Origin of the sequence: Sphingobacterium sp. UBA2480, from assembly GCF_002341965.1 — a bacterium.
In the GTDB taxonomy this organism is placed as follows: Bacteria; Bacteroidota; Bacteroidia; order Sphingobacteriales; family Sphingobacteriaceae; genus Sphingobacterium; species Sphingobacterium multivorum.
This window is the reverse complement of record NZ_DDPA01000002.1, coordinates 322,707-380,377: the sequence shown is the minus strand read 5'-3', so window position 1 is coordinate 380,377 and position 57,671 is coordinate 322,707. Positions and strand designations below refer to the sequence as shown.

The 57,671-nt window shown below is 39.6% G+C and carries 34 protein-coding genes and 5 tRNA genes (2 of these 39 cut by a window edge); 24 read left to right on the top strand and 15 right to left on the bottom strand.

All coding sequences use genetic code 11. From position 1 onward, the window contains the following. The 9 genes from B3600_RS05900 to B3600_RS05860 all read right to left on the bottom strand — a co-directional run. Positions 1-550, bottom strand: partial view of a S41 family peptidase gene (locus tag B3600_RS05900; RefSeq protein WP_286752377.1) — the 5' end (the start) only. 1,058 nt of this gene lie to the left of the window's left edge; 550 of the gene's 1,608 nt are visible here — the first part of the coding sequence; the start codon lies at positions 548-550; its stop codon lies off the left edge, out of view. Positions 551-620: 70 nt separating this feature from the next. Next, positions 621-1,166 (bottom strand): transcription termination/antitermination protein NusG, encoded by a 546-nt coding sequence (gene nusG, locus B3600_RS05895; protein ID WP_046672242.1) that lies wholly within the window; start codon positions 1,164-1,166, stop codon positions 621-623. A gap of 20 nt (positions 1,167-1,186) precedes the next feature. Continuing rightward, positions 1,187-1,381: a preprotein translocase subunit SecE gene (gene secE, locus B3600_RS05890; protein WP_028072657.1), complete on the bottom strand. Its 195-nt coding sequence runs from the start codon at positions 1,379-1,381 to the stop codon at positions 1,187-1,189. 23 nt (positions 1,382-1,404) lie between these two features. Further along, positions 1,405-1,475: transfer RNA gene (locus B3600_RS05885), tRNA-Trp, on the bottom strand. Between the two features lie 161 nt (positions 1,476-1,636). Continuing rightward, a complete protein-coding gene (gene tuf, locus B3600_RS05880) occupies positions 1,637-2,821 on the bottom strand; it encodes an elongation factor Tu (RefSeq protein ID WP_075991174.1) in 1,185 nt (394 codons plus the stop codon). Positions 2,822-2,893: 72 nt separating this feature from the next. Further along, positions 2,894-2,965 (bottom strand) — tRNA-Thr (locus tag B3600_RS05875). A 95-nt stretch (positions 2,966-3,060) separates the two neighbouring features. Continuing rightward, positions 3,061-3,133: transfer RNA gene (locus B3600_RS05870), tRNA-Gly, on the bottom strand. Between the two features lie 50 nt (positions 3,134-3,183). Further along, positions 3,184-3,264 (bottom strand) — tRNA-Tyr (locus B3600_RS05865). 26 nt (positions 3,265-3,290) lie between these two features. Then, a tRNA-Thr gene (locus tag B3600_RS05860) sits at positions 3,291-3,363 on the bottom strand. Between the two features lie 326 nt (positions 3,364-3,689). Here B3600_RS05860 and B3600_RS05855 point away from each other — a divergent pair. Then, a complete protein-coding gene (locus B3600_RS05855) occupies positions 3,690-4,853 on the top strand; it encodes a BamA/TamA family outer membrane protein (RefSeq protein ID WP_286752376.1) in 1,164 nt (387 codons plus the stop codon). 178 nt (positions 4,854-5,031) lie between these two features. Here B3600_RS05855 and B3600_RS05850 read toward each other — a convergent pair whose 3' ends face one another. From B3600_RS05850 to B3600_RS05835, 4 genes are all read right to left on the bottom strand, one after another. Further along, a complete protein-coding gene (locus B3600_RS05850; protein WP_286752375.1) occupies positions 5,032-5,550 on the bottom strand; it encodes a hypothetical protein in 519 nt (172 codons plus the stop codon). A gap of 110 nt (positions 5,551-5,660) precedes the next feature. Beyond that, positions 5,661-6,980, bottom strand: coding sequence for a sensor histidine kinase (locus tag B3600_RS05845; RefSeq protein WP_286752374.1), 1,320 nt, complete (start codon positions 6,978-6,980; stop codon positions 5,661-5,663). Positions 6,981-6,983: 3 nt separating this feature from the next. After that, positions 6,984-8,345 (bottom strand): sigma-54-dependent transcriptional regulator, encoded by a 1,362-nt coding sequence (locus tag B3600_RS05840; RefSeq protein WP_286752373.1) that lies wholly within the window; start codon positions 8,343-8,345, stop codon positions 6,984-6,986. A 32-nt stretch (positions 8,346-8,377) separates the two neighbouring features. Then, complete coding sequence (locus tag B3600_RS05835) at positions 8,378-9,760, bottom strand: TolC family protein (protein WP_112373732.1); 1,383 nt, start codon at positions 9,758-9,760, stop codon at positions 8,378-8,380. A gap of 591 nt (positions 9,761-10,351) precedes the next feature. On the opposite strand from B3600_RS05835, the gene B3600_RS05830 reads away from it, so the two are divergent. The 15 genes from B3600_RS05830 to B3600_RS05760 all read left to right on the top strand — a co-directional run bounded on the left by B3600_RS05830 (position 10,352) and on the right by B3600_RS05760 (position 44,515). Continuing rightward, positions 10,352-11,605, top strand: a complete 1,254-nt coding sequence (locus B3600_RS05830) for an efflux RND transporter periplasmic adaptor subunit (protein ID WP_046672247.1) — start codon at positions 10,352-10,354, stop codon at positions 11,603-11,605. Positions 11,606-11,668: 63 nt separating this feature from the next. Continuing rightward, positions 11,669-14,035, top strand: coding sequence for an ABC transporter permease (locus B3600_RS05825; protein WP_286752372.1), 2,367 nt, complete (start codon positions 11,669-11,671; stop codon positions 14,033-14,035). A 95-nt stretch (positions 14,036-14,130) separates the two neighbouring features. Further along, entirely contained in the window at positions 14,131-14,808 is a 678-nt protein-coding gene (locus B3600_RS05820; RefSeq protein ID WP_046672289.1) for an ABC transporter ATP-binding protein, read from the top strand. A gap of 44 nt (positions 14,809-14,852) precedes the next feature. Beyond that, positions 14,853-17,258 carry an ABC transporter permease gene (locus B3600_RS05815; RefSeq protein ID WP_286752371.1) on the top strand — a complete coding sequence of 802 codons (2,406 nt, stop codon included), beginning with the start codon at positions 14,853-14,855 and terminating at the stop codon, positions 17,256-17,258. 48 nt (positions 17,259-17,306) lie between these two features. After that, positions 17,307-19,682 (top strand): ABC transporter permease, encoded by a 2,376-nt coding sequence (locus tag B3600_RS05810; protein WP_286752370.1) that lies wholly within the window; start codon positions 17,307-17,309, stop codon positions 19,680-19,682. 60 nt (positions 19,683-19,742) lie between these two features. Continuing rightward, the gene (locus tag B3600_RS05805; protein ID WP_286752369.1) at positions 19,743-22,163 is read left to right on the top strand and encodes an ABC transporter permease; all 2,421 of its coding nucleotides are present in this window, start codon (positions 19,743-19,745) and stop codon (positions 22,161-22,163) included. A 69-nt stretch (positions 22,164-22,232) separates the two neighbouring features. Beyond that, on the top strand, positions 22,233-24,635 hold the full coding sequence (locus B3600_RS05800) for an ABC transporter permease (protein WP_286752368.1): 2,403 nt from the start codon (positions 22,233-22,235) through the stop codon (positions 24,633-24,635). A 46-nt stretch (positions 24,636-24,681) separates the two neighbouring features. Then, the gene (locus B3600_RS05795; RefSeq protein ID WP_286752367.1) at positions 24,682-27,090 is read left to right on the top strand and encodes an ABC transporter permease; all 2,409 of its coding nucleotides are present in this window, start codon (positions 24,682-24,684) and stop codon (positions 27,088-27,090) included. A gap of 69 nt (positions 27,091-27,159) precedes the next feature. Next, positions 27,160-29,541 carry an ABC transporter permease gene (locus B3600_RS05790; protein ID WP_286752366.1) on the top strand — a complete coding sequence of 794 codons (2,382 nt, stop codon included), beginning with the start codon at positions 27,160-27,162 and terminating at the stop codon, positions 29,539-29,541. A 33-nt stretch (positions 29,542-29,574) separates the two neighbouring features. Beyond that, positions 29,575-31,938, top strand: a complete 2,364-nt coding sequence (locus tag B3600_RS05785) for an FtsX-like permease family protein (protein WP_286752365.1) — start codon at positions 29,575-29,577, stop codon at positions 31,936-31,938. Positions 31,939-32,153: 215 nt separating this feature from the next. Continuing rightward, positions 32,154-34,544 carry an ABC transporter permease gene (locus B3600_RS05780; RefSeq protein ID WP_286752364.1) on the top strand — a complete coding sequence of 797 codons (2,391 nt, stop codon included), beginning with the start codon at positions 32,154-32,156 and terminating at the stop codon, positions 34,542-34,544. Between the two features lie 100 nt (positions 34,545-34,644). After that, the gene (locus B3600_RS05775; RefSeq protein WP_286752363.1) at positions 34,645-37,038 is read left to right on the top strand and encodes an ABC transporter permease; all 2,394 of its coding nucleotides are present in this window, start codon (positions 34,645-34,647) and stop codon (positions 37,036-37,038) included. Between the two features lie 51 nt (positions 37,039-37,089). After that, positions 37,090-39,480: an ABC transporter permease gene (locus B3600_RS05770; protein WP_286752362.1), complete on the top strand. Its 2,391-nt coding sequence runs from the start codon at positions 37,090-37,092 to the stop codon at positions 39,478-39,480. 33 nt (positions 39,481-39,513) lie between these two features. After that, positions 39,514-41,919, top strand: a complete 2,406-nt coding sequence (locus B3600_RS05765) for an ABC transporter permease (protein WP_286752361.1) — start codon at positions 39,514-39,516, stop codon at positions 41,917-41,919. Between the two features lie 190 nt (positions 41,920-42,109). Next, positions 42,110-44,515 (top strand): ABC transporter permease, encoded by a 2,406-nt coding sequence (locus B3600_RS05760; protein ID WP_286752360.1) that lies wholly within the window; start codon positions 42,110-42,112, stop codon positions 44,513-44,515. A gap of 73 nt (positions 44,516-44,588) precedes the next feature. On the opposite strand, the gene B3600_RS05755 is transcribed toward B3600_RS05760, so the two are convergent. After that, positions 44,589-45,257 carry a hypothetical protein gene (locus B3600_RS05755; RefSeq protein ID WP_286752359.1) on the bottom strand — a complete coding sequence of 223 codons (669 nt, stop codon included), beginning with the start codon at positions 45,255-45,257 and terminating at the stop codon, positions 44,589-44,591. Between the two features lie 127 nt (positions 45,258-45,384). Between B3600_RS05755 and B3600_RS05750 the strand changes: the two genes are divergently transcribed. The 6 genes from B3600_RS05750 (at position 45,385) to B3600_RS05725 (ending at position 55,100) form a co-directional block, all read left to right on the top strand. Further along, positions 45,385-45,609 (top strand): helix-turn-helix domain-containing protein, encoded by a 225-nt coding sequence (locus B3600_RS05750; protein WP_070566237.1) that lies wholly within the window; start codon positions 45,385-45,387, stop codon positions 45,607-45,609. Between the two features lie 204 nt (positions 45,610-45,813). Further along, a complete protein-coding gene (locus B3600_RS05745; RefSeq protein ID WP_286752358.1) occupies positions 45,814-48,255 on the top strand; it encodes an ABC transporter permease in 2,442 nt (813 codons plus the stop codon). Between the two features lie 27 nt (positions 48,256-48,282). Then, on the top strand, positions 48,283-50,730 hold the full coding sequence (locus tag B3600_RS05740; RefSeq protein WP_286752357.1) for an ABC transporter permease: 2,448 nt from the start codon (positions 48,283-48,285) through the stop codon (positions 50,728-50,730). 255 nt (positions 50,731-50,985) lie between these two features. Next, positions 50,986-53,388, top strand: a complete 2,403-nt coding sequence (locus B3600_RS05735; protein WP_286752356.1) for an ABC transporter permease — start codon at positions 50,986-50,988, stop codon at positions 53,386-53,388. Positions 53,389-53,491: 103 nt separating this feature from the next. Beyond that, positions 53,492-54,151 carry an ABC transporter ATP-binding protein gene (locus B3600_RS05730; protein WP_159332739.1) on the top strand — a complete coding sequence of 220 codons (660 nt, stop codon included), beginning with the start codon at positions 53,492-53,494 and terminating at the stop codon, positions 54,149-54,151. Positions 54,152-54,248: 97 nt separating this feature from the next. Continuing rightward, a complete protein-coding gene (locus B3600_RS05725) occupies positions 54,249-55,100 on the top strand; it encodes a transglutaminase-like domain-containing protein (RefSeq protein ID WP_312194325.1) in 852 nt (283 codons plus the stop codon). A gap of 8 nt (positions 55,101-55,108) precedes the next feature. On the opposite strand, the gene B3600_RS05720 is transcribed toward B3600_RS05725, so the two are convergent. Continuing rightward, positions 55,109-56,269, bottom strand: a complete 1,161-nt coding sequence (locus B3600_RS05720; RefSeq protein ID WP_286752355.1) for a hypothetical protein — start codon at positions 56,267-56,269, stop codon at positions 55,109-55,111. A 178-nt stretch (positions 56,270-56,447) separates the two neighbouring features. On the opposite strand from B3600_RS05720, the gene B3600_RS05715 reads away from it, so the two are divergent. Beyond that, the gene (locus tag B3600_RS05715; protein WP_070566227.1) at positions 56,448-57,098 is read left to right on the top strand and encodes an epoxyqueuosine reductase QueH; all 651 of its coding nucleotides are present in this window, start codon (positions 56,448-56,450) and stop codon (positions 57,096-57,098) included. Positions 57,099-57,200: 102 nt separating this feature from the next. Beyond that, positions 57,201-57,671, top strand: partial view of a YceD family protein gene (locus B3600_RS05710; protein WP_046672268.1) — the 5' portion only. 66 nt of this gene lie beyond the right edge of the window; only the first 471 of its 537 coding nucleotides appear in the window; it begins with the start codon at positions 57,201-57,203; its stop codon lies off the right edge, out of view.

Sequence of the window (57,671 nt, the reverse complement as noted above, 5' to 3'; positions counted from 1 at the left end):
TATTATACCCATCCGAGGTAAAGCTTGGGCGATATTTTGTGTACAAATTTTGTGGCTGTATCCCTTCAATAGCTAGAATTTTTGAACCGACAATCAGCGTTGAATCTGCCGTTCCATTTTTTGAAAGATACAATGTATTTTCTTGCCAATGAAATCCCAATTGTGAGAAGGGGCCCTTACTTTTTTGGTAACGTACTTTATCCTTACCTTTCGGGTCAAATTTGGAAATAAGTGGGCTTAAGGTCATATGTCCCTGCCGAACTTGAGACAGAACAGCTGCTAATGCCAGCTGAAACTGGTTGGGCAGTAAGGGTTGGCGGATCGTAGAACGGAGGCTATCAAACTTAGTCTTTAATTGATCTTCCCCTATATACAAAAAAAGGTCCGGATGCATTTTCCATAAGTTACGCTCAACATAGTTGATATCTTGCTGCATAGCTTCCACTGCCAGGGGAGTCTCGATAAATCGATTATACTTCTCGACATTTGCACAGCTCAGCAATGTCAGCACATAAAACAATGCGAATAGATAAATACCTAGCCTTTTCATTTATGGTAAGATACAAAAAAAAGCCTTCCAATTTTCATGAAAAGCTTTTCTCTATCGTTAATTACTAATCTTACTCTTTTTCTACTTGCATGTAGTTCAGTTCAAGTGGAGTCTTACGACCGAAGACTTTCACCATGACGATCAATTTCTTTTTATCTTCGTGGACTTCTTCGATCTCTCCAGTAAATCCGTTGAAAGGACCATCGTTTACTTTCACTGTTTCACCCACATAGTAAGGAACGTTAATGGTTTCACCTTGTTCTGCCATTTCATCCACTTTACCTAAGATACGATTCACTTCTGCTTGGCGTAAAGGGACAGCATTACCAGCTTTATCTCCCAAGAAACCAATGACGCTATTGATATTTTTGATGATGTGCTCCAACTCACCGTCAAGAGCTGCTTCCAATAAAACATAACCAGGGTAGTAGTTACGTTCTTTAGCAACTTTCTTTCCATCGCGCATCAAGTAGTATTTTTCCATTGGAATCAACACCTGAGGAATCAAGTGCTCAATACCTAAACGGCTAACTTCGGCATCAATATATTGCTTTACTTTCTTTTCTTTACCACTTACAGCACGAACTACGTACCACTTTAAACCTTGATCTGCCATAAATAAATACGATTGAAAAATTAAGAAGCAATACCGTACAAGAATTCTAACCCTACACTTGAAGCTTTATCCATTACAAAGACAACCAATGCAATAAGAAGAGACGCAACAAGCACAATAACAGCTGAACTTTGTAACTGAGACCATGTAGGCCAAGTCACTTTCTCAGTGATCTCTACATAAGAGTCTTTAAAAAAATCAAGTACTTTTGCCATTTTAGTTTATCTGTTTTTATAAGCACGGGCACCAGGACTCGAACCCAGACCAAAGGTTTTGGAGACCTTCGTTCTACCTTTAAACTATGCCCGTGTATTTCTTATTTTGTGATGCAAATATAGTGTTTTAAACCACTTTCTGCAAATCTTTTTTTACTTTTTTTTATTTTAATCCGATAAATCGCTTATCGAAAAAATAAGCTAATCAACCTCAGTCGATTAGCTTATTCTATGTGATTCTAAATCTTTAAAAGACTAGATAATTTCAGTTACCTGACCAGCACCTACTGTACGACCACCCTCACGGATAGCGAAACGTAGACCTTTTTCCATTGCAATAGCAGAAATTAATTTCACGCTGATTGTAACGTTATCACCTGGCATAACCATTTCAGTACCTTCTGGTAAAGAGATCTCTCCAGTTACGTCAGTTGTACGGAAATAGAATTGAGGACGGTATTTGTTGAAGAATGGAGTGTGACGACCACCTTCAGCTTTTGACAATACGTAAACCTCAGCTTTGAAATGATCGTGAGGAGTTACTGAACCTGGTTTACAGATAACCATACCACGTTTGATATCAGTTTTCTCAATACCACGTAACAATAAACCTACGTTATCACCAGCCTCACCGTAATCTAAGATTTTACGGAACATCTCAACACCTGTTACTGTAGATTTCAAGTTCTCAGCACCCATACCTAAGATCTCAACTGGATCACCAGAGTTGATTACACCTCTTTCGATACGACCTGTAGCAACTGTACCACGACCTGTGATCGAGAATACGTCTTCTACTGGCATCAAGAAAGGTAAGTCAGTCAAACGTGGAGGAATTGGAATGTAGTTATCTACAGCATCCATTAATTCCATGATTTTCTCAACCCACTCAGGCTCACCGTTCAATGCACCTAAAGCAGAACCTTTGATTACAGGGATATCATCACCAGGGAATTCGTAGAATGATAATAACTCACGAACTTCCATTTCAACTAAGTCTAACAACTCAGGGTCATCAACTAAGTCAGTTTTGTTCATGAATACTACTAACGCAGGAACACCTACTTGGCGAGCCAACAAGATGTGCTCACGAGTTTGAGGCATAGGACCATCAGTCGCAGCAACTACGATGATAGCACCGTCCATTTGAGCAGCACCAGTTACCATGTTCTTAACGTAGTCAGCGTGACCTGGACAGTCAACGTGTGCATAGTGACGGTTAGCTGTAGAATATTCTACGTGTGCAGTATTGATTGTGATACCACGCTCTTTTTCTTCAGGAGCAGAGTCAATTGAATCAAATGAACGAGCTTCTGACAAACCTTTATCAGCCAATACTTTAGTGATAGCAGCTGTAGTTGTAGTTTTACCGTGGTCAACGTGACCGATAGTACCAATGTTTAAGTGTGGTTTACTACGGTCAAATTTCTCTTTTGCCATGTTTATGCGAATTAGTAATTATAAATTATTTCTATTTGTTATATACTCTTGCTTAACTTTTACACAAGTACGAGCCAAAGATGGGATTTGAACCCACGACCTCTTCCTTACCAAGGAAGTGCTCTACCCCTGAGCTACTTCGGCTTACTAAAAAACCTTATTTACGTATTAATGCCCCCACCTTTAGATACATTATTATCAAAGAAGATAGAGACTAAATTTAATACTTGAAAAATTTGAGCGGAAGACGAGGTTCGAACTCGCGACCTATAGCTTGGAAGGCTATCGCTCTACCAACTGAGCTACTTCCGCTTAATAATTAGAAACTAGAGTAAATCTAACACCCTAATTAAAATAAAGTGTGGAGGGAGAAGGATTCGAACCTTCGAAGCCGAAGCAACGGATTTACAGTCCGTCCCATTTGACCGCTCTGGAACCCCTCCAGACCTGTAACTTTCGTTACATTTAGAGCCTCTTATCGGAATCGAACCAATGACCTACTGATTACAAGTCAGTTGCTCTACCAGCTGAGCTAAAGAGGCTTCTAATATCTTTATTTAAACTTACATTCTATCAACGTCTGACCAAGTATTTCTACCTTTTCAGCGAGTGCAAATATCGAATTTACTTTTGATTTCTGCAAGTTTATTTTTTATTTTTTTTCATTTAAAGAACTAAGCAAACTTTCGTTGTTTTGAACCGTTGTTCCCTTGTTTGCTGATGCAAAGATAGACACAAAACTCACTTTACAAAAATATTTGTCAAAAAAAAAAGACAGTTTTTGGCAATTATACTGATATGCAGCACAATAATTTTTGATTGCATATTTACCTGTTTTGGTTATTTGGCTAATATACTATCTTTGGGCATGCAAATTTTACCGCAATCACTTTCAAAACTTACCCGATACTCCGTACTATTTACGGTACTTTTAATGGGATCGGCCGAATTGAAAGCTCAAAATATTATTCAAAAATTGAGTAAAAAATTTCTTTCCGCTGAAAGAGATTCTACACGTTCCGGTAGTTTTATGGTTTTACCGGCCGTTGGTTATGCGCAGGAAACGGGCGTTGAATACGGCCTGGCGAGCGCTTATAATTTTTATCTGGACAAATCTGATCCCAAAATCCGCACCTCCACGGTCATGGTCATGGGAACCTTTACATCCAATAGTCAGTCCAATTTCAAACTGCAGACAGATCTTTGGACTAAAAACAACGACTACCATCTGATTAGTGAAATGCGTTACCGTAATTGGCCCTTTAACTATTATGGCGTCGGTATGGACACCTGGAAGGCAGATGAAGAACGCATTGATCAAAAATTATTTCGCGTCAAACTCGAAGCTGAGAAAAAAATCAGCAACAACCTCTATTCGGGCATCAACATTCAATACGACAACTTCACCATTCGTAGCGATAGTGCCGATCGTATTTTCAATCATTCCGATCTTATTGGAAAGCATGGCGGGCAACAGCTACTTGTAGGTATTTCGCAATTGTTTGACAATAGGGATAACGTTTCTTATACAACAAGGGGGTATTATGCTAAATTTCGACTGGCCTATGCTCCAAAGTTATGGACAAGTACTGATTTTACGGGGGCAAACCTCGACGTGGATCTGCGTGGCTTTATTCCCCTGCACAACCAAGTCACACTGGCCCTGCAAGGAATCTTTCGTTCCACATTTGGAAAAACCGTCCCATTTTACAACTACCGTGAGCTCGGTGGAGACATGATGATGCGCGGATATTACCTCGGACGTTACCGGGACAAGAATTACCTTGCCTCCCAAGCTGAACTGCGTTATCGCTTTCATCCACGCTTTGGTATTGTTGGTTTTTCAGGGCTAGGATCAACCTTTTCAAAGGAAAATAGCAGCCGATATGTCGCAAGTTATGGCGGTGGCTTAAGATATTTCTTTAGTCTCGAACACAATAGCAGCATACGCTTTGATTATTCCTTTGGCGAACAAAGACCTGGAGAAAAACGACAATCGGGTTTCTATCTGTCCCTAAGTGAAGCTTTTTAATAAACAAGAGCATCCATAAATATATGGATGCTCTTGTTTATTCTTGCCGAATGACAGCTACCCGTTCCTCTTCGCTCTCCTCTCCTGTATCCTTAAACTTCAGATAAAATATTTAATGCCTTTCGGAACGTGGCCCATGACTGCCTATCGACAGCCAAAAAATGGTCGAAACAGTAGCCTAAAATCGTATCAGAAAATGCTCTTTTCGTTGTTCTTTTCTAAAGTAAACCAACCCAATTCGGTATAGATCTATGGTAACCACAACACGATTATCCTGTTTCAGCTTGTTCCAGTAGGCTTCCCTTTTCGCTGACACATGGGGTTCGTTTATAATCAATAGATCTCGATCGCCAACATTTCCCAAAAAATTCAGGTCAAGATCGTCCAGGTCGATATAATAAATATGTCGGTACGCATAGCTTCCGCATTGGTCCTGCAGAAGACTCTGATAACTTTCGATCGGACGATCGGCCCAATAACTAAAATTGTCGTAAGCGAATGTGTTTAATAACCGATCGATTAATGCATACTTTTTCTGCTCTACCTTGCTTCCGTTTTGAATAGTTTGCGGTAATTCCGAAACGCTCTCCTTGGATGTCTTTTGATAGATCACTTCGTCTACCAATTTATAAACAAAAGGAGAATGGGTCCCATGGCGACTATGGGATACAAAATAATGCCGCCAATACTTAAGCATGTAGTTCATTTCGCTGCAAACATCGCTAAATTTTATGATTTTTCACATGGAACATCAGGTTTAATTCCACTGAATACATACGGTTAAATTAGCTAGGCTACATAATATCTTTAAAACTGGAGAACAAAAACACTCCCTTTTCCTTCCGTACTATTGAGGAAAATAGTACCCTTGTGCAAAAGCATGATCTGTTTACTTAGGGTCAAGCCGACTCCTGTACCCGTCTTCTTTGTTGTAAAAAATGGTGTAAAGATCTGCTCCTGAAGATCGGCAGGAATTCCTGCCCCGTTATCTTCAATCCTAATCTGCACCTTGCCGTCCACTTCAAGAGCAGATAAACTAATATAGGCTTCTTCCCTATTTTTAACCGCATCTATCGCATTCAACATTAAGTTAATAATAACCTGTTCGATCAAATTGACGTCGGCAGATAAAATAAGCCTTGTATTTTTTAGGATAATATCGACATCAATATTTTTCTGGATCAAGGTTGGTTCAAGCAGTTGATAGATATGTTCAAACAGCTGTGAAATTTGAATCGGTGCTAGCTGAGGCTGATCGACTTTATTGATCATGCGATAACTCTTCGCAAAATGCAAAAGTCCTTCGCTACGACGTTTGATGGTGGAAATGCCTGTTTTTAGATCATCAATATCTTCAGTTCCTTTGAAATGGTCCAAACGACCGTTTAAGGTTTCAGCCAGTGAGCTGATCGGAGCAATGGAATTCATAATTTCATGCGTCAGTACGCGCAATAATTTGTGCCATGCCTTTGTCTCAGTTTCATCAATTGCTTCATTGATATTTTGGTATACAACAATGCGAAACAAAGCATCCTGTGTCTCAAAGCTTGAGCTTTGAATCAATAATTTAATCTTCCCTTTACTTGACTGAACGGACTCCATCTGCTGCTGTCCGTTTTCAAGTAACATGGTTTTTTCATAAAGATCATTGTTTTTTTTCTTCAGTCCCGTGATGTTTCCAAGATGTGGCAAATGAAATAGCTGCTTGAAAGCATCATTCACCCACATGACCTTACCGCTATCCATCTCATAAAAGATAATCGCCGAATTCAGCATATTGATCACACGGTCCAGGTATTGATGCTGAATTTCCTGCTTAATACTGATCTCCTTATATGTTTCGTTGATCTGATTAAAGGCAAGGAAAAGCTTTCCTTCTACTGATTTTGTGTTTTTCACCAAAAAACGTCTGGTAAAATCACGGTATTTGACCGCTTCGGAAAATTCAATCAACTGCTTGGCCAAAAAATTATATTGTGCATATAGGTTAAAACCCAGGTAAAGCATCACACAGAAGATCAAAGCCGCCTGTACGTATTCACGTTTTAGTAGAAAATAAGCACTCACAAGAGCAGCTATCAACAGTAATATAATCTTGATCGCATTTAAGATTTTTCCGTGCCTCATCGACTAAATATCATATTTCTCCAAACGTCTATAAAGCGCAGCTCTTGTCAGTCCCAATTCCTTTGCTGCCTTACTGATATTTCCGTTGTAACGCTCAATCGCAGATTTGATTGCTTTACGTTCCAATTCTTCCAAATTTTGACTGCTAGCGCTAGTTTCAACAACGTGGTTATCTACTTGCTGTTCGATCGGTGAGAAGAAAAGGTCATTTCCGGCGATACTAAGCTGATCTGCCATAATAACAGCACGCTCGATGCTGTATTGAAGTTCCCGGACGTTGCCCGGAAAATGATATGCGCACATTTTTTTAACCGCATCCGGTTCAAAGCCTTCAATCCGTTTATTGTATTTTTTCGAATAGATATCGAGAAAATGATCAGCCAATAGCTTGATATCCTCTCCCCGTTCACGCAATGGTGGTACCTGAATTTCCACGGTATTGATCCGATAAATTAAGTCTTTTCGAAAACGGCTTTCATCTGCAAGCTGTTTCAACGGCACATTGGTTGCTGAGATTAAGCGAATATCCACCGGGATCGGTTGATAGGAACCCAACGGTGTCACCTGTCTATTCTGGAGTACGGTCAACAATTTAGCTTGTTGCTGCAAAGAGATATTTCCAATTTCGTCGAGGAACAATGTCCCTCCATTTGCCGCTTCAAATCGCCCTTGACGGTCTTCACGTGCATCCGTAAATGCCCCCTTTTTATAACCGAAAAGCTCACTTTCAAACAATGTTTCTGTCAGCGCCCCGACATCGACCTTGACATAAGTCCGATCTGAACGCAAGGATCTTCGCTGAATGGCTTGAGCAATGAGGTCTTTCCCTGTCCCATTTTCACCTAATATTAAAATATTGGCATCTGTCGGCGCTATTTTCTCCAATTTATATTGCAGTTCGTCCATAACAACAGAGTTACCAATCAAATCAGGACTGTTCGCACTACTGAGCAGAGAACTTTTACTTTTCTTTTCTTTGTTTTTTGATTCAGCAAGCGTGCTTTCGATCGTCGCCAATAAATGCTCATTTTCCCAGGGTTTCACGACAAAATCTGACGCCCCCTGTTTCAGCGATTTTACAGCGAGATCTACAGCTCCATAAGCGGTAATCATAATGACATGTATCTGTGGAAACTTTTCTTTAACCCGGGACAACCAATATAATCCCTCATTACCAGTATTAATTGTACTTTTAAAATTCATATCTAAAAGTACCAGATCATAAGGTGTCTTCTCCAGATGTGCGATTAAGTTCTCCGGATTGGGTTCAACTTGAATATGACTAACTTTAGGTTTAAGCAAGATTCTTGCCGCAGTTAATAAATCCTGGTCATCATCAACGACTAAAATAGATGCTTTTTTCATACTTACTGACTTCATTGAAGATACTAAGATAATTATAAATTCAATGAGCCTGCGTAATAATCATTGATATATTTTTGCAGCAGCCATTCATACTGCTTGACGACCAATTGAATCTGACTGTTGTCGAATTTCGTTTTTGCGGTCAAAAAAATCACTGAATTACTGTTTCCCAATTCGAAAACGACTTTGGCTATGCGAAAAGACTCCGCGTAGTTTTCATTTTGACTACGTAATTGTGTAATCATGTTACTTGCGTTCTGCAAATTAAAAACCGCATTGGACGTCGCCGACCGTAAAACATTTTGTTGGATCTCTTTCTGAAATTTAGCAGCTTGTAGATCTAATTTTGCCAGGCGGACGTTGTTATATACTTGCAAATGATTAAAAATGGGAATTGAGAGATTTAGAGAAATAGATTTTCCCACGTTATTACGCATTTGGGACCAATACGTTCCTTGAATCCCCAATTTTGAATAATTTGATCCTAAGCCAGCGCTCAGACTCAAAGACGGGTAATAGTATGATTTCGCAATCTTAATATCCCGCTCCGCCACTTTTATCCGATAATCCAAAGCTTTAATATCAGGCAATTGGTCGACAGCCATATCATATAATTGCTTCTCATCCAAACGCTGTCCTGTCTCATTTATTCCGATATTGTCCAATTCCCCTAATTGATTTTCCGCCATATTCAATAAGGCCGCCAGTTTCACCCGGCTACTGTATAGTAACTGACGATTATTTTCAATCGTGTTGACATCATTTGCCAGTTGTCCTTTCAAATCAAAATAATCCCCAGGGTTAATTGCGCCTTCCTTATGCATGCTCTCCGCACGTCTGACCTGCTCTCGGGTTACTTCAGTCTGCATTTCGGATTGCCGCAATATATCCTGGGCAGTCAAACTTTGAATATAAGCGGTAATAACATCTAGTTTTAGGTTATTAATCTGCGTATCAAAAGTCAATTTACCAGCTGTCTTTGCATCAGCACGCATCCGAATTTCGTTAAATAGACGAAACCCTCTAAATAACGGCAGGCTGGCTCCCAAAGAAAAATTCCCTGTTGAGTTGTTGGATGAAATATATTGAAGGGTCGAGTTATCCTGCGATCTACCTGAGGTCAGGCTATGTTGTAGGCTCGCATCGACATCGGGAAGTCTATTCGCTTTAGCCTGTGCCAAATTCACCTCGGCACGCTTCACATCGAGTTCATTCTGCAATAAGGTTGGATTGGCCTTTATGGCCAACTGGATACACTCAGCTAAGCTTCGCTTGGCAATTTGTTTATCGTCGACCGCTGCAATTGTTGCTGTCCCCGACACTCTTTCCGTTAGTTGCTGCTCCGTCTGTTGCGCCCCTGCCTTAGCATAACTCAATAAAAAGCATAATGTACTATATATATAAACTCTCTTCATATCCAGTTTTTATTTTCTTGCTGACCATCGCCATGCCAAACAACAAAAACACTAACTATCAAACAGATACAAAAAACATATTTTCAAAAATGTTCATTAATGAACAGTCGGTGTGCGTAGTTGGACAATAAAAATCCACAAGAGTATAAGTAGGAACATGATGGAAATCAAGTTCAGTATTTATTCGTTTATTCAATGGATATACATCGGAGTTTCTTCGGTTTTTATTCGCTTTCATCCGAATGAGGTCCGAATAAGGTCCCTATAAAGTCCGTATTAGTTCCGTGTAAATTAAGAGAATTGATATATTTAAATTGAAGATTCTTCTCCGTTGCAACTTAATAAACTATACATAAATCAATGTGTACTCCAATAGAACTAACGTACCTTACCACAACCTGTGGTTATATTTGCTCAAAGCACTTCAGTTGCCACAATAAACAGCGAAAAACTTCCAGTTGTACGTCTTCGTACAAGAAGTGTCCGCTATCGAACACCGAGCGCCAAACAAAACAAAATAAACAACTATAAATCAGTAAATTAAATTATTGGCACAGCTTTCATAGTTACATACAAAATTGATATTAAATTATGGACAGACCTTTAGAAAAGAAGAAGTGGAATAGCAAACGTATCATGACTATTGTGGGGGTTGCTGGCTTAGTTGGCTTAATCAGTGCCAGTTTCTATTTTACCTCCGGCAAAAGCAAACTGAATGTTGAAGCTGACCGCATCTCTATTGTCGAAATAAAAAATGGAAACTTTCAAGAATTTATCCCGATAAATGGCACCGTGCTTCCTATTAGTAGTATATACCTCGATGCTTCTGTTGGCGGACGCGTCGAAGAAAAATTTGTAGAAGACGGGGCTATCTTAAAAAAAGGGGATGCAATCATGCGTCTTTCCAATACCGATCAGGAGCTTACCCTGGTACAACAAGAAACGCAAGTGCTCAATCTATTGACACAGTCACAAATTGCGCAGACCAATGCACAACAAGCATCAATTAACAACCGCAACCAAATGGCTGATGTAGAACAGGCCTATCGGGAAGCGGAGCGGATCTATAATCTAAACAGAAAATTACTTGCCGAAAAAGCCATTGGTACACAAGAGTTCGAAAAATCAAAGAACGAATACAACTATCAAAAAGAACGGGTCAACTTGACCAAACAGATCCTGAAACAGGACGAAATCTCCAATGCACAAAAAACCAATCAGGACAAACAAACTTACCAACGCACGCAGAGTGCATTGGAACTGATGAAAAGAAAAATTGGTGACCTGATCGTTAGAGCACCTGTTGACGGGCAATTGACCGCCTTCGATGCTGAAATCGGACAAAATAAAAACGCCGGGGAACGGTTGGGACAAATCGACGTCTTAACAGGATTCAAAGTGCGTGCTGACATCGATGAACATTATATCAACCGTATTTTCCCAGATCTACAAGGGGAGTTTTCTATCGGTGAAAAAACCTACAAACTCCGTATCAAGAAAGTCTATACACAAGTCACCAATGGCCGATTCCAGGTTGACATGGAGTTTATCAATGATGTTCCCAAAGGGATCCGCCGTGGACAGACTTTACAAATACGTTTGGCATTAAGCGATGAAACCAAAGCGTTATTGCTGGCAAAAGGCGGTTTTTATCAACAGACCGGTGGCAACTGGATCTTCAAATTGGATAAAAATGGAAGTACAGCATATCGTGTCGATATCCAATTAGGAAGACAAAATCCGGAATATTATGAGGTTATCAAAGGTCTACAACCAGGCGATAAGGTTATCGTATCGAGCTATGAGACCTACGATAAGGTGCAAGAGCTAAATATTAAAAAGTAACATCCTAGCGGTTATCGAGCACATCATATCTCTCGATAACCGCTTTTATCATACGACTTAATTATGATTAAAAACTTTATTAAAACCGCACTTCGCAACCTTTGGAAAACCAAGGGGTACAGCTTTCTTAATATTTTTGGATTGGCGGTCGGTATCGCTGCGGCATCGTTGATTTTTTTATGGGTTGAAAGCCAGTTGGGCTACAACGATAATTTCGCCAACAAAAAGAATATCTATGTTGTCAAATCAAAACAGACTTACGATGGCGCTACTTATGTATTCGAATCGACACCTGGACCATTTGCCCAAAGCGTAGCAAAAGAAATACCCGGTATTAAGCATGCCGTTCGCATGAGCTGGAATTCGCCCATGTTATTTTCTGTAGGAGACAATAATATATTTCAGACAGGAGTATATGCCGATGGCTCCATTGCAGATGTGCTTTCCTTGGAATTTTTGGAGGGTGATCGAAAGACCGCTTTCGATCAGGTCAACAATATCGTGTTATCAGAAACAGCTGCCCATAAATTATTTGGTAACCGCCCGGCATTGGGAAAAACCGTCAAAACAAACAATACTGAGCCATTTATTGTTGCAGGGGTAATCAAGGACCTACCCAAAAATAGCAGCTATGATTTTCAATGGCTGATTCCTTTCAAAAAGTTTGAAGCTGGTCAGGATTGGTTGGAAAACTGGGGAAACAATGGCGTACAAACATTGGTTCAGGTCGAAGATAATGCCAATGTTGACCAGATCAACAAACAGATGATGGATTTTGTCAAACGCAAAACCAATGGTGAAGTCACATTCTCACAAAATTACCTCTATCCAATGGAACGTTGGATTACGTACAACCAATTTGACAATAGCGGAAATGAAATAGAAGGCGGTATTAAAAATATACGTCTATTTACCTTTATTGCTTGGGTTGTTCTATTAATTGCCTGCATCAATTTTATGAATCTCGCAACAGCAAGGTCAGAAAAAAGAGCAAAAGAAGTGGGTATGCGTAAAGTTGTTGGCGCAAGCCGCAAATCTTTAGTGACGCAATTCCTAGGGGAATCGCTCGTATTGGCAACCATCTCTTCCTTGGTAGCCTTGTTGCTGATTTACATCTTTATCGGTCCTTTCAATGCAATGATAGGCCAAGAGCTGAAGGTTAATTTATCGGCACCTTTACACCTCCTTTTTCTGTTGGTAATTACCCTTGCCTGTGGCCTATTTGCAGGTAGCTATCCCGCATTTTTCCTATCCGCATTCAAACCACTAACGACAATTAAAGGTGCGAAGCAAAAAGCCGGAAGCGGAAGTCTTGTACGCAAAGGATTGGTGATTTTACAATATACGGCATCCGTCGTTTTGATTATCTGTACCATTATTATCTACCAACAGATTCAGCACAACAAGAACAGGGATCTCGGATTTGATAAGAGTCAGGTGTTGACAACAGCGCTACAAGGCGATATGGCCAAACATCTCCCACTGATTAAAAATCAATTATTGGCAACAGGAGTTGTGCAAGAGGTCGGTGTCAGTGATATGAGTATACTCAATATCAACTCCAATACGTCCGGTTTTAGCTGGGATGGAAAAGATCCAAATGCTAGTATTTTGATTGGCATGTTACGTTCTGATGAAGGTCTTATTCCAGCTTTGGATCTAAAGCTTTCTGACGGTAGAAACTTCCATCAAAATTTTGTAGGTGATAGCACCTCGGTTATCATCAACGAAGCATTTGCAAAACTGATCAAAAAAGATGGCCTTGTGGCCGGTAGTATCATCAGTTACGGTGAGGAAAAGTTCACCATCGCCGGTGTCGTCAAGAACTTCGTTTATAACAATGTGTATGCCGATCCTGAGCCGATGCTATTTCTACCGATGAATAGAGATAATGGCATCATGACCATCAAGACAAAGGCTGGAGTAGATTTACCAGATGCCATTCAACAAATCGAGAAGGTCATCGTCAAAAATAACCCGGGCTTCCCCTTTGACTATAAATTTTTAGATGATAGTTTCAATAATAAGTTTAAAGCTGAGCTTTTTGTACAGCAACTATCCAGTGTATTTGCACTGATGTCTATCATTATATCCTGCCTAGGCCTGTTTGGTTTAGCCGCCTTTGCAACAGAGCAACGCGCAAAAGAAATCAGTATTCGTAAAGTCCTGGGGGCCTCTGTTTCGGGACTTATCCAAATGCTCAACCGTGAATTTGTTACGCTTATAGCGATCTCCTGTATCATTGCCTTTCCTATTGCATGGATGATTATGAGCAAATGGTTAACCAACTATGCACATCATGTAGAGATTTCCTGGACCATCTTTGTCATCAGTGCTGTAGCAGCAATTGTAATTGCCCTACTGACGATCAGTTCACAGGCATTTAAAGCAGCGATAGCCAATCCGACGAAGACTTTAAGAGATCAATAAACAATTAAATAAACAGAATTTAATAACAGAAATAATAACTGTCCAAGGCAATATCGCCAAGGATCCAAAACATAAAAACCATGAGCACAAAAAATATGATCAAGATCACAAACCTTCAAAAGTATTACCGCACTGAAGAAGTTGAAACCGTCGCATTAAACAACCTAAACATTCATGTCAAAGAGGGCGAGTTTGTTGCTGTAATGGGTCCTTCGGGCTGTGGAAAATCGACTTTACTCAATATTATCGGATTGCTGGATGATTTGGATGAAGGAAGCTATCTGTTCAACGAGATTGAAGTTGCCAAATTCAAAGAACGTGGTCGCTCAGATCTCCGCAAACATAACATTGGTTTTGTATTCCAGAGCTTCAATCTAATCGATGAACTAACAGTATTTGAAAACGTGGAACTTCCACTGGTTTATACCAATGTTCCAGCTGCAGAACGCAAAAAGCGTGTAGAAGAAGTTTTGGAAAAAGTCCAGATCATGCACCGCCGAAATCACTTTCCACAACAGCTCTCCGGAGGTCAGCAACAACGTGTGGCCGTTGCTCGCGCTGTCGTGAATAATCCAAAATTGATTCTTGCCGATGAGCCTACGGGTAACCTCGATTCCAATAATGGTAACGAAGTCATGCAACTCCTGACTGAATTGAACGAAGCCGGCACAACCATCGTCATGGTAACACATAGTGAACACGATGCAAAGTTTTCTGACCGTGTAATCCGCATGCTAGACGGGCAAGTGATTATGGAAACAACTTCGGTATAAAAACACACATATATAACCAAGATATTTATCCTAATAACCTGTAAATGATGAGCACGATTAAATTAATTTTCAGACAACTATGGCGTAACCGTCTTTTCACATTTTTAAATGTATTTGGGCTTGCCATCGGAATAAGTGCCTGTTGGCTTATTTTCCGTATCGTCAATTATGAATTTAGTTTTGATCAGCATCATCCGAAAAGTGAGCAGATTTACAAGGTCCATACCTCCTATGAAGAAAAGGATAAATTAGATCATTTCGATGGTGTTCCCGCACCATTACCGGCATATATTAAGGAAAACTTTGTTAGTGTTGAACTGACTGTACCCATCTTTAAACAATACTTCGAACGTGTCAGTAATATTGGCGACACGCAGAAAATAGAGTTTGAAGATCAACCCGATATCATCGGTACCACGGGAGACTATTTCAAAATGACACCTTATGTTTGGTTAGCTGGCGACCAAAGGAATATACTAAAAAATAGCCATGAAGTCATCCTGACAGAATCGCGGGCTAAATTGTATTTCCCAAACAGGTCAATAGACCAAATCATAGGACAGACTTTGTCCTATGATAGTACATTATACAATGTCACCGGCATTGTAAAAGATCTAGCCCATCCAAGCAGCTTTTTGGGTAAAGAATTTATCCAGATTCCAGAAAAGGAATGGAATAGCACAAACTGGAACAATTCAAATTCAAATTGGCAGCTCTTTATTAAGGTAAAATCATCGGCTTCCCTTCCTAACCTCATAAAGACAGCCGATAAAAAGGCCTATGAGATGACGCATGCCGAATTTGACAAGTTTGGGTTTAAAATGCATGTAAACACAGTACCTTTAAAAGACTTACATTTTACTTCTTACGCGCAAAATAATGTTAATAAGAAAATAATGTATGGCCTAATCGGCATAGGTATATTTTTGCTTCTACTCGCCTGTGTCAATTACATCAATCTCGCTACCGCCCAAATCCCACAACGCGCTAAAGAGATTGGTATCAGAAAGACATTAGGAGAAAGCCAGAAAAGAATTACAAAGTCCTTTTTGTTGGAAACATTTTGCATTACGGCTTTTTCGGTACTTTTATCATGGCCTTTACTTATTCTCATTCAAACAGTTTTAGCCACTTATATTCCCGATCAGCTCAAGTTGTATCCCGATCCATGGGGAGTATCGCTATTTTTAGCAACACTTACAATCACGATTACCTTAATTTCCTCAGGTTACCCGATTTTATTAACAAATAAAGTCAAGATTGTTGAAGTCATTAAAATCTCAAATGCGCAAAGTCTCAAATTTGGCAATCTTTCTTTTCGGAAAATGCTCATTATATTTCAATTTTTGATTGCTCAGCTGTTTGTTATTTCAACTTGCATCATTGGTCTACAGTTGAAACATGCGCTACAGAATAACTCCGGCTTCGATAAGGATGCGATCATTACCCTACGTTTCCCGAGCAAAAGCTACCAGGACAGTAATGTTGATCCTTTTGTTTTTAAGCAAGCGATTAAGCACATCACAGGTGTAGAGCAGGCTTCCTTGGGGCATCTGCCCATGAGTAACGACCATTGGGGAAATGCCTTGTTTGCGAAAAGTGATACGGGACAGGTACAAGCTGATGTACAAATGAAATTTGTCGACCAAGATAACTTTAAGCTCTATAATTTTAAAATGCTTGCTGGCCGCCCGCTGCAGTTGGCCGATACGAGCACTGGCATCGTGTTAAACTTAGCCACCGTTCAAAAGTTAGGCTTTAAATCTGCTGAAAATGCTGTAGGTAGCTTTGTCACGTACACAGACAAACAGCGGCAGATTGTGGGTGTAACCGACAATTTTCACACAAAAAATCTGCATGCAGCCATTCAACCTGTTGTCATGCTGAGCTCTATTAAAAAATGGGAATTAAACAGACTAAGCGTCAAACTCAATAGTAATTCAACTACCTGGCCGGAAACTTTAAAACAGATTGAGAAAGAATGGAAAAAATATTATCCAAAAGCCCCATTCAAATATGATTTCTATGATCAGCAAATCAAAGAACTCTATAGCAGTGATCTAAAATTCTCGAAGATTATCAATCTATTTACATCGACGACAATTCTCATCAGCTGCCTGGGATTGATCGGTCTGGTTACCATCACCACGGTACAACGTACCAAAGAAATCGGTATTCGAAAAGTGTTGGGAAGCACGGTATTGGGGATTATTGGATTATTATCAAAAGATTATATCAAACTTATACTCATTTCTATTTTGATTGCTACCCCAATTGCTTGGTGGGCGATGCACAAATGGTTGGATGATTTTGCGTATAAAATAGAGCTATCCTGGTGGATGTTTATTATTCCGGCTGCCGCAACCTTACTTATTGCATTTTTTACGATGAGCTACCAATCCATAAAAGCGGCACGTGCAAATCCAGTACATAGTTTAAGAGATGAATAAGATGATAAAGAAGCTCATTAATGAACAATACAACTAACACCTGTCCCTATGATAAAGAATTATTTAATAACCGCAATTAGAGAATTAAGGAAAAGAAAATTCTATACCGCTATCAATATATTAGGTCTGTCGGTCAGTCTTACTGCAGCGATATTAATTATTTTTTGGGTACAGGATGAACAGAGCTTTGATAAATTTCACCCAAACTATGAGGCAATATATACCGTAAATTCCCATTTGGATCCAGAACATAACGGTGCAATTTGGGGCATAACTCCCGGACCTATAGGCAACTATGCCAAAAATGCACCCGACGTAGAATTTGCAACGCGCGTTTCACAGGATTATAATGTTACCTTGGTCAACGATAAGCTGAAACGCCCTGTAACGGATATGAGTATCTATTATGTTGATGGCAGTTTTTTTAATATGTTTCATTTTCCCTTACAAGAGGGCTCGCTTGTAGGTTTTCAGGAAAATTATAAACAGGCACTGGTCACAGCATCAACAGCAGAAAAACTCTTTAGCAACCAGCAGGCCATTGGAAAGACCTTCCGTTATGGTGCAGATCTGTTCACCGTAGCCGGTATCTTAAAAGATGTTCCACAAAATTCCTCGATGCAATTCAATGTGATCATTCCATTAGGTTATCATGCACAACGGTTTACAAATTGGGGCGGTAATGGAAAATGGAAAACAATCGATGAAGACTTAGGCAATTACAGCTTCGCTACCTACGTCAAAGTAAAACCAACGGCTTCTCCTACCCTCATTGGAAAATTTATCTCGGAGAATTATACCAAAGCCCGCGATGGTGAAAATTCAACCATCTTTGTTTTAGATCCTTTAAAAACCATGCACTTAATCGCCCCGGACGGCAATAAATCGACACTTCGCATGGTGCAAATTTTTGGGATCATTGCAATCTTATTATTGGTTATTGGTGCAGTAAATTATGTCAATTTGAGTACTGCACGGGCATTGGATCGGGCCAAAGATGTTGGCATCCGAAAGATAATCGGTGCTAATCGTCTCCATCTATTCTTACAGTTTATCACCGAAACGGTTGTTGTATTCTTTTGCTCGCTCGTAATAGCTTTCATTCTTATCCTTGTACTTCATACTGGATACAATCAAATTGCACAAAAATCAATCAGCTACTCCTTCCAAAACAGTACAATATGGTTATATATAGGTGTTGCGATTATCGGCACACTAGGCTTATCCAGTATATATCCTGCGATACAACTTTCCTCATTCAATCCCATTCATTCGTTAAAAGGAAAATCAGTTAAAGGAGTTTCCTCAACGACCATGCGTAAAATATTGGTGGTTTTTCAATTTACACTTTCTGTAACACTGATTGTATGCACCTTGGTTATCCGCAATCAACTGGATTTTATCCAAAAGATCAACCTCGGATACGACCGAGATCATGTCATTACACTTGGTCTTCCTGAGGAGGCCTACAAACATATGGACGCCATACAGACCGAACTCAAAAATAACGACGCAATACAAGGAGTCTCTCTTTCAAGTGTTTACAACATGACGGATTTCGGAAATGCCACGGGCGATATAGATTGGCCTGGCAAATCCAAAGACAACAAGCTAATCGTAGCGCAAGCCAAAATTGACAAGGATTTTATTCCGTTAATGAATATACAGTTCGTTGAAGGGAAAAATTTCACAGGCCTGCCAGCGGATTCTTCCGGATATATTATCAACGAGACCTTAGCAAAACAAATGGGGTTAAAGCCGCCATATGTGGGATCCAATATGAGTTTCCACGATTTCCCTGGACAAATTATCGGTGTGGTGAAAGATTTTCACTTCAAATCCATCAAAGATAAAATAGGTCCAATGGTCTTCTGGACGCGCTGGGGATCGGGCACGCTTTATGTAAAAACAAGTACCACAAAAGCCGCTGAGGCCATCAAAGCCTTAGAGAAGGTTTATAACCGCTATCCATCAGACGCTCCTTTCAAATATACTTTCATTGATCAACAATTTGATAGTCTATACAAATCCGAACAGCGTACAGGTTTGTTGTTCAATGTTTTTGCAGGTATTGCCATTTTTATATCTGCTTTAGGTCTGTTTGCATTGGCAACTCACGAAGCGCAAATGCGTATAAAAGAAATCGGCATCCGTAAAGTTCTTGGAGCTAGCACCTTTGGTGTCGTCCGGCTATTGGGAAAAAATTTCGTACTACTCGTTTCCATTTCCATTCTGATAGCCTGTCCCATAGCGGTTTACCTGATGAAACAATGGTTAAGCAATTTTGCATATAAAACAGATCTAGAGCTGCAAACATTTGTCTTCGGTGGTATTTTGGCCTTGCTGATCGCCATTGTTACCGTCAGCTACCAGGCTGTTCGGGCAGCTTTATCCAATCCCGTAGATAGTTTAAGGGACGAATAAAAACGAATATAAGAAAGTGGATGATTGGCATGTATACACTGGCACTTAAGAAATAAAGCTATGATCAAGAATTATATAAAAATAGCCTGGCGCAATATCCAGAAAAACAGAGGATACTCGACCATCAATATCATTGGCCTTGCAATAGGTTTGGCCTGTTGCCTATTGATCGCAATTTATGTTCAGAACGAACTTTCCTACGATAAATATCACGTAAACAAAGAGCGGATTTACCGCATCGTACACGACTATAAAGATGTTAGCAGCACAGAGCAGCATCAAATCTGGGGCAATGGACCTATTGGTGAAGCTATCAAAGCAGACTTTCCAGAAATCGAGAAAGTTGTTCAATTCTCGGGTCAAACATCTATCCTGCTCAAACAGGGCGATAAAAGATTCCAGGAGGAAAATGTATTTTTCATGGACTCCACTGCATTTGATGTCTTCAGTTGGAAGGTTTTGGCCGGCGATCCTCATACAGCTTTAAAAAACGCCTATTCTGTTGTATTAACAGAAAGTACCGCAAAGAAATATTTCGGAGATCAAAATCCCATTGGCAAGACGCTGGAGGGAGGTTTAGCTGCGGGCCGTGCTGACGCAGGTCTATATACTGTAACGGCAGTAATGGCCGATGTACCTGCTAATTCACACTTTACGTTCGATGCATTGCTCTCGATGAGTACATTCCGAAAAGCACGGCCAGACGTATTTAATAAAGAAGGCTGGGATTATGTAGACTTCTACACGTACTTTCTCGCTTCAAAAGACTTTGATCCTGTAAAGTTCGACCAGAAAATACCGGAGTTTCTCAAGCGGCATCTCCCAACAAATGAAAACCCAAATGCAAAATACAATTTCCATATCGAGCCACTTCTGCAAGCTTACATGCACTCGTCTGCAGATCGTCAACCCGGTACCAATGGAAGCTATCAGAATTTATACATATTCAGCATTATTGGCGGATTCATCTTACTGATCGCCTGTGTGAACTTTATGAATCTGGCTACATCAAGGTCAATGGAAAGAGCAAAGGAAGTAGGCGTACGAAAAACCATAGGAGCAAGCAAAAGCAATCTGATCTTTCAGTTTATGTCTGAATCATTGGTTCTTGTATTCGTCAGTAGTATTTTGGCTATACTGCTCGTTATGGCCTTCCTCCCCTTTTTGGAAGCATTCTCGGGCAAACACCTCAATTATTCATCCCTGAAAAATGGGACGACCTGGGCAATATTCCTATTCACTACCATTTTTACGGGACTTCTTGCCGCCAGCTATCCCGCGTTGATTCTAGCAAATTTCAAACCGATTGCAGTACTTAAAGGAAGTTATAGCAACAGCAAAGGTGGTACATTATTACGTCGCGTATTAGTTGTTTTCCAATTTTGCCTTTCTATTGCGCTCATTGCAGGTACAGTCGTCGTCTTTTCTCAACTAGATCAATTACAGCACCGAGATCTTGGATTTCAAAAAGATCAACGGCTTGTGATAGATTATAATTTCGATGATAAGGTAAACAATAACCTGGAAGCGATAAAATCTACACTAGCAAAAGATAAAGATGTTTTGTCTGTCACTGCATCACGTACGGTACCGGGAACATTTTTTCCAAATGCAGGAACAGAAATCATGTCAGCAAACGGAACGATGAGTCAATTCGCTCCTTTCTTATATGAAGTCGATGTTGACTTTATTCCTAATATTGGTCTGCAAATGGCCGCAGGGCGTGCCTATTCCAGAGATTTCCCAGCGGATACGGCCCATTCACTTGTTATCAATGAATCTGCTGCAAAACAATGGGGCTATTCAAATCCACAAGATATTATTGGCAAACAATTTCGTCAATGGGGAAGAGAAGGAACGGTTATCGGTGTAGTGAAAGATTTCAATTACCTTTCTTTACACCGTAAGATTGAGCCTTTAGCTTTGCGACTTGAACCAAGCAGCAGCCGGTATTTAACCTTGAATATCCAACATGTAAACCAGCCTGAGACCGTTGCCAGAATCGGCAAGCTGTGGAATGAACTTGTACCAAACCGTCCATTTTTATATAGCTTTCTCGACGACAATTTCAATCGACAATATGAAGCAGACTTTAATTTCAGAAGACTCTTTTCGGCTTTCTCCGGATTGGCACTTTTCATTGCCTGCCTTGGTTTGTTGGGACTTGTTACTTACACCGCACAGCAACGTACCAAGGAAATCGGTGTCCGTAAGGTACTCGGCGCATCCCTCTACAATTTAATCTTACTACTTTCGGCTGACTTCATCAAATTATTGGCTGTAGCTCTCCTCATTGCAACACCGCTATCCTGGATGGCAATGAAAAAATGGTTGGATAACTTCGCTTACCACATCGAGCCACAATGGTGGATGTTTGCCTTTGCCGGTTTCGCGGCCATCATGATTGCATTATTCACGGTGAGCTATCAAACACTTAAGGCTGCGAGAGCGAATCCTGTTGATAGTTTACGGGACGAATAAATAGAATCACTAAGACCATCTTAATAACAAAGCAAGAGATATATCAGCAAGAAACAAACACATACGATCATGATAAAGAACTATATAAAGACAGCTTGGCGAACGATCAGAGCAAACCGGTTTTTCAGTATCCTTAATATTAGTGGACTGGCCATAGGCATCTGTGTATCACTATTGTTATTTGCCTTTATCCGTCAGGAACTAAGTTTTGATACCATGTATCCAAAAGCTGACAATATCTACCGGGTCTACATGAAACTATCCGCGGAATATAATCAGGAAAAAATGCTCACACTCCCTAATGCGGTAGGTCCAGCTTTAAAATCAGACATTACGCAGGTGGATAATATGGTGCGTCTTGTAAAAGATGGGTACGGTGCAACCGCTTCTCTCCGCACCGAAAATGATAATTTCTCCGAAAAACAGTTATACCTAGCAGATTCTTCCTTGTTTTCGATATTCAACTTTCAATTTATTGAAGGCAATGCACATACCGCTTTTTTAAATAAAAAAAGCATTGTTCTGTCTCAATCATCAAAAGAAAGGTTATTCGGTAAACAGGAAGCAATAGGCAAATTAATTAGCATCAATCAGCGGGATACCGTGCAGGTAACCGGTGTTTTTAAAGATCTCCCCGCAAATAGCACAGTGGATTGCAACATGGTCATGAATATTATGGATTCATGGATGGGGCAAAATGTACACTGGAGCAATGCGAGTTACGAAACTTATATCCTATTAAAAAAAGGTGCCGATCCAGCAAACATTGCTCAAGAAGCTACCAAATTAATTGATAGATACATCGAAAAGGATCATCAGTATTATACGCAATTTTTTCTCCAACCATTATCAAAGGTGCACCTCTATTCATCAGATCTAACACGCGGAGTTACCACACGTGCCGGAAATATAGACATCATTAGGACACTATCTGTTCTTGCCTTTTTAGTCATTATGATAGCATGCATCAATTACATGAATCTAGCAACAGCTAAATCACAAAAAAATGCGAAACAGGTGGGTGTCAATAAGGTACTTGGCGCTACCCGTAGCCAGCTCATTATTCGTTTTTTTGTAGAAACGGCAACAATTAGTCTTTCCGCTATGCTTATTGGGGTTATCCTTGCCATTATACTCATTCCTGCGTTCAACTTGGTCGGTAAGACTGATATGGCAATTCAACATCTTCTTAATTGGGATATGCTTGGAATATTGGCATTAGCATGGCTGATCATTACACTTATTGCAGGTAGCTATCCGGCGCTATTCCTTTCGAACATAAAATCGATATCCTTAATGAACAAAGGATACAACAAACAAGGAAAAACAATCCTAATCAGACAAATACTGGTTGTGTTCCAGTTTTCTATTTCGATCGTACTGATTATCGGCATTAGTATTATGCTCACTCAAATGAGCTTTATCCGCAATAAGGATTTAGGCTATCAGCCCGAAAATGTTGTATCTATTTCAATCCGTTCTTTAAAAAATCAAGAAAAGCTAAATACCCTGGGCCAACAAGTTCAAAACCTAACCAATACAGTAGCTACGACTTTCACACAATCGATACCTGGATTCAATGAAAGTGGCAAAACAACGTATAAATTGACGACTGACAAACAAGGTTTACCAACTTCAACCTGTGTCACCTATGGTAAGACAATCAATACTTTAGGACTCAAATTACTTGCTGGGACAGATTTACCTCATGTTATCGGACGTACAGACTCAACATGTTATGTATTGATAAACGAAAAAGTAATGAAGTTTTTAGGTTACAAAACACCCGAAGAAGCGATAGGAAAGCATATCGTTACCGAGATGAGTGCGACTAATTCCATTATATCCGGTATTGTTCAAGATTTTAACTATACAAACCTAAAATCTGAGATCGGCGGATATACCTATTATACCATGAATGATCCTTCTGAATCTCCCCGTAATTTGTTGATCCGCTACAAAACGGCAGATCTTCAAACTTATATGGAGCAAATAAAAAAGATCTACACAACTATTGCTCCTGATGCTGCATTTGATTTTTCCTTTTTAGACCAACATGTACAGGATCAATATGAAAATGAAATTCGTTCATCCAATGTTATGACCCTGTTTTCATTCTTGACTCTCTTTATTGCCTGCTTGGGTCTACTAGGACTAGCTGCATATACAGCCGAATCAAAAAGTAAGGAGATTGGTATCCGTAAAGTACTAGGTGCAAGTATCAGCAGCATTATTCATTTACTGTCTGCCAACTACGTCAAATTGATCTGTATAGCATTTCTGATTGGGGGACCAATTGCATATTATTTATTTAATAGTTGGCTAAATAATTTTGTCTACCATATTGAGATGCCGTGGTGGGCATATGTAGTCGCTGTCCTGACAGTGACAATTGTTGCATTTATTACAATTGGGTTCCAAACTTTTAAAGCCGCATTACTAAATCCCGTAAATAGCTTACGGGACGAATAGCAACACTAAAATATCAATTTGGGGGTTAACAAAAAACGAAATAACTATGATTGTAAATTCACTTAAAACAGCCTATCGTTTTTTAAAAAAACATAAGTTGATCACGTTCATCAATATTACCAGTCTTGCGATTGGTATTACCGCTACGCTGGTTATTTTCTTAATGATCCAATACGACTATAGTTTTGATAAACACGTTCCGAATAAAGAACAGGTGTATCGTGTTGTTAACAATGGTGAATTTAAAAATGCGGGGGTCTACGTTCCATTGGTCCGTACAATGGAAGCAGAATTGCCAAACCTAGAAGCGGTAGCCCCTATTTATCGGAGCCATGTTCAAAAACTCAAAGTTTCCTTGACAACAGATAAATTTCAAACTTTTCCAAAAGAACAAAAGATTGTTTTTACCAATAGTCAATATTTCGACATTTTCCCCTCAAAATGGTTAGCTGGAAATGCGCAGGCCTTGAATTCATCGGGACATATTATTCTTACGAAGAAATCATTAGAAAAGTTCTATGGGAAAGAACTACCTACAAATGTAATTGGTAAAACCATTATCTATGCAGATAGTATCCCACTTCAAGTCGCTGGTGTAATCGAAAATCCGCAACATAATTCGGATTTCAATTTTGATAGTTTCATCGCTGAGTCAACCATCCCGCAGAACAATAATTTAAAGAACATGTATACCTGGGAAGCTTGGAACAGCATATCTGATTCTCATCAAGTACTCATCAAGACAAAAGCACAAAGCAACCCACATCTTCTGGAGCATAATATTGCGAGCCTTCTTAAAAAATATAAAATTAAAGATGGTGAAAAAATAACCGACAAGCTCGAATTACAACCATTGGCTGATGTTCATTTTGACACAAGATTTAACTACGATGCTACCCATCCCGAAGCGCTCCGTAATTTAATCTTGCTGGCCTTCTTTCTTTTGGCCCTCGGTGCTGTAAATTTTATCAATCTATCGACTGCACAATCTATTGAACGAGCTAAGGAAGTCGGTATTCGCAAAACGCTAGGCAGTTCTAAATCTACATTGATCAAACAATTCTTGCTAGAGACATTTCTGATCACCTTATCAGCGACGGTACTTGCAGTGCTATTACTGCCTTTGTTTTTACATGTTTTTGAGGGATTTATTCCTAAAAATTTAAGTTTAGTCGGTTTAGACAAAACTGTTATTATTTTGTTTTTATTCGGACAGCTTATCTTGGTTACCCTGTTGGCAGGCTTTTATCCTGCCTGGGTGTTGACAGGTTATGCTCCAGTATTAGCGCTCAAAAATCAACTAGGGAAAAATACCAACCTTTCCCGAAGTACATGGGTACGCAAAGCATTGACTATTTTTCAGTTTGTCATGGCACAGGCTTTTCTGATTTGTGTACTCGTTGTCGTGCGGCAGATCAATTACGTCTCCCATCGAGACATGGGTTTTCAGAAAGACGCGATCGTCAACATCAATATTCCTGGAGCTTTCCAAAATTCTACAAAAGGTCTCGTGCTTAAAAATGAGCTCAAAAAATTGCCGGATATCAAAGCGATTAGTTTTGGGAACATTGCACCCGCGATGAACGGCTGGATGACCACAGGAATCACTTATGATCAGTCGCCAACAAAGGAATCGCTAACATTCGATAGCCGCTCAGGTGATGAAAATTATTTGGAAGTCTATCAAATTCCACTTCTGGCAGGAAGGAATATACGTTTACTGGATTCAACCAGTGAAATGCTGATCAATAGAAAAGGACTTGAGCTACTGCATATCAAAGATCCCCAGGATGCCATTGGTAAAACTTTCGAAAATGGGCAGAATATCATCGTTGGTGTAATGGAGGATTTTGATCTAGCCTCTGCCCGACAGGCGGTTAAACCAGTCTTGTATACAGGCAGTAAGGAAGGATACGTACTCCATATTGCATTGGACCAATCGCATCCCGAAAACTGGAAAAATACCATTGATAAAATAACGGCTAATTATAAATCGGTCTTTCCAGACGACGAACTGGATCTGAAATTTTTGGATGATGTCGTCCAAAATTTCTACACCCAAGAAAAACAGCTTTCTAAGCTTCTATCATGGGCAGTAGGGCTTTCAATCCTAATTGCTGGCCTAGGTTTATTTGGATTAGCCATATTTACGGCAAATCAACGCACAAAGGAAATTGGAATCCGTAAAGTATTGGGGGCATCTGTTTTCCAGATAACCTTTCTACTGCTTCGGAATTTGCTATCATTGGTCGCAATAGCCTGTCTAGTAGCCTTTCCAATTGCTTATTATTTTATGCAGAGCTGGCTCAATGAATTTGTTTATCGAACCACGATAAGTCCCTGGATTTTTGGACTGTCTGCACTGGGCTTGATTGCATTTGCAAGTCTTGTATTATCAACCAAAAGTGTCTTTGCAGCAAAAGCAAATCCGATCAATAGTCTAAGGGATGAATAAATCAGCGGGTAAAAGCAATAAGCGTACTCCTGTGCATAACATATATTAAGAACTTAAAACCCCATAACAATGATAAAGAACTTCATCAAAACCGCGTGGCGAAGTATTTTTTCTAATAAATTCTACAGCGCCATTAATATTTTAGGATTAACAGCAGGAATGGTTGTGGGGATATTCTTATTGCTGTGGATACAAGACGAGTTGTCCTTTGACCGGTTCCATAAAAATCAGCATTCCATCTACAAAATTGGAATAGAAGGAGGAACTGGGATATCAAAACGAATCTTTGGATCCATCATTGCTCCCGTAGGAAGTTTCGCAAAAAAGGAAATTCCTGAAGTCCAGGATGCAGTCCGTATTTTCAAAATTGGAGATGCTGCACTTAAATATAAAGAGAAGAGATTTAATGAAAAGAACTTTGCATTTGTAGACCCCAGTTATTTTACTGTTTTCGATTTTCCACTACTACAGGGCAATTCAAAACAACCCTTCCCCGACAACAATTCCATTGTACTTACGCAACGTACGGCACGTCGGTACTTCGGTGATGAAAATCCAATTGGAAAAACTGTGACATTGGGTATCGAGGACCTTTGTGTTGTATCAGGTGTCATTGCTGATTATCCAGAAAACTCTACTTTTCAATTTCAGGTTCTGCTCCCCATTTCGAGATTTAACGAACAGGCTTACATTAAAAACAAAACGACCTATGATAATAAGACCTTTTTATCTTCCATGGATGAAGATTGGTCCAATTTTTCATTCGAAACTTATCTCCAACTGAGGCCTGATGCAAATCTTGCCACAGTTTCAAAAAAGCTACAGGCGATACACGAAAGGAATAAACCTGAGGATGCCCCTGTCCCCTACGTTACACAAGCACTCGCAAAGGTGCATCTCTACCAAATGGATGGTAGTGATGCAGGAATTGACAATGTTCGAGTTTTTATAGGCGTAGCGATTATGATTCTTGTTATCGCAAGTATTAACTATATCAATCTTTCTACTGCACGGTCGTTGTCGCGCGCAAAAGAAGTGGGGATACGTAAAGTTATCGGCGCTGGTAAAAAGGAACTTTTTTTCCAATTTATATTGGAAACAACCATACTATTTGTCATTGCATCAACATTGGCACTTGCGCTAGTATTTATTGGCCTCCCTTTGTTTAATAATTTCTCGGGGAAGCAGATTTCCCTACAGCTCTTTAATCCTACGTTATGGATAAGCGTACTGCTCATGCTTTTAGGAACACTTGTACTTACAAGTGTATATCCTGCCCTGCTTTTATCGAGATTTGATCCGATTAAAGTACTTAAAGGCCGGTTTACCATAAAAAATTCCAGTGCACGAAAAATACTGGTTGTCCTGCAGTTCACTGTTTCCATCATCCTTATCACTTTAACAATTGTTATCGGTCGCCAATTGGATTTTATAAAACATCAAAATTTAGGCTACGAAAAGGATCATATTATTTCCGTTGCTATGGCACCAAAAATGTCCAAACATTTTGATGCTGTCAAAACCGAACTTCTAAAAAACAAGGATATTGATGATGTTATCCGTCTTGGCCGGGATATGGTTTATGGTGGAGCTTCAACTGGAGACAACGATTGGGAAGGAAAGCCCAGCAAATCCAATCTCTGGTTCAATATGACCTATTCTGATCAATCTGCACTCAACTTTTTTAAGATAAAACTAACACAAGGTCGTAATTTCACAGGCTCCATAGCAGATTCAACACATTTCATTCTTAATGAAACGGCAGTACGGGAAATGGGTTTAAAAGATCCTATTGGCACACGTTTACGCATTCGAACAGTTCCGGGAACTATTATTGGGGTTGTAAAAGATTTTAATTATGCGAGCGCTAGACAAAAGATCGAGCCGATGGTCTTTCAATATAGCCCAAAAGATTGCTGGCAGCTATACATCAAAACAACAACTTCTGGTACAAAATCCGCATTAAACTCCTTGCAACACATCTGGAAAAGTTATTATGATGATATGCCGATGAACTACAGCTTCCTGGACGAAAGCTATCAAAAGCAATATACGAATGAGCAGAAACAAGGCTCTTTATTCAATTTTTTTGCCCTGATCGCCATCGTCATCTCCTGCTTAGGACTCTTAGGACTATGTACCTATACTGCACAAGTTAGGACCAAAGAAATTGGTATCAGAAAGGTCCTTGGCGCAACGGTATTTAGCATTATACAATTATTAAACAAGGAATTTCTACTCTTAGTCATTTTGGCCAATGTCATCGCAATACCAATTGCTGTATATTTCAGTATAAATTGGCTCGATGGTTTTGCCTTTAGAACGACGCTCCCATTCGCCATATTTCTATATGCGGCGGGGATAACCATTGCTATTGCATTATTTACGGTGAGTTTCCAATCCATTAAAGCGGCATACGCCAATCCTGTGAAAAGTTTGCACGATGAATAGTTTATATTTGAGAACCAAAAACAACAGCATAAAATGATTCGATTATTCCTAAAAACAGCGCTGAGAAATTTGAAGCGCAGTCCCTTAAACACAACAATAAATATTTTGGGATTAGCACTGGGGTTTACTGTTGCCCTGATAAGTACATTATGGGTACTGAAACAATTTTCTTTTGATAAGCATTACAACAATTATCAACATATTTATCAGGTCATGATGACTGGAACCTTCAATGATGAGAAATCTACTGATCGCTCCACCCCTATTCCCTTGGTCAAAACAATCGCGTCTGATTTCAAAAATGAGATGGCAGATGCCACTTTGGTCACCAATATGGAAAGCAACAATCTAAAAGTAGGTGATAAAAAGCTTAATGCACCGGGATTCTATGCCATGGGAAAATTCGCCGAATTATTTTCCCTCGAATCTTTAGAAGGAAATAGTACCACACCGGGCAATCCATCGACCATCATAATTTCCGAATCCTTAGCAAAACGACTGTTCGATCAGACAAGTGTTATCGGGAAAACGCTCCAATTGAATGGTAAAGAACAATATACTGTTCAGGGCGTTTATAAAGATATTCCTGAAAACAACACTTTTTATGGCTTAGATTATGTATTGCCGTTTGTCGATTATCTTGCTAAAGACCAAGGTATTGAAGAAAGCTGGTCCAGCTGTTATTTCAGCACTTTCGCTAAGATCGAAAATGCTGCCTTTGTTCCCGCTTTGGAAAATAAACTAACAAATATCATCAACAAAAAACTGACGGATATAAAACCTGAAATCCTGTTACATCCGATGTCCAAATGGCATTTATACGATTCATTTAAAAATGGAAAGAACGTCGGCGGGCAGATTCAGTATGTATGGATGTTTGTTTGGATAAGCGTATTCATTATTTTATTGGCCAGTATTAATTTTATTAACTTGAGTACGGCGAGAAGCCTGAAAAGAGGAAAAGAAATCGGGGTTTTAAAATCGGTTGGTGTCAACCGCCGGCAGCTTATTGCAGGCTTTCTTGTTGAGTCAATCCTAGCGGTAGCCTGCGCATTTTTGATCGCTGTTCTATTCGCTACATTGCTGTTGCCTTGGGTCAAAACGATTACACACACTTCATTGCATATACCTTTTGCGGATATTCGTTTTTATGGCTATTCTTTATTAGGAATAGGCGTTATAGGGCTTTTAGCGGGTATGTATCCGGCATTATTTCTATCGGCCTTTAATCCTATTCTTGCACTTAAAGGTAAGATCAACAACCGAAAAGGCGGATCAAGAAGTAGAAAGGCAATGGTCATCGTGCAATTTGCGATTTCTATTTTCCTGATGATATCCACTTATCTGGTGATTCAACAACTGCATTATACCAAGGACCGCCCAATAGGTTATAAAGGTTCAAATTTGATAAACATTACTTCATCCAATTCAACTATCGTCAAAAACTTTGATGTCCTTAGAAAAGAGTTGATCGGTCAGCGTTTAGTTAAAGATGCTTCCCTTTCTTCCAACTTTGTCAACCACCTATCCTTAACGGGTGGTGGCTTTAATTGGCAGGGCAATGATACCAGGGACGGTGCGATCATGGGGATCTTCACCGTGGATGAAAACTTTGCTAATACTGTACAATGGAACTTTATAAAAGGACGCAATTTTTCAAAAGATTTCAAAACAGATTCAACAGCTGTTATTCTGAACGAAGCTGCGGCCAAATTTATGGGAGTTACCGACCTAAACAGCAAACAACTTTCACGTGCCGGTATTAATTACCATATCGTGGGTATTATCCAGAACACGCTGTCCGAATCGCCGTTCAAATCCATTACACCGACGGCTTATTTTCTAAAATTTTTACCAAAGAATAAAATCACGCTTCAACTGGATGAAAATCAAGATGTCAAACAAAACCTAAAAGCTATTGTCACAGCATTCAACCGCATAGATCCTGATCTTATTTTTGATTATACCTTTACGGATCAGGAATATGCCAAAGAGTTTCAACAGATGGAAATGATCAAGAGCTTAACCAGTTTATTTACAGGGTTGGCCATACTCATTTCATGTCTTGGTCTCTACGCGCTGGTTTCCTTTCTTACGGAGCAACGAGAAAAAGAAATTGGCATTCGTAAAGTATTGGGCGCATCAGAACTTGGCTTGTGGCGACTACTTTCCACAGAATACATTTGGCTCACAGGCATTGGCTTTTTACTCGCAGCCCCTTTAGCCTATCTGCTAATGGAATCATGGCTCGAAGATTATGTCTACCGCATATCAATTACATGGACGGTCTTTGCTATCACAGGCTTAACCGCCCTAATCATCACCTTATTAACCGTTAGTTACCAAGCGATTAAAGCAACATTAGCAAATCCTGTAAAAACCTTAAGAAGCGAATAATACCAATTTGTTCGGGGACGGACACTATACTGTCCGTTTCCGAACATTTAAAACCGCTATAAAAACACAACAAAAACCTAAAAATCAATACATTATATTTATGGCAAACGAATTGAACTACTTGGCTTTGCTATTTTTCGAATAACGGAGCCTTCTACTAAAGCGAGCTAAGTGACAAGAATATAGCCTAATTAACAGTATAAATGCTCATAACCATGTTAAAGAACTATTTTAAAATTGCTTGGCGGAATATCAGAAAAAACAAAGGATTTTCTCTTTTAAATATGTTTGGCCTCAGCATCGGAATAACATGTTTCCTATTGTTGGCAGCGTACATCTATCATGAATCCAGTTATGAGCGTTTCCTTCCCAATGCGGACCGCCTGACTTATATTAGCCTCACCTATAAAGCACCCAATAGCACGGAAGAAGTAAATTCTGCCGTAACACCGACAGGCTTAGCTCCTACGTTGCAGGCTGAATTTCCGGATGTAGAACAGGCAACCAGATTATACGGCTATTCCAAAGGCGGCAAAATAGAATCCAAAGAGGCACTAATAACTGAAAAAGGCCTACTGTATGCTGACCAGAATGTTTTTAAAACTTTAGGTTATACCTTTCTCGAAGGTGATTCACGATCAGCCTTAGCAGAACCAAATCAGATTGTCTTAACAAAAAAACTCGCAGCGAAATATTTCCCCAATCAGTCGGCCATCGGTCAGACACTATCCATTGACAAAGTCAACTGGAAAATCGCAGGTATCATCGCAGACTTGCCCACAAATACACAGTTGAACTTCTCTGCGCTCCTTTCCAACAAAGGATTAGAACGCTACAAAGAAATGGCTTGGTCATCTGCAAATGATATAACCATAGCGCTCCTAAAAAACAAAGATCAGGTCGGTTCGATCCAACATAAATTGGACCAAATGACAAAATCAAAATTCGCCGAAGCAACAAAACAAGGCTATCAATTTCGATTCGTCCTGGAAAAGCTGACCGATATCCATCTTCACTCCAAAGCAGCAGGTACGGGAAACATCACTTATATCTATATTTTATTGGCATTAGGTGCTGCACTTATTATTTTAACCTGCATCAATTTTACAAATTTGGTCTTAGCACATGCGCTTGAACGCAAGAAAGAAATCGGTGTCAAGAAAGTTTTGGGTGCAGCAAAGAAAACGATATTCTTCCAGTTCTTTTTTGAATGTAGCCTGATGGTTTTTCTAGCTGTTGTATTTAGCCTTCTGACTACGGTACTCTTGTTGCCCGTGTTCAGTTCATTTATGGGGGCCGAAATGAAATTAACCATATGGACAGACCCTCGGTTTTATACAATTTTACTTGTTTTCATAGCCTTGCTGACGCTTCTGTCAGGTGGCTGGCCAGCCTATTCAATTGCCAGTTCAAAGCCTATTTCTATTTTCAAGCGAAAATTAACTGAAAAACTACGTGGCCTATCTTTAAGCAAGGTGCTCGTTACTTTTCAATTCAGTATCTCTATATTTTTTATTATCTGTACCTTATTTGCGAGTAGACAGATGGATTTTATCCAGTCTAAGAATACCGGGTTAGATCGCTCTGATATGCTTGTCATCGATGGCCGAGGATGGCAAGATAAAGAAAGGCAGCTATTAAAAGAAAAGTTAATGCAGCTCAACAGTGTCCAGGGGGTTACCGCTTCGTATGACAACCCCGTCAATATCCAAGGTGGCTACAGCATCAGTGAAGTAGAAGGCCAACCCAATGATTTTGATATGAATGTCACTGCAATTCCGATTGAAAAAGATTTCGTATCCGTTTTCCATATTCCATCTGTTGCCGGTGCACCGTTGTCAGACGCGGACATTTTGCGCGCAAAAGACACTATTTCACCAGAATATGGTTTTATAGTGAATACACTTGCTGCATCCGCCATGGGTTTTACTCCTGAACAGGCTATTGGAAAGAAAATCAACTTGAATGGGCGTAAGGGCAGCATCAAACAAGTCGTTGCGAGTTTTAACTTTGCGTCATTACATAACGAAGTCAAACCAATTGTGCTTTTTCCTGAATATGATTATTTCGGTAATATTTTCATTCGACTCAATCCGACGTCGCAGATAAAAGATGCTCTTGCGCAGATAAGAGCTGTCATCAAAGATATTGATTCAAAAAACAGCTTTGAATATCATTTTCTCAATGACGACTATAACAAATTATATCTCAAAGATCAGCAAACAACACGGGTAATGCAGTTATTTTCCATCATTACAATTGCTATCGCTTGTATGGGCCTTTTTGCCCTATCAGCTTATGCTGTACAACAACGCTTTAAAGAGATCGGTATCCGTAAAGTATTAGGTGCTTCAACGATCAAGATTGTCAAAATATTGAGTGTTGACTTTATGGCCCTCGTCCTGTGTGCTGTATTGATCAGTGTACCCTTAGGCTGGTATGCCATGCACCGCTGGGTAGAGAATTTTGCTTACCACATCACGCTAGACTGGTGGGTATTTATTGTGGCGGCGATAAGTGCATTATTGGTATCATTTATCACCATTAGTTTTCAAACCATAAAAGCTGCGATTCTAAACCCGGTTGATAGTTTAAGAGATGAGTAATTGTTTTAGTAGCTATTAAAAATAAAGACACCTGATAAATAACAAGCTGGACCTTTAAAATTCAAGTTTTTTCTATTTAGCAATAACCAATACGACAAATATGCTTAAAAATTATATCAAAATAGCATGGCGCAACCTGATGAAAAACAAATCCTTCTCTTTGATTAACATCATCGGATTGGCGATCGGTATGGCCGGAGCATTACTTATAGCACTTTGGTTGCAAAACATGTTAACCATGGACCGCTTTCATGAAAAGGGTGATCGCCTGCATGTATTGAGTAATCGAGACGAATTTCAGGGCGATAAATCAGCTTGGGCCTTCACTCCTAAAATATTAGGTCCCTCCTTGTCCGCCGATTTTCCAGATATAGAAACTTTTACCAGATATAATGAGAGCGGCCAATTTCTAACGACATTCAAGGATAAAAAACTGATCGCAAATACTGTTTTCATCGATCCCGGTTTTTTCAAGATGTTTTCTTTGCCTTTTGTGAAAGGAGAACAGAATATTAAATTTGATAACCCTAAAGGCCTTGTTCTCACAGAAAGCTATGCCAAGGCTTTATTTGGCAGCGAAGATCCTATTGGAAAATCAGTTCGGATAGACTCTGTTAATCAGGTCTCCGTACAGGCGGTACTTAAAGACCTTCCGAGTAATTCAAGTTTCAAATTTGATATTCTCCTACCATTTGAATATGCAAAAATAATTGGTTACGTGGATGATAACTGGAGCAATAATTCATTAACCACCTATGTGCTCCTAAAAAAAGGTGTCTCACTTACCGCGTTTAACAGCAAAATCAGAACCTATCTGAGAGATCATATCAATGCAAGTAATAAGGCTGCCGGTTACCAATCGGCTAGAAATACGGGTGAGATCTTTGCTTTTCCCTATTCTGATTCGTTTCTTTACAATAGCGGAAAAGGAGGAAATTATACGTCCGGACGTATCGATATCGTCAAGCTATTTGCTTGGATTGGTGTATTTATTTTATTAGTGGCAAGCATCAATTTTATGAATTTGAGTACGGCACGTTCCGAACGCCGTGCGAAAGAAGTCGGTGTCCGCAAAGTAATTGGCGCAAATAAGACAAGCCTAATGGCGCAGTTCCTCGTTGAAAGCATATTGATCAGCCTAATCGGCATGGTACTCGCGACGATACTTGTTTTTATTGTCCTGCCATTCTTTAACGAGCTTGTCGGAAAACAGCTTAGCCTATCGTTATTAAACTTACCAACCTGGCTATTTTTAATTGGCTTTGCTTTATTTACAGGTATATTAGCCGGCACCTATCCCGCCTTTTTCCTTTCTTCCTTTCAACCTATCAAAACGTTGAAGGGGAAATTCGTTTCTAAAACGAGGGGTCTTAGTATTCGCTCCATCTTAGTGGTCATTCAATTCAGTCTCGCGATTATATTGATTATCGCAACGGTCATTGTCGCCAAACAAATCCAGTACACTAAACAGCGCGACCGTGGTTATAATGAAAATGGGTTGCTTTACAGCAGTATCAAAGGTGACTTAGAAAAGAATTATAAAATTTTACGCGACGAATTACTAGCCAGCAACGCAGTTGTTTCTGTATCAAAAAATATGTCGCCAGTAACCGATTTCTATAGCAATGGCTGGGGATTTACGTCTGGGACACCAACGGAACAGGACAAACGCATTTCCTATAACCGTTTTAGTACCGATGCAGATGCCGTAAAAAATCTAGGCCTAACTCTTATACAGGGGCGGGATATCGATATTTACAAGTTTGCGACAGACAGTACTGCTTTGATTTTAAATGAATCCGCGGTAAAAAGTTTGCACCTCAAAAACCCGGTCAATAGCATTGTGGATGGTGATGGAACAAAATGGACCGTAGTTGGGGTGGTCAAAGATTTCATTATGGGATCGCCATTTGGAGACAATAAACCCATGGTGATATTAGGACCGCAAGCCTGGTTTACAACGATCCATTATCGTTTAAATCCAAACAATGACATCGGAGACAACTTAAAAACGATTGAGTCCATCTTTAAAAAGTTCAACCCAGACTATCCTTTTGAATATCAATTCATTGACAAGACCTACGAAGAAAAATTTAAAGAGACAAAAGCTATAGGTACGCTAGCCATGATCTTTGCAGGATTGACGATCTTTATATCCTGTCTTGGTTTATTGGCATTAATCGCCTATATGGCCGAAACGCGCATGAAAGAAATTGCTGTCCGCAAAGTTCTTGGAGCAAGTGTCACCCAAGTAACTTCTTTACTTTCAATCGATTTTATTAAGCTTGTTGTGGTCGCAATTTTTATCGCCACACCTATCGCTTGGTGGGCCATGGATAAATGGTTACAAGATTACAGCTATCGAATTGAGATACAGTGGTATTACTTTGTCATTGCTGGACTATTGGCTATTCTGATCAGTATGGCCACGATAAGCTATCAAGCAATTAAGGCTGCACTGGGTAATCCTGTCGATAGCTTACGTGATGAGTAGCTTAAAGTCAAACAACATTTTTTTCGATAGCTTAAAACCAGATAGAAGACTATGAATTCATTCAAACTTGCTCTTCGCAGCATCATTGTCAACCGACAATATACCTGGATCAATATCTTGGGTCTAAGTATTGGGTTCTCCTTGTGTCTTCTTGTATTCGCTCTTGTCATTGAGGAAAATTCGTACGACAAAAGCTGGAAAAATGCGGATCATCTCTTTCGGATTGTCACTATAGATTCAACGGCTGGCCTTGAACGCCAAATGTCCAGGACATTCGTTAATTTAAGTACGGAACTCAAACAAGTATTTCCGGAGATTCAAAATGAGGCTCGGATAGAATCCAGAAAATATTATTTAAAACCGCATGCAAGCTCAGCACAGCCCATAGGCATACAGGTTTTGGAGTCGGAAATAAATATCTTGGATATGTTGACCATCAAGGTTCTCGAAGGCAATCCCAAACAGCTGGTCCAAGGAAAAACAAACTTGCTCATCGGCAAAGAATTCAAAGAAAAGTACTTTAAGAACGAAAATGTCATCGGCAAAGTCATCCAAAGTGCCGACCCCTATACCGATAAGCCATCCGATTATATCATCACGGGAGTTATGGATAATCTTCCTTATAATTCAACGCTCAGAGCTTCCGCCATTGCTTTAGTCCCCAAAATATCGATGGAATTAAGCAAAGATGGCTCAGGCTACTACACCGAACAATTTGTACAACTAAAACCCGGGACACCAAGAATAGATCTCGAGCAGAAACTAAATCATTGGTATAAAGGATACCTCAGTCCTAACACAAAACATGTGACTTCCTTTCGTCTGCAGCCTATTCAGGATATATATATGGAGCCATTAGGCAGTGCAGATATCAGCGGCAACCAAAAAACAACAAACATATTTGTGGGTGTTGCCGTTTTGGTCTTTATTATTTCCTGTATCAATTTTATTAATATTTACGCTGTAAGAACAGTTAAAAAATTAAGAGCACTTCATATACATAAAGTATTGGGGGCCAGCCGAGCCCAGATGATCAGACGAATGCTATTAGAAACAATCCTACTGTTTTTTATTTCTGCATTATGTAGTTTGGTACTTTTTAGACTTGGATTGTCCCAACTGGAACACTTTATAGGCTATGATCTCGCTTATATTAAATCCATACAGCTCCCGTTGCTATTGGCCTTTATGACGACAGCAATCGCCCTCGGCCTGCTAATTGGTTTTTATCCTGCATGGCTGATCTCTGGTATTAAGAGTTCAGATGCCTTAAAAAATAAGCTATCAAAAATTCCCCATGCGGAAGTCTTTATCAAAAAAATGCTTATCACTACACAGTTTAGCATTGCCATTATCGTCATCATTGGCCTTATAACAATCAAGTCCCAACTCAGTTATATGCAAGCAGCTCCCTTGGGAATGGAAGTCAAAAATGTGCTAAACATCGACTATTTCAATAAGGGTACACAAAATACAAATATAAAAGATCGAATTGATCAACTTACTGGGGTTGAATCGGTCAGCGTCGCTGCATGGACGCCGACAATCGGGTCAGGCTACCTTGCCAAGACAATCGTTGACAAGGACGATCCAGGGAAAAATATCCAAGTCAGTTTCATCGGTGGCGATGTCGATTTGCCCAAGACTTTGGGAATCCAGCTGGTTAAAGGTCGATTATTGACTCCTGAAGATTATACGCATGTTGAAATGGATCTGGGAGAAGATGAAGGTATCAATAATGCCCTTGTGACCGAAAGTACGGCAAAAAAGCTTGGGATAAACAAACTCGGTATCCTGTATAAAGACCTTCAAATTATCCCCGTCGGAATCATTAAAGATTTCCATAGTGAGTCTTTTCGTAGCAAAATAGTACCAACAGTAATTTTGGCAAAAGATTTTAACAGAAGCGGCAATATTCTGATAAAAGTAGGGAAAGGACAAGAACAACAAATCTTTCGATCGGTATCTCAAATTATACAAAATACCTATCCTGATAAACACGTTTCCTTCCATTGGATAGATGAGTTGATTGCAAAACAATATGAAAAAGAGAACAAGCAAGTGCAATTATTTATCCTATTCAGTGCATTGACATTGTTGATCTCCGCCTTAGGAATTACAGGATTGATTATGCAAAATCTCGAACAGCGTACTAAAGAAATTGGCATACGCAAAGTACTAGGCGCTACAGTGCTTGACATATCACGTCTCTTTTCAAAAGATTATCTCATCTTATCCACCTTGGCTATTTTTATTGCCAGTCCAATAGCGGGGTATTTTTCAAAAAAATGGCTTGAAGATTATGCGTACAATGTGGGCGTGCAATGGTGGTTCTTTATCCTTGCCGCGCTTGCCATCTTTTTGATCAGCATCATTACTGTCAATTTCCAAACAATACGTGCCGCACTAAACAATCCAGTAGATAGCTTACGAAACGAGTAAATATTCATTTATAGTAATAGAGGGGGCCTCAATATGATCAAGAATAATTTAAAAATAGCATGGAGAAATTTAACCCGCAATTTCTCTACCTCGTTTATCAACATCGTTGGGTTGGCCATGGGCATTGCAACCTGCCTTCTGATCAGCTTATATGTGACCGATGAATTTAGTTTTGATCGTTACAACGAGCATGCAGACCGTATTGTACGTGTTGTTTTCAGAGGAACGGTTAAGGGCGGAACGATCAATGAGGCACATGTAATGCCACCTGTAGCTTCGACGATGAAGTCAGAGCTGCCCGAAGTTGAAGAAACTGCACGACTAAGAATAGGTGGATCGCCTCTATTTGTCGTCAATAATAAAGTTTTCCACGAAGAAAAAATGGCTTTCGTGGATGCTTCTTTCTTCAAAATTTTCACACTCCCTTTTATTAAAGGGAATTTGTCTACAGCTATTTCTTCCCCTAATTCTGCAGTGATATCCGAATCCACTGCCTTAAAATACTTCGGCACAAACGATGTTGTCGGTCGAGACCTCATCATCAAAGACAATACAAATATTCTCAAAATCACTGGCGTAATTAAAGATGTTCCTCAAAACTCCCATTTTCATTTTGATGTATTTACCTCTTTGGATGCACTGGAAGATTCACGTTCAGATTCATGGATGACCTCCGAATACTATACGTATGCGCTTCTTTCAAAAAATGCATCACGTGAAAAGCTCGAAAAAAACTTAGCCACCCTATTCGACAAACATGTTGCCACACAATTTATGGCCGGTTTTGGCATGAGTTACCAAGAATTCAAAAAAACGGGAAATAAGATCGGTCTTTACCTACAACCGCTCACAGATATCCATCTACATTCGAATTTCAACTATGACCTCAGTGTCCCTGGGGATATACGGTACGTTTACATCTTCAGCGCTATTGCACTTTTTATGCTATTGATAGCCACCATTAATTTTATGAATTTATCTACAGCCAGTGGTTTTAAGCGATGTAAGGAAGTTGGCGTACGAAAAGTACTGGGTGCTGACAAGCAAAACCTGATGCGACAATTTATGCTAGAGGGTGTCCTCCTGACTTATATTTCCTTAGGAATAGCTCTGGGAATTGTTTTACTTGCCCTCCCCCTATTTAATCAGATTTCCGGAAAAGAGATTGATATTCAAAAACTTGAAATATCTAAAATCATCCCCATCTTACTAGGTTTTGGTCTAATTGTCGATCTATTTTCCAGTAGCTATCCCGCGTTATATCTATCCTCATTTAATCCGCTACGGGTATTAAAAGGGAAAATAAGCCGCTCGACTAAAGGCTTTAATTTACGTAGCGGACTTGTTGTATTTCAATTCATCATTTCTGTCGGGCTTATCTTTGGAACCGTGGTTGTTGTTCAGCAGCTGGATTATATGCGTCATATTAAACTTGGATATAACAAGGATAATGTCCTTATTATACCGAGCTGGCCTTTGGGAAAAAACGAAAAGACATATTATAATTTATTGATGCAAGACAGCAGGATCAAGCATGTCTCTCATTCGTCCTATCTTCCTGCTGGAGAAAGCAACAACAACAATTTTTTCATTTATCCAGATGGCAATACTGATCAATGGGTCAAAACAATTCGTTACGATGTTGATGAAGAATATATTCCTGTTATGGGTATGCAACTTAAAGAAGGACGGAATTTCGCAAAAACATTTGGTAATGATAGCCTTTCTGTTATCATCAATGAAACCGCAGCAAAAGATCTGGGTTGGAACAATCATAGCCTTGGTAAAATATTAACCAATAAAGACAACAAAAGCTATCGTGTTATTGGTGTCGTTAAGGATTTCCACTTTCGTTCTTTGCATGAGCAGATCTCTCCGCTTGTGATGGTTCTTAGCGATCAAGCCGGGAGTTTGATTCTTAAAACACAAACAACCGATATGGAGAAGCTCATTCAAAAATTAGCGTCTCTCTATCGTTCCTTTCCGACAGACATTCCATTCAGCTATTCCTTTCTGGATGAGCGATACGCACAAACCTATCAAGCAGAAGTGAAAACGGGTAAGTTACTGAGTATCTTTGCGGGGCTGACTATTTTTTTGGCTTGCCTCGGTTTATTTGGCTTGGCTATTTTTACCGCCAATCAACGCAAAAAGGAAATAGGGATCCGGAAAGTTGTTGGAGCTACAGTTCCCGACATCACACGCATGCTTTCCACTGAATTCGTCAAACTCGTTCTCATTGCCATTGTCATTTCTTCTCCCCTAGCTTGGTGGATGATGCACAAATGGTTAGAAAATTTTGCATACCGTATTGAGATGCAATGGTGGATGTTTGTACTAGCAGGCGCGCTAGCCGTTTTTATTGCTTTAATTACAGTAAGTTCACAAGCGATACGCGCAGCCCTAACAAAACCTGTCGACAGTCTACGTGATGAATAAAATAGACTCGTCTGTTCAGCTATGGACAAAGCACTGTCCGATATCGAACAGCGAGTAAAAGAATCAGGAATGCAATCCGTTAATGATCAACAGGATAATTACTTGGCCAAACATTTGTATTCTTAATTTTTTAAGTAGAGCACAAGCTATCAGCAGCTCCACGACCAAAATAAATTCATATTTTAAGACAATGAACTTTACAAACTTCAAGATTGCTTGGCGAAATATCGGAAAGAAAAAAGTACAAAATCTGATCAATCTAATTGGATTGACCTGCGGTATTACTTTTCTATTACTTGTAGGTGCTTATGTATGGGATGTACATCAAGTGAATAGCAATATCAAAAATATTGATCGGCAATTTTTGTTGCAAAGCAAGTATAAGAAAGAAGGATTTGGTATTGACTTAACTACATTAGGGGCACTCCCCAAAGCTTTACATGAGGAGTATCCCAACCTGGTCTCCAATTATTATCGGATTGATGGGTTGACCGGTATCGTAGCGAACGGAGCAACAATCCATGAAGAAGGCATGTCTCTTGGAGATCCCAGTCTATTGACGATGTTCGGATTCCAGATTTTAGCAGGCAATGCCAATACCGCTTTGAATAATCCCTTTTCAGTAGTCATCAGTGACAAAGCAGCCATAAAATATTTCGGAAATGAGGATGTACTTGGCAAATCGCTACAAATAAAAAATTTCAAGGGTGAAAAACATGATTTTGAAATTACAGCAATCATTAAATCTGATGTCCAAAACGCCATTATGGATCTCACAAAGAATATGCATGCAGACATATTTTTACCGATCATCAACGAGCAATTCTTTGGCCGATCGATAGACAATTGGGATAACCCTTATATTGCCGGTTATATCGAATTGAAACCAGGTGTAAGTGTGGAGCGCGTAGATGCCGCCATCGAAACGCTGGTAAGAAAGAATACCGATAAAGAGTTTTCCAATCAATACAGCCCTAATTTAAAACCATTGAAAACCTATTATTTGGATGACAACCAAGGGGCCGTCCGCAAAATGATACAGACGTTGGTTTGGACTGCCATTTTCATCTTGATCATGGCCATCATCAATTTCATCAATTTTAGTATCGCTCAGCACATTACGCGATTAAAGGAAATCGGTGTTCGCAAGATGATGGGATCATCTCGCATGCAACTTATTAGACAACTGATGACCGAATATATCCTGATTGTGGCCATAGCAGCATTGATCAGTCTTCCAATTTACATCATCACGAGTCCAATCTTCGAACATGTCTTGATGCGTAAGCTACCCTCGTTGGTGGAATTGCCTATTTACTTTTTTGGTTTACTGATTATAATGACGTTGTTCATTGGTCTACTAGCGGGGCTCTATCCAGCCATTAAACTTTCCAATGTCGCGATACTTCCGGCAGTCAAAAGCCAGTTTTCGACGCTGGGGGGCAAACAACTGGTGCGAAAAATTCTTTTGTTTTTTCAATTTGGAGTAGCCTTGCTCCTGCTTGTCTGCACATTGATTATTTCCAAACAGGTGGATCTATTTCTCCATAGCAATCTAGGGTACAACAAAGATTACTTATTAACCGTTCAGGTACCTAGGGATTGGTCCGAAAATGGTGTTCGCAAAATGGAGACTTTACAACAGGAACTCAGCCAACAACCAGAAGTAAAATCAGTAAGCTTATCTTATGAAACTCCTGGATTGCTGGGGTCCAATATGCAGCCTGCATTCGGGACGACAGACGACAGAGAAATCCAGGTACAACGGATTACAAGTGATAGTCACTTTTTGGAAACCTACGAGATACCGCTAATTGCAGGAACTTTTCTTCCTAAACATTATGCAACGAATGCGGATAATAGACCAGTTGTCATCAACAAGAAGGCTATGGATGATTTTGGCTTTAAAAATGCCGAGCAAGCAATTGGTCAGCAAATAGCAATAAATGATCCTAATTACAAAATCACTATTGTGGGCGTTGCTGAAGATTTTGTAGCCAACTCACTGCATCAGGCATCTCCGCCTATTATCTGGATGGATGTACATGAGAGTCTTCAATATCGATACCTTAGCATTCGATTGAAGCAGGGACCTCTTTCCAATGCAGTACAACAGCTCGAAAAAAAATGGAAAACGTTGCTACCTGATGCACCATTCGAATATAAATTTATGGATGAACGCATCAAAAATCTATATGAAAATGAGCTGCAGCTGCATCGCGCTTCCCAGATTGCTACGTTTGTTTCGCTGCTGATTGTTGTATTGGGACTTACCGGATTAATATCGCTTTCCATCCATCTGCGCAATAAAGAAGTCGGCATTCGTAAAGTACTAGGGGCTTCACTAGCACATTTGATGTTGCTCTTTTCAAAAGAGTACTACGGAATCTTCCTATTTGCTGCGTTTACGACAGTTCCACTGAGTTATCTATTGATGCAATACTGGCTACAAAATTACATCATCCGCGTAGAAATCAATGCATTTACTTACTTGTTACCATTGGGTACATTGATTGGATTGCTGAGTTTATTGGTTGGCATTATTGTATTTCGATCAACTCGGTTTAATCCCGTTGAAAAATTAAGAGATGAATAAGAAAAATGAGCGTTGTACCCATCCAGTTGGTGTTCGTTGCGAACAGCTACTGGATGGGTAACTCCTTATTCCTTTAACCTTCATAGCTTTTCGATAGATAAACAAATCCATATTTTGATTCTTTCCGAATAAGTTTAAGCTCATCAGACCGATTGAGCAAATCTTCAAGTATCTTCATCAAGTTTTTAGGTTTTACATATGTATCGAGTATCATACAAACCAATTTATGTATCTCATAAGGACTCCTATTTTTATTAAAATATCCCGTGCCAACCTGCGCTTCGATGATTCTCTTGACCTTCCGAAGCTCATTCAACGTAGAAGGTTCATTTGGATCAAAATTATGGCGGATGTCCATTATCTTAAATTCGATCTCCTGTACCCCTTCTTCAATGGATAATCTATATAAATGGTAAATAACCTCCTCAGCCAATGTATTAACGTGCAACTCATAAGCATACTTTTGCTTGGATAAATTCATCCCTAAAGGCAACATGGCATGTATACTCCCCACTTCTAACACACGACAAAAAATATAGTAATCAATAGCAAGAATCGTTTTAATTTTGAAAGACTCAACTTTGCTTATAAAATCCAGTGCTTTTCCCATTAAAAAAGATACTTCTTCGGGTGAGAGACCATTTGAAATACGCTGTAATATCATCCGATAAAAGAACTGCATTTCCAACGGTTGACAACGATGCTTATACATCCGTTTGAACACTTTAAAATTATTTCTCATTATAGCTCATATAGTTATTCCATACAAAGAAATAGAAATAATTTAAAAATTTAAAACATTTGTATAAATAAAAATAACATTTTGTATATTTATCTATACAAAAAAAAGAGCATACTAAATCATAACTATGACAAAACTAGGTGAATTTTTAGAGAAGAAATCCGTTAATAAATCGCGAATTGCGCGAAAAACGGGTTTAAGTAAGGCAAGAATCAATGAGTTAACGATGACCGAAACGGCCAAATTACGTTTGGATGAAATGTACCTGATTGCATTGGCTATTGATACAGATCCAGCTAAAATGATGTTCGAATTATGTGATCATCTCCAGTTGAAAGAGATTGAAGAGTAAGCAATTCTCCATTTTTCGCCAGTGCTTAGCTCGTCTGTGCGATACTGAACGCCAAACTGTTCGATATCGTACAGACGAACTTTTCAATTTTAAAACAAGAAACTAATTATCAACACATTAGCAAAATGGCAACGCAATTGATTTCAGCTTAAACGCCTGTTTTGATTATAAATACCAATCATTCAGGCGTTAAAAAATTCTGCTATGATAGGAAATAATCTCAAAATAGCTTGGCGGAATATGGCAAAAAACAAGCTATATTCATTCATCAAGATTGGCGGCTTTGCCTTTAGTATTGCCATCTGTATTCTTATTGTTTTATATATAAAACATGAGACGAGCTATAATAAGTTTTATCCGGCGATGGATAGAGTTTACCGTTTGGTCGTTCAGTTACCTATTGAGCATAAAATCGAGCGCTGGGTTTCACTTTCTGCCCCTGTGGCGCCGACCCTGAAAGCAGAAATCCCGTCCGTTGAGCAAACGGGACGCATTCTACCAAACCCTTTATTCGGTGCGGGCAGTAACCAATTGTCATTAAATAACAGCCCTGATAGCCATTATGATGATGGATTTGTCTATGTCGATCAGTCCATTCTCGACATGTTTCCTATGCCCATGGTTTCGGGCCAGCTGTCCCACGCACTTGACAAGCCCAACACATTGGTAATCACCAGAAGCAAAGCCGAAAAATATTTTAAAAATAATCCAATTGGACAAACGATCTATCTCAACAACAATAAGTCGAAAGCCTATACCATCACTGGGGTAATTGAAGATATGCCCAACAATTCGACCCTTGCCGGTTATAGTTTTTTTATGTCGCTCGCTGGAGAGCCTTTTTATCAAGGTGAACAGACTGCTTGGCTCAATAACAATTATACCGTCTATGTCAAATTAAAACCCAACGTAAATGTTGCACTGGCAGAAAAAGAAATTTCAAAGAATTACTTAGAAATACATTATCTCCCTGAATATCTAAAATCTGGACGTAAACTTAATCCGCTTTTCAAGCAGGCAAAAATAACCCTACAGAATGCCCTCGATATGCATCTAAAATCTGCGGATGTAAGCGACGATAAAGTGAGTACATTGAACAGGGGGGATATTCGCATGGTTTGGACCTTCGCAACTATAGCCTTATTTATTTTGTTCATTGCCTGTATTAACTTCATCAACTTATCGACAGCAAATGCAGCAACAAGAGCAAAAGAAATTGGTATCCGTAAGACTATTGGCTCCTCCAGGAAGCTGCTTATTGGACAATTTCTTGTTGAAGCAATCTGTTATAGTGTACTGTCACTGATTATCGGGCTCTTTCTAAGCTGGCTACTACTACCCGTATTCAACCAACTAGCCAACAAATCCTTGACCATTCCCTGGATAGCGGCATACTTCTTTCCTTCTCTTTTGGCGGCTATATTGGTGATCGGCGTCCTTGCCGGAATCTACCCAGCATTGTACCTATCCAAATTTAAACCAATCACTGCACTGAAAAACAACGTCATTGGTGCCAAATCTTCGCTTTTTAGGAATAGTTTGGTTGTCTTTCAATTCGCAACCTCAATAATCCTTATCGTTGGCGCATTGGTGACCAATAAACAGATAAACTACATATTAGACAAAGATCTGGGATTTGACAAGGACCAAGTTGTTGTGCTTCGCGGAATTGGAACATTATCGAAACAGCTTCCAAGTTTAAAAAATGAGCTAAAAAGCCTCCCAGATGTTGCTTCAGTTTCCCTGAGTGATTTTCTCCCTGTACCCATCGATGGTGCCAAACGAAATGGCAATCCGTTCTGGATTGATGGTAGAAGAGATCTCGATATGGCTACACAGGGCCAATTTTGGGAAATCGATCAGGATTATCTGAGCACATTCGGTCTTCATTTAAATAAAGGACGAAATTTTGATCCCACGAGAGCCACCGATAGCAGTTCGGCTATTATCAATCAAAAGTTGGCCGACGAACTTCAATTAAAGAATCCCATTGGTGCAAAAATCACCAATGGCAATACCTGGACGATCATTGGCGTAGTAGATGATTTTATTTTTGAGTCGTTGAAGGAGAAGGGGTATGCAGGACTTTGTATGACATTACAAGGCAATCCTTCCCTACTCTCTATTAAGGTAAAATCGCAACATCTCAAAGAGACAATCGCTGATATCACAGCAGTATGGGACAAATTTGCACCAAATCAACAAATTAACTACAGCTTTTTGGACGAAGGTTTCGAGGCCCTTTATCAAGATGTGGAACGGACCAAGAATATATTTACTTGTTTCGCTCTTGTTGCCATTTTTGTCGCTGCACTCGGGCTTTTCGGCCTTGCAACTTATGTGACACAACAACGAACCAAAGAAATTGGCGTACGTAAGGTACTTGGAGCCAGTGCGATCAGATTACTCCGATTATTGTCTGGAGATTTTATAAAATTGGTGTTTGTAGCCTTGGTCATTGCCACACCTGTTGCGTGGTGGGCAATGAACCAATGGCTTACTGATTTTAACTATCGAATCGAAATAAATTGGCTATACTTCATTCTTGCAGGTATGAGTGCCATTTTAATTGCTTTAGGCACAATCAGCTATCAGACTTGGAAAGCCATTCGCGCCAATCCGGTGGATAGCCTGCGTGATGAATAAATACAAAAACCGTAAAAGAACTTTATTATGATAGGAAATAATTTAAAGATCGCTTGGCGAAATATGGCCAACAACAAACTTTACTCGATCATCAAGATCGGCGGGTTCGCTTTTAGTATTGCCATTTGCATTCTTATTGTACTGTACATTCGCCATGAAACCAGTTATGACAAAATGTATCCCGACATGGACCGTGTTTTCCGTCTTATCGTTTCGGCACCCGATGGTGATAAAGTGAGGCAAACCTTTGCCTTTCCTGCCCCAGCAGCTAAAACCTTGCAAGAGGAAATCCCAAGTGTAGAATTAGCCGGCCGCATTTTACCCAATACCTTATTTGGTGCCGGAAGCAATCTATTTACGGTAAATGGCCGCGCAGGGAATTACCTTGATAAAGGATTTGTTTATGTCGATCAGTCCATTTTGGAAATATTTCCACTTCCGGTCGTACAAGGACAGCTATCACATGCGCTGGACAAACCCAATGCGATAGTCATTACCAAAAGTAGGGCTGAGAAATATTTCAAAGGAAATGCTGTAGGGCAGACGATCTATCTCAACAATAATAAAAGTATTTTATATAACATAACGGCTGTCATCGATGATGTTCCGAACAATTCCAGTCTCTATGGTTACGAATATTTTATATCCCTGGCAGGTGAACCATTTTATCCGGGTGAACAAAACAATTGGGGCGCGACAAATTACATTACCTACGTAAAACTGAGGGAGAATGCAGATATTGCCAACGCACAGGGTAGCATTTCAAAAAACTATATTCAGGACCATTATATTCTGATTAATAAAAAAAATGGAATGAAAATATCGCCCGAAATGATGCAGTCAACCGTCTTACTTCAAAACGCCCTCGATATGCACCTGCGTTCTAAGAATGTGTCGGAATATGGCATGGCTACGCAATATCAAGGTGATATTAAGATGGTCTGGATATTTGCTGGCATCGCATTTTTTATTTTATTGATCGCTTGTATTAACTTCATCAACCTATCCACAGCGAATGCAGCAACGCGGGCAAAAGAAATCGGAATTCGCAAAACCATTGGATCCAATCGAAAGACACTGATTATCCAATTTATGACCGAAGCGATATGTTACAGTCTTATTTCACTTATTATAGGGTTATTATTAGCCTTCCTGTTATTACCACTATTTAACAATCTAGCCAACAAAGCGCTGTTTATACCGTGGACAGTGTGGTACTTTGTGCCTTCGCTGATTTTGAGCATGTTGTTCATCGGTATCCTCGCTGGCTTATACCCAGCGTTCTATTTATCAGGATTTCAGCCGATCAACGCATTAAAAAGCAAATCGGTTACGAATCCTAAATCTTCATTATTGCGCAATGGACTGGTTATTTTCCAGTTTGCAACATCTATTATATTGATCATCAGCGCACTCATTGCAAATCAGCAAATCAGTTTTATGCTTAATAAAGACATTGGCTTTGATAAGGATCAGGTCATTGTACTTCGTGGCGTAACGGGAATTGCCTCCCAGGCGAAAGAATTAAAAAATGAATTAAAAGCCATTCCAACAGTTCGTGATGTCTCTATTGGCGACTATTTACCGGTTCAATTGGATGGTGCAAAAAGAAATGGAAATCTTTTTTGGGCCAAAGGCAAGGAAGATCTTGAATTAGGTGAAGGTGGGCAATTCTGGAATATCGACGAAAGCTACCTTTCCACTTTTGGTCTGAAGCTAATAGCCGGCCGAAACTTCGATCCACATATCGCATCGGATAGTACAGGTGCTATTGTTAACAAAAGAATGCTTGCTGATTTAGGCATCAAAGGAAATCCCATTGGTACACAAATTACTAACGGCAGGACATGGACCATTATCGGTGTCGTCGATAATTTTATCTTTGAATCAATGAAAGATGAGGGCTACTACCCCGTTTGCATGACCCTTGCCAATAGTCCTTCCATGCTTTCTATCAAGACCAAATCGACGGACATGTCCAAAACATTAGCCGACATTAATACCGTTTGGAATAAGTTTTCGCCGAATCAAAAAATCGACTATAATTTCCTTGATGCCGGCTTCGCTGACCTCTATCAGGATGTCCAACGGACTAAAAATATCTTCAGCTGCTTTGCCTTTGTAGCCATTTTTGTTGCCGCCCTGGGACTTTTTGGACTAGCAACATATGTGACCCAGCAACGTACAAAAGAAATTGGTGTCCGTAAGGTTCTCGGTGCCAGTTCCATCCGATTACTCAAATTACTCTCCGGAGATTTCATAAAATTGGTCTTTGTAGCCTTAGTCATTGCTACACCTGTTGCATGGTGGGCAATGAATCAATGGCTGGCGGATTTCAATTATCGCATAGAAATCAATTGGTTCTACTTTGTTCTGGCAGGAATAAGTGCAATCTTAGTTGCTTTTGGGACGATTAGTTATCAAACTTGGAAAGTCGTCCGTGCCAATCCGGTCGATAGTTTAAGGGATGAATAAAGTCAGAAGATCTTAAAAATTGGTGTTTGTTGCCTTGGTAATTGCCTGCCTGTTGCGTGGTGGTCATTGAACCAATAGCTTAGGGGAATGAATGTTCGATTCTGGACGTAAACTGTTCGAAATCGAACATTCAAAAACAAAACAAAAACACGATAAGTTATTTATAATAAAACTATTACGACACTGGCAAGGGGATTGTAATTTTAATTGAGTGAAATAATTCTACTTGGTTTAAGCATACATATCCAGCGTAAGATGACAAAAAATGATTTCAAACTAGCTTGGCGTAAACTCTTAAAAAACAAAGGATTTACTCTTCTAAATATAATTGGATTGACCTTGGGTTTTACCGGTTTTATCCTTTCCTATCAATACATCAATCGAGAGACCAGCTACGATAAATGGAATCCACATTACAAGGATATCTACCAAATTGGCCTTGAAGCAGAAGGTGCATTTACGGACGAAACTTCACCTTCTCTGGCTCCATTGCTAAAACAGAATTTACCTGATATCGTCTATGCAGGTCGAAAAATAGTTTACAATTATGGAAGTTATCCCCTTTTTGGTGAAAAAACAGTCCTTATTAAAAATGCTGCACTGATTGACTCCTCAGCCGCACGAATCTTTCAAATCGAAAATGCGACCGGACCGCTCTACAAAAACAAGGATCAAAAGGATGCGACCATGGTCAAAAGCCATATTGCCGAACAACTATTCAAAAAAGAAGACTTAAATTTTGACAGCCCCCAGTCGATTCCAGCTATAAGCCTTGCTCTAGGTGTGCAGGAAACAATCTACGGTACAATCAAAGAGCAAGGTCTATCCATGATTGATTACGATCTCCTGTTTATCCGTGAACCGCAGGACCTTTTCGCCAATAATAATCCTTTTTTGTATCAAACTTATATTCAAGTACGTCCCGGTACGGATATCACGAAGTTGACCAATCGCATCAACGCGCTTTACCAGAAAGAAATTGCACCGAAAGATAAAATCCGCTCCTCCAGTTATGCCAAAGGGAGGATCTACCTAGACCCACTGTCCAACCTTCACCTTCGGCCAAAAACAGGAAGTAACACGGCTTATATCATCACGTGGATTATTGGTATTCTCTCCGTTTTGATCCTCTTACTCGCCTCTGCCAATTTTGCCAATATGATTATGGCACAAGCGGATCAACGCATTAAGGAACTCGCGCTCAAAAAAATATTGGGAAGCTCACGTTGGGCTATCGTCAGGCAATTGGTACTAGAAGTATTTATTCTGACTTTCAGTGCTGCAATTCTAAGTTTCGTTGCTTTGGCCCTCACAGGAAATATCCTCCAAAAATGGTTCAATGATGATCTTAAGGGCTATATTCTGCGTTCAGAAACAATCGTCCAACTTGCTATTGCCGTACTATTGACAACAGTTCTATCGGCAATATACCCAGCTATCGTACTCTCTGGCTTCAAATCCGTTAATCTCCTTAAAGGTGGACTGACTTCCATTCTCAAAAAGGGCACATTTCGAAACGCACTACTAACTTTTCAGATCAGTATGGCCATTTTATTTATATCGGGCATGCTGGTTATTAGGGCACAGCTAAATTATATGCAGCAGGCGGATAAAGGATTTGAACCTGCACAGGTTGTTAATTTCAAAGGTGTCGGTATGTATTACGACAATAAAATCGATGGTTCCTATCAACAACTAAAACGTCGGTTAGAGAATGATCCAAGTATTGCCTCAGTTGCATCAGCGACAAATATTCCAGGGGAAGGCGAACAACCTCCCAAAATGGATTTTTCCTATGCTCAAAAAAACGTTTCATTTGCACATGTCGGTATTGATCCTGGATATTTCAAGACGCTAAATATCTCCAGTATACAAGGAAACACCACTGTTTCAATAGATCAACTGCTTCACGATTCCTTGGCCAACTATGCGGTCATCAACGAATCTGCAGCCAAAAATTTAGGACTCGAAAACCCGATAGGTGCTAAAATCAAAGGCTGTGATGTCACCTTTGAAATTGTTGGCCTAGTCAAAGATAGTAAAGCTTATGGCTTTGAAAATGTAGTTCAGCCGAGCCTATATTCATTTAAAAACGAATGTGGTACTATGCGCTTTCAGACAACCCTCATGGTCAAAACAAAACCGGGAATGGTTGATCAGGCCATCAATACAGTCAAAGCAGAATGGTTGAAAAATCCATCCGCAAAAGATCTGCCTCTTGATTATTCTTTTATGGATGAGCAATATGCTTTACAGCACAAAAAACAGCACGAATTGCAGACTGCATTTAATAGTTTCACAAGCCTTTCGGTTATCATCGCGGCCTTAGGGCTATTTAGTATGGCGGCGTATCAGGCGGCATTACGAAAAAAGGAAATGAGCATCCGTAAAGTACTGGGAGCCTCGGTACAATTGCTCTTTATTCAATTGAACAAACCATTTTTCAAGCTCTTTTTAGTCGGGATCGGCATAGCCCTTCCAATAGCCTATCTACTCATGAATAAATGGCTTTCCAATTTCGCCTATCATATTCAGCTGTCCTGGTGGTCGTTTTTGATCCCAATATTTTGCATATTTATCCTCATATTGGTTTCCATCAGCTTCCAATCTATAAAAGTCGCAAAAACAAATCCAATAGATAGCCTGCGCGATGAATAAAAGATAATTTGAGCGGTAAAGGGCCCTATTCCCCAGTCGAACAGTAATTATGATGACTAATAAAAATATAAAACAAGAATATCTAAGATCTCAATACTAAAAAATGATACAATTAAAAAATTTATTCAAGTGGTATAACGTAGGTGGTACACGCTCATTCGTCCTTAAAGATGTAAGTCTCGATATTGCTGAAGGTGATTTTATCTCCATCATGGGACCATCAGGATCTGGAAAATCAACTTTATTAAATATTATCGGTATGCTTGATGAACCTGATGAGGGTGAATATATCTTTATGGGCGAGAATGTATTGGATATGAAAGCAAAGAAAAGAAACCAACTATACCAATCTCACATAGGCTATGTATTTCAAGCTTATCATCTCCTGGATGAATTGACCGTGTATGAAAATATCGAAACACCCTTGATCTATAAAGACATTTCAAGCAAAGAAAGAAAAGCTATTGTTGCCGATATGCTTGATCGCTTTGGCATTGTCGGGAAGAAGGATCTCTTCCCGGCCCAGTTATCCGGTGGCCAGCAACAGATTGTCGGTATAGCGCGTGCATTGGCGGGATCACCGAAGTTATTACTGGCCGATGAGCCTACGGGTAACTTAAATTCCAAACAAGGCGAAGAAATCATGGATTTATTCAAACAGCTCAACGATGATGGCGTTACAATTATACAAGTAACCCATTCTGAAAAGAATGCCGAATATGGTAAAAGAGTTGTCAATATGCTGGATGGTCAGCTCAAATAATTGTATGCCAATTTAACCTGGATAATCCCTACGCAGTACATCAATGACGGTAGGGATTTTTTTAGCTCATATCTCGAATCAATTAGTTAACTTCGTTATGATGAATGAGAGAGAGTTGAAATCGCTAATATCCCTGTTGGACGACACCGACCAACAGATTATTCAGGAAGTGGAGCACCAGTTAAAAAGCCAAGGTCCTGAGATTGTACCCTATTTGGAAAAATTTTGGGAGTCCAGCTTCGATCCTCACATACAGGGTCGATTAGAGAATATTATCCATGAAATTCAATTTGATCAGACCAAAAACGAATTACAGATTTGGAACCTGAGTAACTCATTCAATCTACTGGAAGGATTAATTATCCTCAATAATTATCAATATCCTTCTTATGAGGATCATAAGATTGTTTTAGCGATAGAAGATCTCAAAACTGAGGTATGGCGCGGTTTGCATTACGACATGAGCCCGCTGGAAAAAGTGAACCTGATGAATCATGTTCTTTTTGGCTCCTTCGGCCTAACAGGAAATACAAAGGATTATCATCATCCACAGAATTCCTATATTGGTCAAGTACTCGATACCAAACAGGGGAATCCTTTAACCCTATCCTGCATTTATAGTATCATTGCACAAAAATTGGACATTCCGATCTACGGTATTAATTTACCAAAGCATTTTGTATTGGCGTATATGGATTCGGATGAAGAAGGGAATGAAAATGTGCTGTTTTACATCAATGCCTTTAATCGTGGGCAGGTTATGCAAAAAAGCGATGTAAATTCATTTTTGAAGCAACTGAACCTCAATCCGGATAGAGAATTCACCTATCCCTGCGATAATGTGACCATCCTTAAACGAGCTTTGCGAAACTTGATGTCTGCCTACGAGGAACATGAAAGTTCAAACAAGCAACAGGAAATCAAAGCGCTTTTCCAGTTGCTTGCTTAAACTGCACGTTAGAAAATATTAGCTTCACGAGCATCTAAAAAGATATAATTCGGCGTCAAAGAGCCATAGGTTTTCGCTGCAATATCGGGTTTTATATTGCCTTCACCTAGCAATGGAAAACGCGAAATTGTACGATTCGTTAGATCAGAAACATAAAAGAATTTCCCTTGTTCCGTACGATCATCAATGGCTATCCCCCAAGGTTTTACTAAACCTGTATTAGCCCCACCGATGACGTAATCAGGCGCCACAGTTTTGTCCGTGCCTCCACTAAATAAGGTTTTTGGATCTTTGAAAAATAGCACTTCACTACCGGAAGTTACCGCCAACAAACCCTTTTTGGGTGCATAGGACACCGAGCCTAATCCCGTTTTACCATTGATATATACTTTCATCACTGGCGTAAATCTAGTGGAAGCTACAATGGTATCGCGAGGACGGTCGATGAGTTCTTGTTTGAGTTGAGAATATACAGCAAAACCACTTCTATTTTCTGTTCCTTCATTATTAAAACCAATCAGCACCAATTTCTCATTACTATCACTTGTATTGCTATTCAATAAAGTCAGTGAACTCGGAACCAGGTTCCCAAGGCTAATCTGTTTGTCAATGATTGGTGCTCCACCTTTTGATCCCACTTTTCCACTTGGTGTACTTATCGCATATAACATGGAATTACCTACTCCGCGATTTGTAACCGCCAGAAGAAATGGTGTTGTTACAGATCCAGATGTACCATTTTGTTGGGCATACGTATAATAGGCCAATCCCCTAACATTCGTAAAACCGCGGTATCCAATAGCACCTGCATTACCGGGAATTCCATAGATCTCATTGGCAAATGGAATCACCTGAAGAAAGGTATCCTGTGCCGTAACACTCGCCTGAAAGATAGCCCGGGCAGCAGCATCAAAAAGAATTGGTCCGCCCCCTTTTGCCGGAGAAAGATATTGATAGATATTATCTAAATTGGTCGTATCAGCCGGATCGATAATCATCATGTTTTTAAGCGCAGAATTGTTCTGGTCGTAATCCGAGAAAGAAACATATAATCTAGAGATCAAAGTAGCCCCCGTTCGTACAGGCTCATCATCCAGTTTCTTGCAAGAAGTAAAACCTATTACACTGGCAACGAATAGGATAATACAGGATTGAAACGAAAATTTCATATATTTTTTATTAAAAATAGCGTATTGCGTTAAACATACAAATCTACTAATATATGCAGAATATCAATGAATTTATATGATTCTTTTAGGGGCAAACCCGTATAAGTAAAACGGAAATATTTGTCAATCCGCTACTTTTTGATTAAAATTGCCTTTGTTTTTGTTAGCACATACGATTATGGAAAATAAGGAATTTGTAAGGGAGACGTTGACATTACCGGGAGAGGGCAAAAAATTACTTTTACACTCCTGCTGTGCTCCGTGTTCTGGAGAAGTGATGGAAGCACTCATTGCTTCGGATATCGATTTTACAATCTATTTTTACAATCCCAATATTCATCCCCGCAAAGAATATGATTTACGCAAAGACGAGAACATCCGATTTGCTGAAAAACATAATATCCCTTTTATTGATGCGGACTACGATGTTGATCATTGGTTTGATTTGGCCAAAGGGATGGAGCAAGAGCCTGAAAGAGGCATCCGTTGCACGATGTGTTTTGATATGCGTTTTGAAAAAACGGCTGAGTATGCGGCTGCCAATGGCTTTGATGTGATTTCAAGTTCGCTGGGTATCTCCCGTTGGAAAAACATGGAGCAGATCAATGATTGTGGTTTACGTGCTGCCTCCCGCCATGAAGGGATGGAGTATTGGACTTTCAACTGGCGTAAGAAAGGTGGTTCTGCCCGTATGCTTGAAGTCTCCAAAAAGGAGAAATTTTATATGCAGGAATATTGCGGCTGTGCTTATTCGCTACGCGATACCAACAAATGGCGTATGGCAAATGGGCGCGAAAAGATAGAGTTAGGCAAAAATTATTATGAATAAGTCCTGTTACTGGTGTATATGAAGCTTTGCTTCGGAATATTTGAAAAAATATTTCTATCCTAATGATTTTATACATACCTTTGCAGGCTCAAATGCAAGATTGTGAAACATCTAAAACAATACAGAATTCCCTTTTCGGGGCTCAACGCTGGAAAGCACAATTTTGAGTTTGACATTAATAAAAAGTTCTTTGACTGCTACGAACATTCGATTGTAAAAGATGGCAATCTGAAAGCAGAAGTTGAATTGCAAAAACAAGAAAATCTTTTGATTTTGCATTTTGATATCCAAGGCGAAATTCAATTGACTTGTGATACCTGCTTAAAAGAGTTTATGTCACCGATTTCAATTCAAGAACGAATATTAGTCAAATTCACGGATGAAGATTGGACAGATAATACCGAAGAGGTGTTGATCTTATCCAAAAGCGACCATGAGTTGGATATAGCTGAGTTATTATACGAATACATTAATTTAGCTGTTCCCTATATCGTCAAATGTGAAGAGCAGGGACAAGGCATACAATGTGATCCTGAGATGCTCGCGTTATTTACAAGCGAGCCTGATTCAGAG

Excerpts from the sequence above, each read along its gene's own strand:
- nusG (WP_046672242.1), bottom strand. The coding sequence starts at position 1,166 with ATGGCAGATCAAGGTTTAAAGTGGTACGTAGTTCGTGCTGTAAGTGGT.
- secE (WP_028072657.1), bottom strand. The coding sequence starts at position 1,381 with ATGGCAAAAGTACTTGATTTTTTTAAAGACTCTTATGTAGAGATCACT.
- tuf (WP_075991174.1), bottom strand. The coding sequence starts at position 2,821 with ATGGCAAAAGAGAAATTTGACCGTAGTAAACCACACTTAAACATTGGT.
- B3600_RS05855 (WP_286752376.1), top strand. The coding sequence starts at position 3,690 with ATGCAAATTTTACCGCAATCACTTTCAAAACTTACCCGATACTCCGTA.
- B3600_RS05850 (WP_286752375.1), bottom strand. The coding sequence starts at position 5,550 with ATGCTTAAGTATTGGCGGCATTATTTTGTATCCCATAGTCGCCATGGG.
- B3600_RS05845 (WP_286752374.1), bottom strand. The coding sequence starts at position 6,980 with ATGAGGCACGGAAAAATCTTAAATGCGATCAAGATTATATTACTGTTG.
- B3600_RS05840 (WP_286752373.1), bottom strand. The coding sequence starts at position 8,345 with ATGAAAAAAGCATCTATTTTAGTCGTTGATGATGACCAGGATTTATTA.
- B3600_RS05835 (WP_112373732.1), bottom strand. The coding sequence starts at position 9,760 with ATGAAGAGAGTTTATATATATAGTACATTATGCTTTTTATTGAGTTAT.
- B3600_RS05830 (WP_046672247.1), top strand. The coding sequence starts at position 10,352 with ATGGACAGACCTTTAGAAAAGAAGAAGTGGAATAGCAAACGTATCATG.
- B3600_RS05825 (WP_286752372.1), top strand. The coding sequence starts at position 11,669 with ATGATTAAAAACTTTATTAAAACCGCACTTCGCAACCTTTGGAAAACC.
- B3600_RS05820 (WP_046672289.1), top strand. The coding sequence starts at position 14,131 with ATGATCAAGATCACAAACCTTCAAAAGTATTACCGCACTGAAGAAGTT.
- B3600_RS05815 (WP_286752371.1), top strand. The coding sequence starts at position 14,853 with ATGATGAGCACGATTAAATTAATTTTCAGACAACTATGGCGTAACCGT.
- B3600_RS05810 (WP_286752370.1), top strand. The coding sequence starts at position 17,307 with ATGATAAAGAATTATTTAATAACCGCAATTAGAGAATTAAGGAAAAGA.
- B3600_RS05805 (WP_286752369.1), top strand. The coding sequence starts at position 19,743 with ATGATCAAGAATTATATAAAAATAGCCTGGCGCAATATCCAGAAAAAC.
- B3600_RS05800 (WP_286752368.1), top strand. The coding sequence starts at position 22,233 with ATGATAAAGAACTATATAAAGACAGCTTGGCGAACGATCAGAGCAAAC.
- B3600_RS05795 (WP_286752367.1), top strand. The coding sequence starts at position 24,682 with ATGATTGTAAATTCACTTAAAACAGCCTATCGTTTTTTAAAAAAACAT.
- B3600_RS05790 (WP_286752366.1), top strand. The coding sequence starts at position 27,160 with ATGATAAAGAACTTCATCAAAACCGCGTGGCGAAGTATTTTTTCTAAT.
- B3600_RS05785 (WP_286752365.1), top strand. The coding sequence starts at position 29,575 with ATGATTCGATTATTCCTAAAAACAGCGCTGAGAAATTTGAAGCGCAGT.
- B3600_RS05780 (WP_286752364.1), top strand. The coding sequence starts at position 32,154 with ATGTTAAAGAACTATTTTAAAATTGCTTGGCGGAATATCAGAAAAAAC.
- B3600_RS05775 (WP_286752363.1), top strand. The coding sequence starts at position 34,645 with ATGCTTAAAAATTATATCAAAATAGCATGGCGCAACCTGATGAAAAAC.
- B3600_RS05770 (WP_286752362.1), top strand. The coding sequence starts at position 37,090 with ATGAATTCATTCAAACTTGCTCTTCGCAGCATCATTGTCAACCGACAA.
- B3600_RS05765 (WP_286752361.1), top strand. The coding sequence starts at position 39,514 with ATGATCAAGAATAATTTAAAAATAGCATGGAGAAATTTAACCCGCAAT.
- B3600_RS05760 (WP_286752360.1), top strand. The coding sequence starts at position 42,110 with ATGAACTTTACAAACTTCAAGATTGCTTGGCGAAATATCGGAAAGAAA.
- B3600_RS05755 (WP_286752359.1), bottom strand. The coding sequence starts at position 45,257 with ATGAGAAATAATTTTAAAGTGTTCAAACGGATGTATAAGCATCGTTGT.
- B3600_RS05750 (WP_070566237.1), top strand. The coding sequence starts at position 45,385 with ATGACAAAACTAGGTGAATTTTTAGAGAAGAAATCCGTTAATAAATCG.
- B3600_RS05745 (WP_286752358.1), top strand. The coding sequence starts at position 45,814 with ATGATAGGAAATAATCTCAAAATAGCTTGGCGGAATATGGCAAAAAAC.
- B3600_RS05740 (WP_286752357.1), top strand. The coding sequence starts at position 48,283 with ATGATAGGAAATAATTTAAAGATCGCTTGGCGAAATATGGCCAACAAC.
- B3600_RS05735 (WP_286752356.1), top strand. The coding sequence starts at position 50,986 with ATGACAAAAAATGATTTCAAACTAGCTTGGCGTAAACTCTTAAAAAAC.
- B3600_RS05730 (WP_159332739.1), top strand. The coding sequence starts at position 53,492 with ATGATACAATTAAAAAATTTATTCAAGTGGTATAACGTAGGTGGTACA.
- B3600_RS05725 (WP_312194325.1), top strand. The coding sequence starts at position 54,249 with ATGATGAATGAGAGAGAGTTGAAATCGCTAATATCCCTGTTGGACGAC.
- B3600_RS05720 (WP_286752355.1), bottom strand. The coding sequence starts at position 56,269 with ATGAAATTTTCGTTTCAATCCTGTATTATCCTATTCGTTGCCAGTGTA.
- B3600_RS05715 (WP_070566227.1), top strand. The coding sequence starts at position 56,448 with ATGGAAAATAAGGAATTTGTAAGGGAGACGTTGACATTACCGGGAGAG.